The organism is Streptomyces muensis (genome assembly GCF_021474425.1).
GTDB lineage: Bacteria > Actinomycetota > Actinomycetes > Streptomycetales > Streptomycetaceae > Streptomyces > Streptomyces muensis.
Window position 1 is genome coordinate 1 of sequence record NZ_JAKEIP010000028.1, and the last position, 56,941, is coordinate 56,941.

The following is a 56,941-nucleotide window of genomic DNA, read 5'->3' on the forward strand; positions in this document are numbered from 1 at the left end:
AGCGGCTACGAACTGTGCGAGAACACCCCCCTGCGCAAGGGCAGCGAGGAATACCTCCACTCCGAGAAGTACCAGCTACGCCCCCGCGACTGGACCGCCGCCGAACGCGAAGGCCGCACCATCTCCCCCCTGATCAGCCAGCTCAACGCCGTCCGGAGGAGCCACCCCGCCCTCCACCGGCTCAGGAACCTCCGCTTCCACCACACCGACAACGACGCGCTCATCGCGTACAGCAAACGCACGGGTCCGGACACGGTTCTGGTGGTGGCCAACCTTGATCCTCACCACACCCAGGAGGCCACGGTCTCGTTGGACATGCCGCAACTCGGCCTGGACTGGGACGCCTCCCTGTCCGTGCACGACGAACTGACGGGTGAGACCTACCGCTGGGGCAGGGCCAACTACGTACGCCTGGAGCCCGGCAGGGCCCCCGCGCACGTGCTCCACGTCCAGGCATCGCCACCGCAGATCGGAGGGTCCCCCGCGTCATGACCGTCAACGAGCCCGTGCTGGACACCTTCGAGGACACGCCTGCCAAGGATCGTGACCCGGACTGGTTCAAGCGCGCCGTCTTCTACGAGGTCCTGGTCCGCTCCTTCCAGGACAGCAACGGCGACGGCATCGGCGATCTCAAGGGCCTGACCGCCAAACTCGACTACCTGCAATGGCTCGGCGTCGACTGCCTGTGGCTGCCGCCCTTCTTCAAATCGCCCCTGCGTGACGGCGGCTACGACGTCTCCGACTACACCGCGGTCCTCCCCGAATTCGGCGACCTCGCCGACTTCGTCGAATTCGTGGACTCGGCGCACCAGCGCGGCATGCGGGTCATCATCGACTTCGTCATGAACCACACCAGCGACCAGCACCCGTGGTTCCAGGAGTCGAGGAACGACCCCGACGGGCCCTACGGCGACTATTACGTCTGGGCCGACGACGACAAGGCCTACGCCGACGCCCGCATCATCTTCGTCGACACCGAGGCCTCCAACTGGACGTACGACCCGATCCGGGGCCAGTACTTCTTCCACCGCTTCTTCTCCCACCAGCCGGATCTGAACTACGAGAACCCGGCCGTTCAGGAGGAGATCCTGGCCGCCCTCCGTTTCTGGCTGGACCTCGGCATCGACGGATTCCGGCTGGACGCGGTGCCCTATCTGTATGCGGAGGAAGGCACGAACTGCGAGAACCTCCCCGCGACCCATGAGTTCCTGAGGCGTGTCCGCCGTGAGATCGACGCGATGTATCCGGACACCGTGCTGCTGGCCGAAGCGAACCAGTGGCCGGAGGACGTCGTCGACTACTTCGGTGATTTCCAGAACGGTGGCGACGAATGCCACATGGCCTTCCACTTCCCGGTGATGCCGCGCATCTTCATGGCCGTACGAAGGGAGTCGAGGTACCCGGTCTCGGAAATCCTCGCCAAGACGCCGGCCATCCCCTCCGGCTGCCAGTGGGGCATCTTCCTGCGCAACCACGACGAGCTGACCCTGGAAATGGTCACCGACGAAGAGCGCGACTACATGTGGGCGGAATACGCCAAGGACCCCCGGATGCGGGCCAACATCGGCATCCGCAGGCGGCTCGCGCCGCTGCTCGACAACGACCGGCACTCGATCGAGCTGTTCACCGCCCTGCTGCTCGCCCTGCCGGGCTCGCCGATCCTCTACTACGGCGACGAGATCGGCATGGGCGACAACATCTGGCTCGGCGACCGCGACGCCGTCCGCACCCCCATGCAGTGGACCCCGGACCGCAACGCCGGCTTCTCCTCCTGCGACCCCGGACGGCTCTGTCTCCCCACGATCATGGATCCGGTCTACGGCTACCAGGTGACGAACGTCGAGGCCTCCATGGCCTCCCCGTCCTCGCTGCTGCACTGGACGCGCCGGATGATCGAGATCCGTAAGCAGAACCCGGCCTTCGGGCTCGGCTCCTACACGGAACTGCAGTCCTCCAATCCCGCGGTACTCGCCTTCCTCCGCGAATACGAGGACGACCTGGTGCTGTGCGTGAACAACTTCGCGCGCTTCGCACAGCCCACGGAACTCGACCTGCGTGAATTCAGCGGACGCCATCCGGTGGAGCTGTTCGGCGGGGTCCGTTTCCCCGCCATCGGCGAGCTGCCGTATCTGCTGACCCTCGGGGGCCACGGCTTCTACTGGTTCCGGCTCTCCCGAGTCGCATCCCGCATCGGTCGACGGCTTTGAGCGTGCGCTCGAAGTCCGTGCCGAGGAAAGGACGGGTCACCATGCAGAAGACCGCATCTCCCCGATCGAGCCGTACGGTCGACGCGAGCCCCATGGCCTCGCTCGCCGGGCTGCTGCGCGAATGGCTGCCACGGCAGCGCTGGTTCGCGGGCAAGGACCGGCCCGTCACGGACCTCGCGCTGCTGTCGATGACGGAGCTGTTCCCGGGCTGTCTGCATCTGCTGGTGCACGCCGGTCACTCGGCGGTGCCCGCGCCCGGCGGCGCTCCCCCGGCCGGCGACTGCTACCAGCTGCTCCTCGGCGTACGGCAACACCTGTCGCCGCGACTCGGCCGGGCACTCATCGGCCGTGCGGAGGAGGGACCGCTGGCCGGTCTGACGGTCTTCGACGCGTTGCAGGACCCCCGCTCGGCGCAGCTGCTGCTGGAGCGGTTGCGGCATCCGGGCACGGCGGGCCCGCTGTGCTTCGAGGCGGACCCGTCCGTGTCCGTGCCGGCCGGTCTGGTGCCGCGGCTGCTGGACGCCGAGCAGTCGAACTCCTCGCTGGTGTACGGCGATACGTTCATCCTCAAGCTGTTCCGGCGCATCCAGCCCGGCGTCAACCCCGATCTGGAGCTGTCCGGCGCGCTGGCCGGGCAGGGCTGCCGTCGGGTGCCGGCCCCGGTGGCCTGGTTCCGGACGACGTATCCCTGGGAGGCGACGCTCGGCGTGCTGCAGCCGTTCCTGCGGGACGCCTCCGACGGCTGGACGCTGGCACTGGACGCGCTGGCCTCGGGCGGCGACTTCACGGCTGAGGCCCGTCAGCTGGGCCGGGCCACGGCGGAGGTGCATCTGGCGCTGGCGGCGGCCTTCCCGTCCCTGTCCCGGGGCGAGAACGACCGTATGGCGGCGGCGATGACCGAGCGCCTGGAACTCGCCGCGCACTTCGTCCCCGCGCTGCAGCCCTATGTGCCCGGCCTGCGTACCGCCTTCGGTGCCCTCGCCGGCTGCGATCCCGGACCGCCCGCCCAGCGCATCCACGGTGATCTGCATCTGGGTCAGGTGCTGCGGGCCGGCCGGGAGTGGTTCGTCATCGACTTCGAGGGTGAGCCGTCCCGTCCGCTCGCCGAGCGGCGCGGCGTGCACTCGCCGGTGCGGGACATCGCCGGGATGCTGCGCTCCTTCGACTACGCGGCCCGGCAGCGCCGGCCGTGGCGTCCGGAGTGGGCGCGCCGCTGCCGGGAGGCCTACTGCGCGGGCTATGCCGGCCTCGCTGGGTGGGACCCGCGCAAGAAGCACGGCTTGCTGCGTGCGTATGAGACCGACCGCGCCGTGTACGAGGTCCTGTACGAGGCCCGGCACCGACCCGACTGGTTGCCCGTACCGATGGCGGCGATCGAACGCCTCGCCGTGAGAGGAGCCTGACCCATGGCCCTGCACGAGACCTCGCGCCCCGAGTCGGCCGGCCCGGGCCGGCGCGCCGCCGCGCCCGGCCTGGACCCGGCCGACCGTGATCGGCTGCTGTCGGGTGCCCATCACGATCCGCACGCGCTGCTCGGGGCGCATCCGGTCCCGGGCGGGATCGCCTTCCGGGCGCTGCGTCCGTTCGCGCGTGCGGTGAGCGTGGTGGTCGGCGGCGAGCGTACGGGGCTGGTCTCGGAGGGCGGTGGCCTGTTCTCCGGTGTGCTGCCGCTGGACGCGATCCCGGCGTACACACTGGTGGTGTCGTACGCCGAGGACGGGTCCGACGAGTGCGAGGTCCACGACCCGTACCGCTTCCTGCCCGCCCTCGGTGAGCTCGATCTGCACCTCATCCGCGAGGGCCGGCACGAGGAGCTGTGGAGGGCGCTCGGTGCCGAGCCGATGACCCATCAGGGGGTGGCCGGCACCCGGTTCACGGTGTGGGCGCCGAACGCGCAGGGTGTCCGGGTCGCCGGGGACTTCACCTGCTGGGACGGGACGGCGTTCCCGATGCGCTCCCTCGGGGCGTCCGGGGTGTGGGAGCTGTTCCTGCCGGGGATCGGCGAGGGCACGCGGTACAAGTTCGAGATCACGTCCCGCTACGGCGGCCGGTTCCTCAAGGCCGACCCGATGGCACGCCGTGCGGAGGTCCCGCCGGACACGGCGTCGATCGTGCACGCCTCGCACTACGAGTGGGGCGACGAGCACTGGATGGCGCACCGGGGCGACGTCCCGGTGCACCAGGCGCCGTTCTCGGTCTACGAGGTGCATCTGCCGTCGTGGCGGCCGGGGCTGACGTACCGGCAGCTCGCCGAGGAGCTGCCCGCGTATGTCGAGGAGCTCGGCTTCACCCATGTCGAGTTCATGCCGGTCGCGCAGCATCCCTTCGCCGGGTCGTGGGGCTACCAGGTCACCGGCTTCTACGCGCCCACGGCCCGGCTGGGTACGCCCGACGACTTCAAGTACCTGGTGGACGCCCTGCACCAGGCCGGCATCGGCGTCATCGTGGACTGGGTGCCGGCCCACTTCCCCAAGGACGACTGGGCGCTGAGTCGGTTCGACGGGGATCCGCTGTACGAGCCCGGGGACGCACGGCGGGCCGAGCACCCGGACTGGGGGACGTTCGAGTTCGACTACGGCCGTACCGAGGTGCGCAACTTCCTGGTCGCCAATGCCACGTACTGGTGCGAGGAGTTCCACATCGACGGGCTGCGGGTGGACGCCGTCGCCTCGATGCTCTACCTCGACTACTCGCGGGACTCCGGACAGTGGACGCCGAACGTCCATGGCGGGCGGGAGGACCTGGCCGCGATGGCGTTCCTCCAGGAGATGAACGCGACCGTGTACCGGCGCAATCCGGGGGTGGTCACGATCGCGGAGGAGTCCACGGCCTGGGGCGGGGTGACCCGGCCGACGGACAGCGGCGGCCTTGGCTTCGGGCTGAAGTGGAACATGGGCTGGATGCACGACTCGCTCCAGTACATGGCCAAGGAGCCGGTGCACCGCAAGTACCACCACAACGAGATGACCTTCTCGATGGTGTACGCCTACAGCGAGAACTACGTGCTGCCGATCTCCCACGACGAGGTCGTGCACGGCAAGCAGGCGTTGGTCTCCAAGATGCCCGGCGACTGGTGGCAGCGGCGCGCCAACCACCGTGCCTACCTGGGCTTCATGTGGGCGCATCCGGGCAAGCAACTCCTGTTCATGGGGCAGGAGTTCGCGCAGGGCGCCGAGTGGTCCGAGGCGCACGGGCCGGAGTGGTGGCTGCTGGATCCCGGGTACGCGTCCGCGGGCGACCACCGGGGTGTGCGGGATCTGGTCCGGGACCTCAACACGCTGTACCGGGCGACCCCGGCGCTGTGGGAGCGGGACACCGATCCGTCCGGTTTCCAGTGGGTGGTCGGGGACGCGGCGGAGGACAACGTGTTCGCGTTCCTGAGGTTCGGCTCCGACGGCGACATCCTGCTCGCCGTCTCCAACTTCTCCCCCGTCGTCCGCCACGACTACCGGCTGTGGGTGCCGGACCGCGTCGACGCCTGGCACGAGACACTCAACACCGATGCCGCGCACTACGGCGGGAGCGACGTCACCAACCCCGAGCCGCTCAAGCCGGAGGACGGGCACATCCGGCTGACGTTGCCTCCGCTCGCCACGGTGTGGCTGTCGCCCTGATCGAGGGGAGATCACCGAACGAGGTCAATTGTCAGTTCTCGACACCGCGCGCTCTCAGCTGGGCTAGATTCGGGCACCGCCGATAACAGTACTCATCGGTGATGTCACACCCGGTACACCACAGGAGCAGCGCATGCGCGACCTCGGCCTCGCTCCCCCGACCGTCACGTCCCTGACCGGCGGGCTCGCCGACAGCGTCTTCGAGACGGCGGCCCTCGATCCCGCACTGCCGATGCTCGCGCGCCGCCAGGACTCCTCCTCCACCAGCGCCTCCTCCACCGGCTGGGAGGAGGTGACCGCCGCGGAAGTGCGCGACGAAGTGACCGATCTGGCCAAGGGTTTGATCGCTTCCGGTATCTCGCCGGGCCACCGCGTGGCCATCATGGCGCGCACACGGTACGAGTGGACGGTGCTCAGCCATGCGCTGTGGGCGGTGGGCGCCGAGGTGGTGCCGATCTATCCGACGTCGTCGCGCGACCAGGTCGAGTGGATCCTGCGGCACTCCGGCTGTGTGGCCGTGGTGGTCGAGGACGAACAGGCGGTCATGACGGTCGGCTCGGTGTGCGGGTCGCTGCCGCAGCTGCGGCATGTCTGGCAACTCGACGCGGGGGCGCTGCCGCAGTTGGTGGAGCAGGGCGAGTTCGTCCCGCTCGCGACGGTGGAGTCGATGCGCCGGATCGTGCTGCCGGACTCCACCGCGGTCGTCGCCTACACCTCCGGCACCACGGGCCGGCCCGTGGGCTGCGCGCTCAGTCACCGCAACCTGGCGAGCACCTGCGACACGCTGCTCGCGGGCTGGGGGCACAAGGTGGTGCCGCCGGGCGGACAGGCGTCCGTGCTCGCCTTCCTGCCCTTCTCCCATGTGTACGGCCTTCTGGTGCAGACCCTGTGCATCCGCGGCGGCATGCTGATGGGCCATGAGCCCGAGCTGCACGAGGAGGCGCTGTCGGCGGCGCTGCGGTCGTTCAGACCGACGTATTTCTGCGCGGTCCCGTCGATCTTCGAGAAGATCTACAAGAATTTCCTGCGGGTGGCGCAACAGGCGGGCCGGGGTGCGCTGTTCGAGCGGGCCGCCGACACCGCACGGGACTTCGCGGCGGCCCTCGAGCGGCAGCGGCTGGGCGGCGGCCCGGGGCCTGGTTTCGACCTGCGGCTGCAACACGCGCTGTACGAGCGGACGGTGTACCGGAAGCTGCGCAACGCGCTCGGCGGCAGGGTGTTGCTGGCGACGTCGGGCGGCTCGTCCCTGAACCGTGAGATCTCCTTGTTCTACGAGGGGATCGGCATCTATGTGAACGACGGCTACGGCCTCACCGAGACCAGCGGCGGGATCACCGCGCAGCCGCTGGGCCGGGAGATGTCGGGGACGGTCGGGCAGGCGTTGCCGGGCACGGACATCCGGGTGGCCGACGACGGGGAGATCCTGGTGCGCGGGCCGTCGGTGTTCCAGGGCTATGTCCAGGACGAGGCGGCGACGCGGGCCGCGCTGCGCGGCGGGTGGCTGGCCACCGGGGATCTGGGGCGGCTGGACTCCGACGGCTATCTGACGATCACCGGCCGCAAGAAGGACGTCATCGTCACGAGCAGTGGCAAGAGTGTCTCCCCGGCGCTCCTGGAGCAGCGTCTGCGGATGCATCCGCTGGTCCATCAGGCGGTGGTCGTCGGCGACAACCGGCCCTGCGTCGGAGCGCTGATCACGCTGGACCCGGACTTCCTGGCGTACTGGCGGGAGTCTCTCGCGGTGCGCAGCGACGCGCGGGTGAGGGAGGCGCGGGAGGAGAACTCGCTGCGGGAGGAGCTCTCGCGGGCTGTGGCCGCCGCCAACAGCGCGGTGTCGCGCTCGGAGTCGATCCGGGTGTTCCGGGTGCTGCCGGCTCCGTTCGACGTGGCCAGCGGCCTGCTGACGCCGTCGATGAAGCTGCGTCGGGACGCGATCGTGCGGCACTACGCGCTCCAGATCGACGCGATGTACCAGGCACGGTCGCGTGCGCCGCGGGAGCACATGGCGGAGGAGCTGGCGCACTGGGACGACGCGGACAACGTCTTCGGCTGAGCGGCGCCCGGGCTCGCCCTGTTCGCCGGCTCGCGCTCTTCGCCGGCCCGCCCGCGGCTACTCGCCCGTGGTGAGCCGTACGACATTGGACTGCTCGCCGAGGACGAAGGCCCGGATGCGGTAGCCGGCGTGCCGTTCGTCGGGCAGGGGGACGAAGTCGGTGGTCTCGGTGTCCGGGGGGACTACGGCGACGGGGTCGTAGCGGTGGCTGTCCTTCTTGCGGATCTCCAGGAGGAAGCCGTCCTCGTCCGGGGAGTCGTCGGTCCAGGTGAAGCGGAGGCCGTCCGCGAGGTCGGTGCGGGCCGGCCGGACGGTGGGGCCGCGGTAGGACCGCAGCCGGTAGTGGAAGGTGGTGTGCGGCAGGAGGTCGGGGTGGCGGTAGCTGGTCACGTGGGGAGCGAGGTACCGCAGAACCGTGTACGGGCCACTCTCCTCGGTCGCGAACTCCAGGACGTGGCCCGCGATTCCGGGCCGTGTGTCCTGCCAGTCCAGGTCGATGTCGGTGGGTGTCGTGAGGACACCGCGCAGGGGCCGTTCCGGGTCGGTGGCGTCGGCCGAGCAGGCCGGCAGCGCCAGGACCAGCGCCGCCGACACCGCGATGGGCACCTTTCCTCGCATACGGCGGCCGCTACTTGCGCCAGAAGCGGATGTCGCTCCACTCCACGGTGGCCTGCCCGCTGCCGCTGTTGGTGCGGTAGGCGCCGAACTTGTCGTAGAAGCTGCCGCCGGGGCTGGCGTAGCGGTGCTTGAGCGAGCCGTTGATGTAGGTGCGGTGCTCGACGCCGACCTGGTGGACGGTGTTGACGCGGACGGTCGCGCCGACGGTCCCGGCGTTCGAGAGGGTGGCGCCGCCGTGCACCGCGTAGAGGCGGCCGCCGCGTTCGACGGCGAGCATGAAGTACGGGCCGGGGGCCGAGTCGTTGAAGGTCTGCTTGAGGCTGATCCGGGTGCCGCTGAGGCTGGTGATGCGGAAGCGGCCTTCGAACTGGCGGGTTCCTCCGGTGTAGGTGGCATAGCGTCGTTCAGCCCGTTGGTCGCCGCTCGCGGTGGAGCAGGTGAGCCGGAACGTCAGGCCGTCGACCTGGCCGCAGCCGCGCTCCTGCACGTTGAAGCTCGGTGACACCGACCGCCAGCCGCCGGGCTCGACTTCGGCGAAGGCCTGCGGGGCGGCGAGCAGGGAGGTGGCGCAGAGCGCGGTGGTGACGGTGACGGTGCGCAGGGGTAGGGGCATTCTGCCTCCTGTTCATATGCATGAACTGCAGTCCCTGTTTTGGACATGCGCGTCGGACGTTAGGTCCAGACCAATACACCGTCAAGAGATCGCGCGTACACGTCTTTCACTGCCGAACCGGTGTGCCCCCGCGCCGACTGGGGCAAGGTGGCTGTCGACGAGTTCATCTGCCTGCCGCACCCGGCTGGCGCAGCGGTCGGTGGCGCGGTGGGATCGAGGCGTGCGAAGCCGCGATCCAGGGGCAGGCGAACGACGTCAGGCACCCCGCCTGGAGCCGCAGAAGGGAAGATCACCGTGACACGACCCAGGATCCTGGTGGTTGGCGCAGGCTTCGCCGGAGTCGGATGCGTTCGCCGGCTGGAACGCAAACTCTCCCCCGACGAGGCCGAGATCACCTTGGTGACGCCGTCCTCCTACCAGCTCTACCTCCCACTGCTGCCCCAGGTCGCCTCCGGCGTCCTGACGCCCCAGTCGATCGCCGTGTCCCTGCGCCGCAGCCGCCGGTACCGCACCCGGATCATCCCGGGCGGCGCCATCGGCGTGGACCTCGCGGCCAAGGTCTGCGTCATCCGCACCATCACCGACGTGACCGTGAACGAGCCGTACGACTACATCGTGCTGGCCCCCGGCAGCATCACCCGCACCTTCGACATTCCCGGGCTCACCGACAACGCGTACGGCATGAAGACCCTCGCGGAGGCCGCCTACATCCGCGACCACGTCATCTCGCAACTGGACCTCGCCGACGCCAGCCAGGACCCGGACGAGCGCGCGGCCCGGCTTCAGTTCGTGGTGGTCGGCGGCGGCTACGCGGGAACCGAGACCGCCGCGTGTCTGCAGCAGCTGACGCACAACGCGGTCAAGCGCTATCCGCGGCTCGACCCGAAGCTGATCAAGTGGCATCTGATCGACATCGCGCCGCGGCTGATGCCCGAGCTCGGCGAGAAGCTGGGCAGCGCGGCCCAGGAGATTTTGCGCAAGCGCGGTGTCGAGATCTCCCTGGGCGTGTCCATCGCCAAGGCGGGCCCCGAGGAGGTCACCTTCACCGACGGCCGGGTGATCCCCACCCGCACGCTGATCTGGACCGCCGGTGTCGTCGCCAGCCCGCTGATCGGCACGCTGGGCGCCGAGACGGTACGGGGCCGCCTCGCGGTCAACGCCGAGATGAACCTGCCCGGCCACGACGGCGTGTTCGCGCTCGGCGACGCGGCCGCCGTGCCCGACGTGGCCAAGGGCGAGGAGGGCGCGGTCTGTCCGCCCACCGCGCAGCACGCCATGCGCCAGGGCAAGGTCGTCGCCGACAACGTCATCGCGGCCCTGCGCAACCAGCCGCTGCGGCGTTACGAGCACAAGGACCTCGGCCTGGTCGTCGACCTCGGCGGCACGGACGCCGTGTCCAAGCCGCTCGGCATCGAGCTGAAGGGCCTGCCCGCGATGGCCGTCGCCCGCGGCTACCACTGGTCGGCGCTGCGCACCAACGTCGCCAAGACGCGCGTCATGACGAACTGGCTGCTCAACGCCGTCGCCGGGGACGATTTCGTGCGCACCGGGTTCCAGTCCCGCAGCCCGGCCAAGCTGAAGGACTTCGAGTTCGTCCACGCCTATCTGACACCGGAGCAGTTGCGGGCGCGCGTCGCGGGAAAGGGCGGGGACGAGGGCATCGAGGGGACGGCCGAGTGAGGTGACGGACGCGCCGCGGGCCGCCGCTCGCGGCGGGAACGAGGAGAGAGCGGGAGAGAGTACGGCGACGTGAGGGCAGCGCGACGGCCGGCGCGGGCGCGGCTGCGGGACCGTTTCGCGGCGTCCGACCCCGGGCTGCTGCGGCTGACCGCAGGGCTGCGCACGGCGGGGGCCATCGCCCTCGCGGTCGCCGCGCTCGCCCTGCTGGGCACCGATGTGCCGCACCTGGTCGCGGGGGCGCTGGCGGCGATGGTGGCCACCTTCGCGATCCGGGAGAAGCAGCGCGGGCAGCAGGCTGTCACGCTCGCGCTGGGCCTTCCGGTGGCGCTGGCGTCCATGACGCTGGCGGCGGCTCTGCACAGCAACCTCGTGGCCGGGGACGTGTGCTTTGTCCTGCTCATCTTCTGTGCCGTCTACGGCCGCAGGTTCGGCGACCGCGGCACCGCGCTCGGCCTGATCGGCTTCCAGATCTACTTCGTGTCCCTGTTCGTCGGCGCCACGGTCTCCGGCCTGCCCGAGCTGTACGGTGCGGTCGCGCTGGCCTTCGGGTGCAGCGCGCTGGTGCGGTTCGCCCTCGTCCCCGAGACACCGACGGGCGTGCTGGAGCGGCTGCGCGAGGCCTTCCGCGCCCGGCTGGCCCAGCTGCTGTCCGCGCAAGTCGAACTGCTCGGCGCCGGCCCGCAGGACGCGGACCGGGCTCTTGAGCGGGTGCGCGAGGGCACGGCGCGGCTGCATGAGACGGCCCTGCTGATCCAGGGCCGGCTGGCGGAGGGGACGACGGACGAGGCGGTGGCGCGGCTCGTGCAGCGGCGGATCGCGGACGCCGAGATCGCGGCCGAGCGCCTGGGTCTGTCGCTGCTCGCGGCGCGCGGCGCCGAGCGGGCGGACACCCTGGCCCTGCATCTGCCGGGCGCGCCGATCCCCTCGGGCGGCCGGCAGCCGGTCCGCGAGGAGGCGACCGTCACGCTGCGCCGTGACCTTGAGGCCCTGCGCCTGCTCGTGCTGCACCCGGTCGGCGAGACCTCGGGAACCGCGCTGTCCCACGTCCGCAACCGTCTCCTCGGCTACCGCGACGAGGAGAACCTGCCCGACGCCTCCCCCGCCGTGCAGGACGCCTTCCGGGCCGTCGGCGAGGCCGCCCGCGCGGTCCTCGGGCTGCGGATCGCCCTCGGCGGACCCCAGGACGAGTCCGACGACAGCCCGGCCACGGCGCGCTCGCGCGAGGAGCTGGACGCGGAGGACGCGGTGCTCGACGCCGGCGAGGAGGCACTCTCGGAGGAGCCCGCGGGGCTGCGCCGGCCCACCACGCGTGCCGCCGTGCAGGTGGCCGTCGGGTCGACGCTGGCGATGGTCGGCGGCGAGCTGCTGTCCAGCGACCGCTGGTACTGGGCGGTGCTGACCTGCTGGATCGTGTTCCTGAACACCGCGTCCACGGGCGAGATCCTGGTCAAGGGCTACCGCCGGCTGCTCGGCACCGTGCTCGGCGTCCTGGCCGGCATCGTGCTGGCGGGCGCGGTCGGGCAGCACACCTGGACGGCGTTCGCGCTGGTGCTGCTGTTCGTGTTCGCGATGTTCTACTCGGCCCCGCTGTCCTACACGCTGTCCTCCTTCTTCGTCACCGCCGCCCTCGGGCTGCTCTACACCCTGTTGCACACCTACAGCCTCTCGGTGCTGGTGCTGCGCATCCAGGAGACGGCGCTCGGCGCGGCCTGCGGGGTGATCGCGGCGGCGCTGGTGCTGCCGGTGCAGACGGACCGCCGTACGAACGAGCTGCTCGCCACCGTGCTGGAACGGCTCGGCGAGGTCACCCGCAGCGCCGTGGAGCAGCTCAGCGGCGGGCCGCCCGTCGAGCTGCTCGACCAGGCGCGGGACCTGGACCAGGCGCTGGCCGACCTGCGGGCCGCGACCAAGCCGCTCACGCATCCGGTGACGCCGCTGCGGGCCCGGCGGGAGACCGCACGCCATGTCGTCGCGCTGCTGGAGACGTGCGCGTACCACGCGCGTTCCCTGGCCGCGACCGCCGAGCTGCTGCCCACCCATCCCTCGATCGCGGCGGATCCCCGGCTGCGCCGGGCCGCGGGGCGTATCGCGCACAACATCGAGGCGATCACCGAGCACGTCACCGACGAGCACGCCACGGCCGGCATCGAGACCGGCCCGAGCATCGCCTCGCTGTTGGGCCGGGCCGGCCCCGGCGCACCGCGCTACGGCCGGGTCACCGACCGCGTCCTGCGGCATCTGCAACGCCTCGACGAGGGCGTGGCCGGCCTGGCCCGCCCCCTGGGTGTGCCCGTGAGAACCTCGGACGGCACGTGAAGGCATCGGCGGGAAGACGGCTCATCGGGGCGATACCGGGTACGCGGAAGTCATGACCGATGTCGTGGACTCAGACGAACTGCTGCGCCGCATGCAGCGCGCCAGGGCCTGTGCCCGGCAGGAGGAGCGGACGTGGCGGGCACGGAGCGAGCAGCTCAGGTCGACCGACCCCGACGCGGCCCGCGACGCCGCCGTACGGACGGTGGCCTATGAAACCGTGATCACGGTCCTGGAGGAGATCCTGACCCCGGGAAGGCATCCGGATCGGCCTTGAAACATCGATCGGAGTGAAACCGGTCACGTAACCCGGTCCTGATTACGCAGAATCCGCCGAGATGGTTTACGGTTCATACATACGTGGTCACGGGGTAGACCGTATCCGTCCCCCGCGCACCACCACCTACGGCCCTGGCTGGCCTCCCCCGTCCAGCCAGGGCTTTTTAATGCCCTCACACGCTCTCGGTTTGCGAAACCCTCCGCCGCCGAGGTGCTCACGGCGGCGGTTGCGGCTGAAATGGACGCAGGGAAGCACCGGTACCTCAGTCGTCGGCGAGGAGCCCCGTGTCATGACCAAAGCGATCAAGCTGCTGACCGCCCTTCCGTCCCCGCAGCGCCAGCGTCTGATGACGCTCGCACGGGAGGTCTCCTTCCCCGAGGACACCCGGATCTTCGAGGCGGGGGGCACGGCCGACCGCTTCTGGGTCATCCGCTCGGGCGCCGTCTCCCTCGACCAGCGCGTGACGTCGATCCAGCGGGTGACCGTCGCCAGCCTCGGCTCCGGCGATCTGCTCGGCTGGTCGTGGCTTTTCCCGCCGTACCAGTGGGACTTCGGCGCGGAGGCCTTCAGCCCGGTGCGCGCCTACGAGTTCGACGCGGCGGCGGTGCTCCGGCTGTGCGAGGAGGATCCGGGTCTCGGGATGTCCCTGGTCCGGCATGTCGCCGAAATCCTCGCGCACCGGCTGGAGTTGACGCGCGGCAGGCTGATGGAACAGTACGGCCACCACCGGCGCAGCGCGCTCTGAGCCTCAGACGCGATAGCGACGCAACGCCGGCACCAGCAGTGCCAGGCCGACCATGAGGGCGATGACCAACAGCCCGCCTCCCACGGTCGCCGTACGCGCCCCGAAGGCCGACCCCGCTGTGCCGTGCAGCACGTCGGCCAGGCGCGGTCCGCCTGCCACGACCACCGTGAAGACGCCCTGCATCCGGCCGCGCATCTCGTCGCTGGCGGCGGACAGCAGGATCGCCCCGCGGAAGACCATCGAGACCATGTCCGCGACCCCGGCGAGAGCCAGGAACGCGACGGCGAGCCACAGGCTGTCGCTCAGTCCGAAGCCGGTGATGGCGGCGCCCCAGGCGACGACCGCGCCGATCACCATCCACCCGTGTCTGCGGGCCCGGGAGAACGTGCCGGAGAACAGCCCGCCGGCCACCGCGCCGATCGGGATCGCCGCGAACAGCAGGCCGAGGGCGAGCCCTTCGCCGTACGAGCCGTAGGTCTCGCCGGCGAGTTGCGGGAACAGGGCGCGGGGCATGCCGAAGACCATCGCGATGATGTCGGCCAGGAAGGACAGCAGCAGCACCTTGTGCAGGGCGATGTAGCGGAATCCGTCCGCGATCTCCCGTACGCCCGCACGGCGTTTGACGGTGGCCCCCGTGGCCGCGAGGGGCGGCAGCGCGGGCAGCCGTACGACCGCCCAGACCGTGACGCACAGGGCCAGCGCGTCGATGAGGTACAGCTCGGCCAGGCCGATCACGGGTATGAGCACACCGGCCAGCAGGGGACCGACCACCTGGCCGGTCTGCATGACCGTGGAGCCGAGGGCGTTCGCGGCGGTCAGCTCCTCGGCCGGCACCAGTCGGGCGATGGAGGCGTTGCGGGCCGGGGCGTTGAGCCCCCAGAACGCCTGCTGGACGGCGAGCAGCACCATCAGCACGGCCACCGACGCGAGGCCGGTGACGGCCTGGAGCCAGAACAGCACCGAGGTCACCGCGATACCGCTGTTGGTGATCAGCAGCAGTTTGCGCCGGTCCATGCTGTCGGCGACGGCCCCGCCCCACAGCGCGAACACCACGAGCGGCAGCAGTCCGGCGAGGCTCGCGGCCCCCACCCACGCCGAGGAGTGCGTGATGTCGTAGATCTGCTTGGGCACCGCGACCGCGGTCAGCTGGCTGCCGACGGCGGTGACGATGGTCGAGGACCACAGCCGGCGGTAGGCAGGGCGGCGCAGCGGCCGGGTGTCCATGGCCCAGCGGCGCAGGCCGCGTCGCCGGGTGGGCACCGCGGAGGTGTCCTTCTCCGGTGGATCCTGTGGTTCGGCACTGCTCTCGCTGGTGTCCACGCGCTTCCTGGATGCTCGTTACATCTTTCCGGTCGGGGATCACTATCGCAGCACCGGCCGGGTGTTCGGATCCGCGTCTCAGCTTCCGGCGACGAGGCCGACACCGAGGGCGATCATCGTGGCGGCGACCAGCCCGTCCAGGATGCGCCAGGCCGTCGGCTTCGCGAGGTGGCGGCTCAGCAGCCGTGCGCCGAAGCCGAGCGCGGCGAACCAGCACAGGCTGGCCAGCGCGGCACCGAGGCCGAACGTCCAGCGCAGCGGCCCGCGGTCGGCGGCGACCGTGCCGAGCAGGAAGACGGTGTCGAGATAGACGTGCGGGTTCAGCCACGTCATCGCGAGGCAGGTCAGCACCGCCCGCCGCCGTGACCCCGTGGCGTCGCCTTCCGGCACCAGAGCACCGGCCGGCCGGAACACCCGACGGGCGGCCAGCACGCCGTAGCAGAGCAGGAACGCGCCGCCGATCCAGGCGACCGCCGTCAGCACCCCCGGCCACGCGACGACCACCGCGCCGACGCCGGCCACGCCCAGGGTGATGAGGAGGGCGTCGGACAGGGCGCAGATGCCGACGACGGCGAGGACCGCGTCACGGCGGATGCCCTGGCGCAGCACGAAGGCGTTCTGGGCGCCGATGGCGACGATCAGGGTGAGGCCGGTACCGAATCCGGCGGCAGCGGTGGTCAGGGCGTCGTTCATACCGTCGACGCTAGGGACCCGACCGCCCCTCGTACAGCTAAAGATTCTTACGTATCCTTAGCTGTCGTGAAGGTACCGGCGAAGACCCCCTTGAGAACCGAGCTGACCGAGCTCCCCCTCGACCAGGTGCGGACGCTGCTGGCGGTGGTGGACGAGGGCACCTTCGACGCGGCCGCCGCAGCGTTGCATGTGACGCCGTCGGCGGTGAGCCAGCGGGTGAAGGCGCTGGAGCAGCGCACGGGGCGGGTGCTGCTGGTGCGGACGAAGCCGGTGCGGCCGACCGAGTCCGGCACGGTGATCGTCCGGTTCGCCCGCCAGCTGGCCCGGCTGGAGCGCGACGCGCGGACCGAGCTCGGCATGAACGACGCCGGGGACACGACCCGGGTGTCGATCGCGGTCAACGCCGACTCCCTGGCGACCTGGTTCCTGACGGCACTCACCCGCGTACCGGACGAGTCCCGGCTCTGCTTCGAACTGCGACGCGAGGACGAGAGCCGTACGGCGACGTTGTTGCGGGAGGGGCTGGTGATGGCCGCCGTGACCTCATCGCCCGATCCGGTGGCGGGCTGTTCCGTGCGTTCCCTGGGCCGGATGCGCTATCTGGCCGCGGCGAGCCCGGAGTTCGCCGAGCGGCACCTCGGCGGACCGCTCGGCGACGCGCTGGCGCGGGCGCCGGTCATGACCTTCGACCGCAGCGACGACCTCCAGGACGCCTTCGTCCGCGCCCTCCGCCGGGGCCGCACCGGCGCGAGTCCCCTACGCCACCACATCCCCACCTCGGAGGGCTTCCTCGCGGCCGTGACCGCCGGCCTCGGCTGGGGCATGATCCCCGAGGTCCAGGCGGAACCCCTACTCAAGACCGGCCGCCTCGTACAACTGGCCCCGCGACGCCCGGTCGACGTCCCGGTGTACTGGCAACAGTGGAAACTGGACTCCCCGGCCCTGGCGGCAGTGACGGAGGCGGTAACGGCAACAGCGGCGCAGGCCCTGCGAGCCTGAGCTGGGCCGAGGGGACGTCTCAACCGACGGTGCTGCCACCCCCCAAGGGGCGCGGGGAACTGCGCGACCAGCCACAACGGCGCCGCACCCTCTGAACGACGTATCGCGGCACCCCCTGCGGAGCTACCCCGCGTCCAACTCCGCCGCAGCACTGTCCAACAACATCTCCAACGCAGTCGGATACGCACTCTCCACCATCCGCGCCGCCAGCAACGGCGCCGCCTCGGCGATCCGCGGATAGTCGGCCCGAGGCAGCCGACCATACGTAGACCGCCACACATCCTCGTCAGCGCGCAGCGAATCCGTCGGCAGGGCCAACGCCGCCGCGTCCAGCGCCGCGAAGGCCAGCGCCTGGTCGATGAAGGCGTGATAGATCCGCACAGTGTCCGCCAGCGCGAACCCGGCGGTGCGCAGCACGTCCAACACCGCCTCGTCGGCGGCGAGTTCGTTGGGCCGCCCGGTGACCCGGCTGGTCGTCAGCGCGGCGGCCTGCGGATGGGCGACGTACGCGGCGTGGACGCGCAGTCCCACGGCGCGCAGGTCCGCCCGCCACTCCCCCGTCCGCTCCCAGCCGTCCAGCGCCTGGCCCATGAGGGCGTCGCCGATGGCGAGGGTCAGATCGTCCATGCCGCGGAAGTACCGGTACAGGGTGCTCGGGTCCGCATCGAGGGCGAGGCCCAGGCGGCGGGCGGTGAGACCGGCGCTGCCGTGTTCGCGCAGCATGCGCAGCGCCGTCTCGACGATCAGCCGCTCCGACAGCACGGTGCCGCTCTTCGTGGGACGGCGACGGCGCCGCTTCTCCTCCGGCACGACCGGTTTCGGCACCATGACCTGCGTCCTCTCCCCGTCCTTGGCGGCTTATGCCAACGCCATTGACCTTACGTGAACGGACGGCGTTGTATCTCGGGCGGGGCCCCACCACGTCGTAGACCTTCAAGCCTGTGGACCTTCAAGCCTGTGGACCTTCAGGTCTGCGGACTTTCGAGCCGAGGGAGTCTTGTCATGCGTGTACTGCTCGTGGGAGCGGGTGGTGTGGGGACCGCGATCACCCGGATCGCGGCCCGGCGTCCGTTCTTCGAGGCGATGGTGGTCGCCGACCAGGACCCGGCGCGGGCCGAGGCGGCCGTGGCGGCGCTCGGCGGCGACGCCCGGTTCCGGGCCGAGCGGGTCGACGCGGGCGACGAGGCGGCGGTGGCCGCGCTGCTGGAGCGGCACGCGTGCGACGTGCTGCTCAACGCCACCGACCCGCGGTTCGTGCTGCCGCTGTTCCGGGCGGCGCGCGCCGCCGAAGTCACTTATGTCGACATGGCGATGTCGCTGTCGCGGCCGCACCCGGAGCGCCCGTACGAGGAGTGCGGGGTCAAGCTGGGCGACGCCCAGTTCGAGCAGGCGGCCGACTGGGAGAAGGCGGGCGTGCTGGCGCTCGTCGGCATGGGCGTGGAGCCGGGACTGTCGGACGTGTTCGCCCGGTACGCGGCCGACGAGCTCTTCGACGAGATCGAGGAGATCGGCGTCCGCGACGGCGCGAACCTCACCGTCGAGGGCTATGACTTCGCGCCGTCCTTCAGCATCTGGACGACGATCGAGGAGTGCCTCAACCCGCCGGTGGTCTACGAGGAGGGCCGCGGCTGGTTCACCACCGAGCCGTTCAGCGAGCCCGAGGTGTTCGACTTCCCCGAGGGCATCGGGCCGGTGGAGTGCGTGAACGTGGAGCACGAGGAGGTGCTGCTCGTGCCGCGCTGGGTGGACGCGCGCCGGGTGACCTTCAAGTACGGCCTGGGCGAGGAGTTCATCGGCACGCTGAGGACGCTGCATCTGCTGGGCCTGGACCGCACCGAGCCGGTGACCGTGCCGAGCGCCGACGGGCCGGTGCGGGTGTCTCCCCGGGACGTCGTCGCCGCGTGTCTGCCGGACCCGGCGACGCTGGGCGAGCGGATGCACGGCAAGACCTGCGCGGGCACCTGGGTGCGGGGCGTGAAGGACGGCAGGTCGCGCGAGGTGTACCTCTACCACGTGGTCGACAACCAGTGGTCCATGAAGGAGTACGGCAGCCAGGCCGTGGTGTGGCAGACGGCCGTCAACCCGGTCGTCGCCCTCGAACTCGTCGCCGGCGGCGCCTGGTCGGGTGCCGGCGTGCTGGGCCCGGAGGCCTTCCCGGCCCGGCCGTTCCTGGATCTGCTGACGGCGTACGGCTCCCCGTGGGGCATGCGCGAACAGTGACCGGATTCGCCGGTGTCCGACGGGGTTTCACGCGCGCATCGACAGGCGACTCGAAAACGAGTAATGCATCCACCGAGGGCACATACGACGATCGCAGGTGACTTTGATGGACGACTGGCGAGACCACGCCGCCTGCCGCCATGAGGACCCCGACCTCTTCTACCCGATCGGCACGTCCGGACCGACCGTGTTGCAGACGGAGCAGGCGAAGGCCGTCTGCCGGCGCTGCTCGGTCCGGGAGCAGTGTCTGCGCTGGGCGCTGGACATGGACCAGTACATCGGGATCTGGGGCGGCACGAGCGAGACCGAACGAAGGGCGCTGCGACAGCGCGCCGGATGAGGGGCATGAGTGGCCGGGGCGGGGCGGTGGCACGCCGGGCGACACGGGACTTGTGCGTGATCATGCGTCGACCTTGACCGACACTGGTGAGGAACTCGTCAGGTCCACCGGAAAGGCCCGGCCATGAGCGTCCGCATCCGTCGCGTCTACGAAGCACCCGAGCCCGAGGACGGCGTACGTGTCCTCGTCGACCGGCTCTGGCCGCGCGGTCTGGCGAAGGACGCGGCCCGCGTGGACGAGTGGCCCAAGGGGCTCACCCCGTCCACGGAGCTGCGGCGCTGGTACCACGCGGGCGAGGGGTCGTACGAGGAGTTCGCCGAGCGCTACGAGGCCGAGCTGGCCGCTCCCGATGCGGCCGAACTCGTCGATCATGTGCGGGAGTTGGCGGGCGAGGGCGCGGTGACCCTGCTGACCGCCTCGAAGTCCCCCGAGGAGAGTCACGCGGCGGTGCTGGCCCGCCTCCTCCAGTCCTGAGGCGACGGGCCGCGCACTTGCCTCAGCCGGTCTGCCGTGCCGCGGCCCGGCCCGCCGTGCGGCCCGAGAAGAGGCAGCCGCCGAGGAAGGTGCCCTCCAGGGCGTTGTAGCCGTGGACGCCGCCGCCGCCGAAGCCGGCGACCTCGCCGGCCGCGTACAGGCCGTCGATCGGCGTGCCGTCGGCGCCGAGCGCGCGGGAGTCGAGGTCGGTCTGGATGCCGCCGAGGGTCTTGCGGGTCAGGATGTGCAGCTTGACGCCGATGAGGGGGCCGGCCGCGGGGTCGAGGATGCGGTGCGGGGTGGCGACGCGGCCGAGGCGGTCGCCGATGTAGCGGCGGGCGTTGCGGATGCCCTGGACCTGGGAGTCCTTGCTGTAGGGGTTGGCGATCTGGAGGTCGCGGGCCTCGATCTGCCGTCGGACGGTCTCGGCGTCGAGGAGCGGCTTGTCCGTCAACTGGTTCATCTTCTCGACCAGTTGCTCCAGGTTCGGAGCGGTCACGAAGTCGGCGCCGTTGCGCAGGAAGGCCGCCACCGGTCCCGGGGCGCCCTTGCCGAGCACCCGCTCCTTGAGGAACCCGGTCCGGTCCTTGGCGGTGATGTCGGGGTTCTGCTCGGAGCCCGACAGCGCGAACTCCTTCTCGATGATCTTCTGGCTGAGGATGAACCAGGAGTGGTCGTACCCGGCGATGTCCGCGTCGGTGCGCAGATGCTTGAGGGTGCCGAGGGTGTCGTAGCCGGGCAGGCACGGGTCGGGCAGTCGGCGGCCCAGGGCGTCGAACCACATCGAGGACGGGCCGGGCAGGATGCGGATGCCGTGGCCGGGCCAGATCGGGTCCCAGTTCTGCAGGCCCTCGGTGTAGTGCCACATCCGGTCGCGGTTGACCAGGCGCACGCCTGCCTCCGCGCTGATGTCGAGCATGCGGCCGTCGACGTAGGCGGGGACGCCGGTGACCATCTCGGTGGGCGGCGTGCCGAGCCGTTCGGGCCAGTAGCGGCGGACGATGTCGTGGTTGGCGCCGATGCCGCCGGTGGTGACGACGACGGCCTGGGCGGTCAGCTCGAACTCGCCGACGCGGTCGCGGTTGGAGGCGACGCCCCGGGCCGAGTGGTCGTCGGCGAGGACCGTGCCGCGCACACCGCGCGCCGCGCCCTCCTCGATGACCAGCTCGTCGACCTGGTGCCGGTGATAGAAGGTGAGCAGCCCGTCGCGCGCGGCCTCCTTGGCGTACCGCACGAACGGCTCCACCACGCCCGTGCCGGTGCCCCAGGCGATGTGGAAGCGGGGCACGGAGTTGCCGTGGCCGTGGGCGCGCAGGTCGCCGCGCTCCGCCCAGCCGACCGTGGGCAGGAACTTGATGCCGTGCCCGTCCAGCCAGGCCCGCTTCTCGCCGGCCGCGAACTCGACGTAGGCGCGCGCCCAGCGCACCGCCCAGGAGTCCTCGTCGTCCGTCCGGTCGAACTGGGCGCTGCCCTGCCAGTCGTTCCAGGCCAGGTCGAAGGAGTCCTTGATGCCGAGGCGCCGCTGCTCCGGGGAGTCGACGAGGAAGAGCCCGCCGAAGGACCAGAACGCCTGCCCGCCGAGGTTGGCGGCGTTCTCCTGGTCGACCAGCGCGACCCTGCGGCCCCGGCTGGTCAGTTCGCTCGCGGCGACCAGGCCCGCGAGTCCCGCTCCGACGACGATGACGTCGGCATCCATGGCGACCGTCCCTTCCTCATGTCCTCATGTGCGCTGATGCGGTGGTGCCGCTGCCGTCGGTGAGCAGCGCGGTGAGCAGTTGCCCCAGCCAGCCGCGAGCGTGTTCGACGTCCCTGTCCAGCAGCAGTTGTGTGGTGACGCCGTCGTACGCGGCGACCACGGCGTGGGCGGCGCCGTCGATGTCGCCGAGCACGGCGGGCAGTGCGGTGTGTCCGCGCGCCCTGGCCAGCCGGTCGGCGATGGCGCCGCGCAGCCGGGCACGGTGTTCCAGCAGGGCCTGCGCGACGGCCGGGTCGCGTGCGGCGTGCACCAGGAAGTCCGTCTTCACCAGCAGCCAGTCCCGGTCCAGCAGCAGCACCTCGGTGACCCGCTCCACGGCTGCGGGCACGTCCAGGTCCGGCCCGTCGAGGGCGAGCGCCCCGGACACCTGCTCGGCGATCAGGTCGGCGCGCTGCCGGTAGAGGGCGAAGAACAGCTCGTCCAGGCTGTCGAAGTTGGAGTAGAAGGCGCCCCTGCTGTAGCCGGCGGCCTCGCAGACCTCCTCGATGGAGACCCGGCCGAACCCCTTGGCCGCGAACACCTCGAACGCGGCGTCGAGGAGGTTGGCCCGCGTGCGGACCCGGCGCTTGGTGACGCGCTTGGCCGTTCCCTCCACCGTCATGCCAGGACCTCCGTTCGATACGCGAATGTATCCGATACAGCGATGTATCGAAAGAGCTCGCCACCGATGACTCACCCCACCGAAGGGAACACATTTTCGAATAAGGAGTACGCTGGATCCATGAGCACGCACCTCCAGGCCTCCCTCTTCGACCAGACCGACCAGCTGCGGCTCGGCCCCCTCGACGGGATCCGCCGGACCGGACTCGGCCTCGGCGCCTGGATCGATGTGCTGCCCGGATGGCTGGCGGGCTCCGACGCCCTGTTCGAACAGCTCGCGGCCGAAGTGCCCTGGCGTGCGAAGCGACGCAAGATGTACGACCAGGTCGTCGACGTGCCCCGACTGCTCGCGTTCTACGGTCAGGACGACGTACTGCCGCACCCGGTGCTGTCCGAGGCCCGCGAGGCGCTCAGCGCGCACTACGCCGAGGAGCTCGGCGAGCCGTTCACCACGGCCGGGCTCTGCTACTACCGCGACGGCCGGGACAGTGTCGCCTGGCACGGGGACCGGATCGGGCGGGGCGCCCGCGAGGACACGATGGTCGCCATCCTCTCCGTGGGCGCCCCACGGGATCTGCTGCTGCGCCCGGCGCGCGGCGGCGGCGAGTCGGTGCGCCGGCCACTGGGCCACGGCGACCTCGTCGTGATGGGCGGCTCCTGCCAGCGGACCTGGGAGCACTCGATCCCGAAGACCACCCGCGCCACGGGACCACGCATCAGCGTGCAGTTCCGCCCGCACGGCGTGCACTGAGGCGGAGAGGCGGCCGCTTCTGGGGCGCGCGGGAGGGTGCCTCCGGTGGACGGTGCCGGAGGCGTCCCTTCCTCTGGGCGAAGCCCCGCCGTACCCCCCACACTGAGCCGGGTGAGCGCTCGGACACAGGCACCGGCCACCGCGCCCCGGCGCAGCGAGCTGGACGTGCTGCGGATCGTGGTCGTCCTCGGTCTGGTCTTCTTCCACGCGGCCCTGGTCTTCGCCACGGAGGGCGACTACTACGTGCGGAACTCGCGGACCACCGAGGCGATCACGGTCCTCGCCGGGTTCGCGGTGGTCTGGGCGATGCCGGCACTGTTCCTCGTCGCCGGGCTCGGTGCCCGGTACTCCGTGAACCGCCGGGGCGCCGGCCGGTTCGCCCGGGAACGCCTGCTGCGCCTGGGAGTTCCCCTGGTCTTCACCGTCGTCGCGCTGAACCCGTTGCCCCAGTGGCTGCGGCTGCGCGCCGCCGACCCGGACCACCACGAGTCGTACTGGCGCTTCCTGCCCCGCTACTTCACCGTCCACCTCGATCTCGCCGACTTCCCGTTTTTCGTCGACGGGAAGCACTTCGAGTCCGGCCATCTGTGGTTCGTGCTCCTGCTGCTGGCGTTCTGTCTGCTGCTGGCTCCGGTCGCGGCACGCCTCGCGGCCGGCGGGGACCGTGCCGCGGCGGCCGTCGCCCGGCACCCCGCCCTGCTTCTGCTGCCCGTGCTGCCGCTCGCTCTGATCAATGTGCCGCTGGGCATGGAGGAGGACTACGCGGCCTGGCACCACTGGGCCTACCTGGTGTTCTTCCTCTACGGTTTCGCCCTCGCCGGGGACGACCGGGTCCGGTCCGTCATGCGCCGGTACGCCCGGCCGCTCGGCGTGGCGGGCGTGGTCCTGTTCGCGGCGTGCGCTCCCGGGTTCATGACGGCGGACGACCCGTTCACCGACAGCACACTGCTCGCGCTGGTCACCCGCGCCCTGTTCAGCGCGGCGGGCTGGTGCCTGGTGGTGGCCATCCTCGGCACCCTGGACCGCCCGCGCGAGCAGCGGCACACGGAGGCCCGCCCGAGGCCGGTGATGGCGTATCTGTCGGTCGCCGCCCTGCCGCTCTACGTGCTGCACCAGCCGGTCGTGGTCGCCCTCGCGTACGGCGTGGTGGGCTGGTCGGCGCCGATCGTGGTCGAGTACGCGGTGATCGTGGCCGGTTCGCTGGCGGGGATCCTGGTGCTGTACGAGTGCGTGGTGCGCAGGACGCGGCTGACGCGGCTGATGTTCGGGATGCGTCCCGACCCGCCGGTCACGCCCTCTTGATGATCTGCTTTGCTGTGTCCGTCGGGCACGGACCTCACCACGCGGGACGATCATGCGGGCAGATGTGCAGCAAGTCGCGGACGGCACCTATCTGGTGCACGGCAGCAACACCAACTGGGTGATCCTGACCGAGGGGGACGAGGTCACACTGATCGACACCGGCTACCCCGGGGACCGCCCGAAGCTCCTCGCCTCGCTCGCCGAAGTGGGCAGTTCACCGGAGGCGGTGACGGCCGTACTGATCACGCACGCGCACACGGACCACCTGGGCAACGCCGAGTACCTGCGTGCCACGCACGGCACGCCGATATACCTGCACGAGGCCGAAGTGCCGCACGCGCGCCGGGAGTTCCTGCACCAGGTGGACGTCGGGACGGTCCTGAAGAACGGCTGGCGGCCCGGCGTGCTGCCCTGGGCGGTCCACGCGATCCGCTCCGGCGGCACCGCGCACGTCCCGGTCACCGCCCCCGAGCCGTTCCCCTCGGCGGGCCCGCTGGACCTCCCCGGCCGCCCCGTCCCCGTCCACACGCCCGGCCACACCGACGGACACAGCGCCTACCATCTGCCCGACACCGGCGTGCTGATCGCGGGCGACGCCCTGGTGAGCGGGCACCCCACCTCACGGATCAGGGGACCGCAGCTGCTGCCCGACATGTTCCACCGCGAGCGGGCCCAGGCCGTGGCCTCGCTGGACGTGCTCGAAGGCCTCAAGGGGGACGTCCTGCTGCCCGGCCACGGACCCCTGCACCGGGGCTCCGTGCAGGAAGCTGCTCTTCAGGCCAGGGAGCGGGCACTTTAGGGTGAGCTGACGATCACCGGCGAGGCGAGGACGAACGGCCCATGGCACTGCAGATCAGCGCGACGAACCCGGAGCACCCCGCGCTCCTGCTGGAGCTGCCCTGGCATCTGCCGCTGGAGCAGTGGCCGGACGACGTCCTGGTGCCGCTGCCGCGCGGCATATCCCGGCACGTGGTGCGCTACGCCCGGGCCGGCAACGAGGTCATCGCGGTCAAGGAGCTCGCGCAGCGCCCGGCGCTGCGCGAGTACGAGCTGCTGCGCGACCTGGACCGCATCGGCATCCCCGCGGTGGACCCGCTGGCCGTGGTCACCGGACGCCTCGACGGCGACGGCGGCCCGCTGGAGTCGGTCCTGGTGACCCGGCACTTGGGCGGCTCGATGCCGTACCGCTCGATGTTCGAGACGACGATGCGTCCGGCGACCATGCACCGGCTGATGGACGCGCTGGCCGTGCTGCTGGTCCGCCTCCACCTCGCCGGGTTCGCCTGGGGCGACTGCTCCCTGTCGAACACGCTCTTCCGACGGGACGCCGGTGCCTACGCCGCATATCTCGTGGACGCCGAGACGGGCGATCTGCACGCCCGGCTCAGCGACGGGCAGCGCGACTACGACCTGGACCTCGCCCGGGTCAACATCAGCGGCGAACTGCTGGACCTGGAGGCGTCCGGGGCGCTGCACCCCTCGGTGGACCCGATCGAGTTCGGCACCGAGATCTGCGCCCGCTACCGGAGCCTTTGGCAGGAGCTGACCCGCACCTCGGTGTATCCGGCGGGCAAGTACCACTACATCGAGCGCCGGATCCGCCGTCTGAACGACCTCGGTTTCGACGTGGCCGAGATGCAGATCGAGCACGCCACGAACGGCGACACCGTCACCTTCGTGCCCAAGGTGGTGGACGCCGGCCACCACCAGCGTCAACTGCTGCGCCTGACGGGCCTGGACACCGAGGAGAACCAGGCCCGACGGCTGCTGAACGACCTGGAGAGCTGGATGGCCACCCAGGACGACTACGCCCCGGGCGACCCCCTCGGCGCCCGCCCCGAGGTCCTCGCCCACCGCTGGGTGCGGGACGTCTTCCGGCCCACGGTGCGGGCCGTGCCGTTGGAACTGCGCGGTTCCATGGACGCGGCCGAGATCTACCACGAGCTGCTCGAACACCGCTGGTACCTGTCCGAGCGGGCGCAGCACGACATCGGCCTGGACACGGTGGTCGAGGACTACATCGAGAACATCCTGCCCAAGGCCCGGGAGACGCTGCAGCCGACGGACGACTGACACCGTCCGCCGCATCAGACCGGCGGTACGACCGCCACCGGGCAGGGCGCGTGGTGCAGGACGCCGTGCGCCACCGAGCCGATCCGGGCGCCGACGGCCGTACGGCGGGCGCGGCGCCCGACGACCATCAGCTGGGCCCGACCGACGACCGATAGCAGCACCTGCCCGGCGCTGCCCATCTCGACGTGCTCGACGACCTGGACGTCGGGGAAGCTCTCGCGCCACGGCTTCAGCGCTTCGCCCAGTGCCTTCTTCTCGTACGGCTCGAGACCGCCGGCCTCGTCCAGGAGCTTCATGGAGGCCGGGCTGTAGGCGAACAGCGGCGGCAGCGTCCAGGCGCGCACGGCCCGCACCGTCGCGCCGCGTGCGGCGGCGGTCTCGAACGCGAACCGCAGTGCGGCGGCGCTGTCGTCGGCGTCCCCGTGCTGGCCCACGACGATCTCGCGTCCGGCGGCCTCCGCGGACGCCTGGTCCCCGGCGCGAACCAGCACGACAGGGTTCTTCGCCCCGGCGATCACCTGCTGTCCGACGGAGCCCAGCAGGAACCCGACGACCGCGGCCTGGCCGCGCGATCCCAGCACCAGCATCTCGGCGTCCGCCCCGGCCGCGAGAAGCGTGTCCACGGAGCCGTCGTCGACGACGTCGGTCGTCACCTCCAGGCCCGGATGCCGCTCCGCGACGGAACGGGCGGCCTCCGCCAGGCCCTCCCGCACCCACTGGACCTGGGTGTCCGGGTCCCCCGCGTCGATCGCCTCGTGCGACTGGGGTTGCCAGGCGTGCACCACCCGCAGGGCCACCCCCCGACGGACCGCCTCCCGGGCCGCCCAGCCGAGAGCGGCGAGGCTCTCCTCCGAGCCGTCCACCCCTGCCGTGATCGGGCGCGTCATTCCGGCTGCCTCCTAGTGTCGTGGCCACGTCCTTGGGTCCAGTCTTCACTACGCTGCGCCCATGGCTCTGGAGTGGGAACAGGTGGTCGTCGACTCGGCCGATCCCGTGGCCCTGGGACGCTGGTGGGCCGAGGCGCTGGGCTGGGTGGTGCTGAACGACTCGGCCGAGGAATTCGAGATCCGGCCCGAGCGGAACCGCCTGCCCGGCCTGATCTTCGGGCCGGTCCCGGAGGGCAAGACGGTCAAGAACCGCCTCCACCTCGACTTCCGCCCGACCGACCAGGACGCGGAGGTCACCCGCCTCCTCGCGCTCGGCGCGCGCCACGCCGACGTCGGGCAGAGCGGCGCCGAGCCCTGGGTCACGCTGGCGGATCCCGAGGGCAACGAGTTCTGCGTGCTCGCCCCGCGGCGCGGCTGAAAAGCGTCGGCTCCCGCATACCCGAGCGAAGCGGGCGGATCGAACATACGATGGGCCGGAGTCGGCGCGGCGACGTGGAGCCGCCGTGCCCTGGTTCCGACCCCGGGGTGGGAGACGTATGGCACAGGCCGCCGACGCAGCGCGGACCGTCATCCTGACCGTGGACGACGACCCGGGCGTGTCCCGGGCGGTCGCCCGCGATCTGCGGCGGCGCTACGGCGCGTCGCACCGGATCGTGCGGGCGGAGTCCGGCGAGTCCGCGCTGGAGGCGCTGCGCGAGCTGAAGCTGCGCGGGGACCTCGTGGCCGTGATCCTGGCCGACTACCGGATGCCGCAGATGAACGGCATCGAGTTCCTGGAACAGGCCCTGGACGTCTACCCGGGTGCGCGCCGGGTGCTGCTGACCGCGTACGCGGACACCAGCGCGGCGATCGACGCGATCAACGTCGTCGACCTCGATCACTATCTGCTCAAGCCGTGGGATCCGCCCGAGGAGAAGCTCTATCCGGTCCTGGACGATCTGCTGGAGGCGTGGCGGCGCAGCGACTACCGGCCGGTACCCAGCACCAAGGTGGTCGGACACCGCTGGTCGGCGCGTTCGTCGGAGGTGCGGGAGTTCCTGGCCCGCAACCAGGTGCCCTACCGCTGGTACTCGGCCGACGAGCCCGAAGGACAGCGGCTGCTGGCCGCCGCCGAGCAGGACGGGCAGCGGCTGCCGCTGGTGATCACGCCCGACGGCACACCCCTGGTGGCGCCCGAGGCACCCGAGCTGGCCGCGCAGGTCGGGCTGGCCACGACGCCGACGGCCGACTTCTACGACCTCGTCGTGATCGGCGGCGGCCCCGCGGGGCTCGGTGCGGCGGTGTACGGGGCGTCGGAGGGGCTGCGTACGGTGCTGGTGGAGCGTTCGGCGACCGGCGGGCAGGCCGGGCAGAGCTCCCGGATCGAGAACTACCTGGGCTTCCCGGACGGCGTGTCGGGCGCCCAGCTCACCGATCGGGCGCGGCGGCAGGCGGCGAAGTTCGGCGCCGAGATCCTCACCGCGCGCGAGGTGACGGCGCTGGAGGTCAGCGGCGCCGCACGCGTCGTACGGTTCTCGGACGGCTCGGCGGTCGCCGCGCACAGCGTGATCCTGGCGACCGGCGTGTCGTACCGGCAGCTGCAGGCGCCGGGCTGCGACGACCTGACCGGCTGCGGGGTGTACTACGGGTCGGCGCTGACGGAGGCGCCCGCCTGCCAGGGGCAGGACGTGTACATCGTCGGCGGCGCCAACTCGGCGGGCCAGGCGGCGATGTACCTGTCGCGGGGCGCGAAGTCGGTGACGCTGCTGGTGCGCGGCGAGTCGCTGGCGGCGTCCATGTCGCACTATCTGATCCAGCAGATCGACGAGGCGCCGAACATCTCGGTGCGCACCCAGACGGTCGTGGAGTCCGCGCACGGCACCGGCCATCTGGAGCAGCTGACGCTGCGCGACGTGGACAGCGGGCGGACCGAACTGGTCGACGCGCAGTGGATGTTCGTGTTCATCGGCGCGGCCCCGCTGACCGACTGGCTGGACGCGACGGTGCTGCGGGACGAGCGCGGGTTCATCCTGGCCGGGCCCGATCTGACCGCCGACGGACGGCCGCCGGCCGGCTGGGAGCTGGACCGGCCGCCGTACCACCTGGAGACCAACGTCCCCGGCGTGTTCGTGGCAGGTGACGCGCGCGCGGAGTCCGCCAAGCGGGTCGCGTCCGCCGTAGGAGAGGGAGCCATGGCCGTGATGCTCGTCCACCGGTATCTGGAGCAGTCATGAGCGGGCAGTTGATGCCGTGCAACCCGCAGGAGATCGGGGCGCTGTTCCTGTTCGAGAAGCTCACGCCCGAGCAGCTCGGCAGGCTGTGCAGCGCGGGGCGGGTGGAGCGGTTCGAGCCGGGGCCGGTGTACACCGAGGGTGATCCCGCGACCTGCTTCTACGTCATGGTCGAGGGCACCGTCGTGCTGTCCCGGCGGGTCGGCGGCGACGACGTGGAGGTCAACCGGACCTCTCAGCGCGGCGTGTACTCCGGGGCCTGGCAGGCCTATCTCGGCGATCGGGTGCCGCAGGTCTACAACAGCTCGATGCGGGTCACGGAGCCGACACGGTTCTTCGTGCTGCCCGCCGAGACCTTCGCGGAGGTGATCCGCGAGTGGTTCCCGATGGCCCTGCATCTGCTGGAAGGTCTCTTCTTCGGTCAGAAGAGCACCGAGCTGGCCGTCAACCAGCGCGAACGGCTGCTGGCGCTGGGCTCGTTGTCCGCGGGGCTCACGCACGAGCTCAACAACCCCGCGGCGGCGGCCGTGCGGGCCACCGCGACGCTGCGGGAGCGCGTCGGCAAGATGCGGCACAAGCTGGCGATCATCGCGCAGGGTTCGTACTCCCCCGAGGTGATGGCCAACCTCATAGACATCCAGGAGCGCACGGCCGAACGGGTCGCGAAGGCACCGACGTTGAGCCCGCTGGAGGCGTCGGACCGGGAGGACGCCGTGACGGACTGGCTGGACGACCACGACATCCCGGACGGCTGGCGGATCGCGCCCACCTTCGTACAGGCCGGTCTCGACGTGGACTGGCTGGACCAGGTCGCGGCGGCGGTGGACGAGGAGATCCTGCCGAGCGCGATCGGCTGGCTCAACTACACCGTCGAGACCGAGCTGCTGATGGACGAGATCAACGACTCGACCACGCGCATCTCGCATCTCGTCGACGCCGCCAAGCAGTACTCCCAGCTGGACCGCGCGCCCTTCCGGAACGCCGATGTGCACGAACTCCTCGACAGCACCCTGATGATGCTGTCGGCCAAGATCGGCCCGCAGATCAAGGTCGTCAAGGAGTACGACCGCACGCTGCCGAAGATCCCGGCGTACCCGGCCGAGCTCAACCAGGTGTGGACGAACCTGATCGACAACGCGGTCTCGGCCATCGACAGCGCGGGCGGCGAGGGGACGTTGACCGTGCGGACGGCCCCCGATCACGACCGGCTGCTGGTGGAGTTCCGGGACACGGGTGTCGGGATCCCGGCGGAGCACCGGGGGCGGATCTTCGATCCGTTCTTCACGACGAAGCCCGTGGGTGAGGGGACCGGGCTCGGTCTCGACATCTCCTGGCGGATCGTGGTCAACAAGCACCACGGGACCATCCAGGTGGAGTCGGAGCCGGGCGACACGCGTTTCCAGGTGCTGCTTCCGCTCACATCGGCCGAGGAGGAGACCGCATGACCAGCGACCAGGACGGCCGGTCCGACAAGGGAATCGACCCGAGCGTGCCGCCGAGCGGCAGCGGGTGCGTCGAGTGCGACGAGGTCGGCGGGTGGTGGTTCCATCTGCGGCGGTGTGCGCAGTGCGGACATGTGGGGTGTTGCGACAGTTCGCCCGCGAAGCACGCGACAGGGCATTTCCGACAGACCGGACATCCGTTCGTGCAGAGCTTCGAGCCGGGTGAGAGCTGGTACTGGGACTACGCGTCCAACGAGATGTACGAGTCGGGACCCGAACTGGCCGCGCCGGTGAGCCATCCGGCCGAGCAGCCGGCACCGGGGCCCGCGGGGCGGGTGCCGGCCGACTGGGCGAAGACACTGCGGGGTTAGAACCCCCGAACACCCGGGTACCGGCCGCGGTTCAGCGGCCGGTGTCGCACTCCAGGGCCGTCAGGTCGACGGCGTCGGCCATCGCCTGCATGCCCTTGTCGTTGGGGTGGATGTGGTCGCCGCCGTCGAGGGCGGGCAGCATGCGGGCGGGGTCGTAGGGGCTGCGCAGGACACGGTCGAAGTCGGTGACGGCGTCGAACAGGCCGCCGTCGCGGATGAACCCGTTGACCTCCTGCCGTACGGCTTCGGCGGCCGGGTCCCATTCGTGCCAGCCCTTGAAGGGGCCGACGGTCGCGCCGACGACGCACTTGCCGGCCGCGTGCGCCCGCCGGACGATCTCGCGGTAGCCGGTGATCAGGTCGTCCGCGGTGACGCCGGTGTGGGCCTTGATGTCGTTGACGCCCTGGAACAGGAACACGGTGCGTATGCCCGGCTGGGTCAGGACGTCGCGCTCCAGCCGGTTCAGAGCGCTCTGGCCGGGGCCGTCCGCGAGGACCTTGTTCCCGGCTATCCCTTCGTTGGCCACGCCCTTGACGGCGGTGTCCGTGCGCTGCAGGCGGCGGGCGAGGTAGTCGGGCCAGCGGCGGTTCAGGTCGGCGGTGGACTGCCAGCCGTCGGTGATGGAGTCGCCGAGGGCGGCCACCGCTCCGGTGCCGGTGGGGGCGCGTACGGAGACGGCGTCGAGGTAGAACCAGGAGCCGGTCGGGATGGTCCAGGCGGCGCCGCTCTCCTCGGCGGTGTGGTCGCCCTGGGTCGCGTACGACGACTGCAGGGCCATCCAGTGGCCGCTGGCCGGGCCGCCCGCGTCGGGGCTGTGCAGGCTGACGACGAGGTTGGTCGCGGCGGGCAGCCTGCCGGGCAGCGGGTCGCTCCACACGGTGGCGCCCGCGGGCACGGTGACCGTGTGCGCGCCGCCGAAGGTCATGCGCCGGTTGCTGCCGGGCCGCAGCTCGGCGCCCTGCTTCTGGATGCCGGCGTAGACGCTGTCGAGGGTCAGCGGCCGGTCTCCGAAGGCATTGGAGAGCCGGACGCGGACGCCGGTGCCGCCCACGCTGGTGCGCACCACGAGCCGGTAGCCGCGGCCCGCGACGCCGTCGGCCATGCGGTCGGCGCTCGCCGCCCAGGTGACCACGCCGCTGGGCTCGGCGGTCGCGTCGGCGGGTGCCTCGGCGGCCTGGGACTGGCAGGCGACGAGGGTCAGCAGGACGACGGCCAGCGCAGGCGCGGCCCTCACCGGGCGAGGTCCCTCAGCGTGACGGAGGCGCCGGGCCGCAGGGTGACCGTGCGGGACACCTCGCCGTACGCGACCGTGGTGGTGCGCCCGCCCACGCTGTGGATCCGTACCTCGGTCGGTCTCCCGTCGCGCCAGCGCAGGTCGACCTCGAAGCCGCCGCGCGCGGCGACGCCGGTGACGAAGCCCGAGGCGGCCCAGGCGTCGGGGAGCGCCGGGAGGAGTTCGATGTGGCCGGGTCGGGAGTACAGCAGCATCTCCGCCATCGCGGCCGGGGTTCCGAAGTTGGCGTCGATCTGGAAGATGCCCCGGCCGCGTTCGGCTTCGTAGATGTCGAAGAGGTTGGGTGCGGTGCCGTTGCTGCCGGCGGTCGAGGGGCGGAGGTTGTCGACGACCAGTTGGTAGGCGTTCTCCGCGTGCTTCAGGCGTGCCCAGCACAGGCTGCGCCAGGCGTTGGCCCAGCCGAAGCTCTCCATGCCGCGCGCGGTGAGCAGGGCCGTGGCGCCGGCGACGATGTCGGGCGGGGTGGAGCCGTCGGGGCGGATGCGGTCGCCGGGGAACAGACCGACGAGCGGGGACAGGTGGCGGTGCGTGGTCTCGCCCAGGTTGTCGGGGGACATCCACTCCTCCAGCCAGCCGGTGGTCTCGCTGACCCGGGGCAGGTACAGCTTTCTGCGCAGTGCGGCGACCGTGGCCGCGTAGCCGGTGTCGGTCCGCAGCTCGGCCGCCGCGGTGCAGTAGCTCCCGAAGAGCGCCCACACCAGTTCCTGAGCGTAGGTGATGCCCTTGGCGTCGAGCGGGCCGTGCTCCGGAGACCAGTCGCTGTCGGCGATGAGCACCTCCTTGGAGGTGCCGGGGAGCGTGGTGGTGAGCAGCCGCGCCTCCCAGAACTCGCAGGCGCCCTTCAGCAGCGGATAGATCTTCTTCAGGTGCTCCCGCGACCCGGTGTACTCGTAGTGCTCCCACAGGGTGGCGCACAGCCAGGCGTTGCCCGCCGGGTGCCACCACCAGCCGCCTCCGCCGTGGGGGTTGGTGGAGATGGCGACGGTCCAGCCGGCGTTGCGGCCGGTGGAGTTGCGGTAGCGGTTGCGCGGGTCGTTGAACAGGCGGCGGGTGGTGTCGGTCCAGGACGGGAGCTGGGCGAGGCAGTAGTCGGTGAGGGCGTCGAAGCACGGGGACAGACCGGTGCGGTCGGCCATCCAGTAGTTCATCTGGACGTTGATGTCGGTGTGGTAGTCGCCCATCCAGTCCGGGTCGTTGCCGTCGAGCCACAGCCCTTGCAGGGCGAGGGGAAGGCTCCCGCGCGAACCGGAGATCATCAGATAGCGGCCGAAGTGCAGGTAGGCGGCCTCAAGTTCGGGGTCGGGCACGCCGTCCCGGGCCCGCGCCCGGAGCCGTTCCCAGGTGTCCAGGGAGCGTTGCTCGGCGGACGACGTGCCGAGGGAGAGGTCCATGCGCCCGAACAGGTCGTGGTAGTCGGCGACATGGGTGCGCAGCAGGGTGTCGGCCGAGTGGGCGGCGGCGTCGCGGACCTTGGTGCGGGCGAGCCGGTGCGGGTCGAGGGACGGATCGCGGTAGCCCTTCGCCGCGTCCGGCGCGTAGTCGGTTCCGCCGCTCACGACCACCGTCAGCTCCCGGCACCCGGCGAAGTCGATCCGCGACCCGCTGACGGTGACCCGGCCGCCGTGGCCGTACGTGGTGACGGCGGCCCCGTAGCGCAGACCGTTCGGGAGGGCCGCGCCGAACGACACCGCGGCGTCCTCGCCATGCGTGCCCTCCAGCACGACGGTGCCGGTGTAGTGGCCGCCACCGCTCTGCGTGAAGTGCAGGACGATCACGTCGTCGGGCCGGCTGGCGAAGATCCGTCTGCGGTACGTCACCCCTGAGCGGGTGTACGACGTGGTCAGCAGCCCCTGTGCCAGGTCGAGGGTGCGACGGTAGCCGTGGACGGCGGAGAGGTCGTGGTCGGGGAGGGCGACGGTGAGTCGGGCGAGGAGCGTGAAGGAGCCGAAGTCGTCGCGGCCGTAGGGGAACTGGCCGTCGGCGTCGAGGGTGTCGTTGAGGCCGCCGGTCCACATCGTGGCGTCGGTGATCAGGAGGAGTTCGCGGCCGGGGTCGCCCGAGACGAGGGCTCCGAGGCGGCCGTTGCCGACGGGCAGCCCCTGCTCGATCATGGAGTGCTCGTCGGCAGGGGCCTGCCACCAGAGCCGGTGGCGTGAACTGCCTTCACTGACGGGCGAGTTCGCGGGGCGCTGCGGTGCGGCCGACGCGGTGAAGGCGGGCAGGGTGGTGAGGGCGCCGCTCGCCGCGGCGAGGGCGAGCAGGCCGCGTCTGGGCAGGCGGGGGTTCGGGGCGGTGTCCATGGCGGGCTCCTGGCGGTCGTGGGCGGGCGCCGTGGGTGTGTTCAGGAGGGCTGTGTTCAGGAGGACTTCGGTACGTCGATCCGGTCGATGTCGGGCGCGTAGCCGGTGCCGCTGTCGAAGGTGATCGTGTTGGTTCCGGCCCTCAGCTTCACCGGCACATGAACGCTGTTCACCGTGGCCCAGTCGCCGGTGGAGGCGAACTTGTGCGAGGTGGCGCCGCCTCCGTCGGCGGACACCAGGACCGACCGGGAGTCACCGCTGACGTAGGCGACCTTGATCTGGTAGATGCCGGCCTTGGGCACCACGACGTCGTTGACGCTGACCTTGCCGCCTGTGTAGAGGTTGCCGACCTTGCGGCCGTCGGAGCAGGCCGAGCAGTCGGCGACGGAGGCGTTGCCGCTCAGGGTGCCCGCCTCGGCCTCGTAGGCGGTCCAGGCGAGGTCCGTGCCGCGCGGGGTGACGGTGAACAGCCGGGAGCCGTGCGCGGGGAGGGCCTGGGTGATCTTGTCCGAGTAGCTGCCGAGGTTCTCCTTGTTCCACACGTCGCGCACCGAGGCCTTGCCCTTGAAGCCGAGGGTGGACCAGTTCGCGGTCACCGCGGCCGGTGCGTCGGAGAGGTTGAACAAGGCGACGGTGTAGGTGCCGTTCGGGTTCTTCGCCGCCCACACCTGCTGCGGGTCGGAGGCGGTGACGGGCTCGGCGGGCGGGGCGCCGCTCTGGTTGATCGCGATGACCTCGCGGTCGGTCAGCAGTTTCAGGCCGTAGGAGTCGAGCCTGGTGAGGTCGTCGCCGGTGAACAGTGGGGACTTGGCTATCGCCCAGAGGGTGGCGTAGCTCTGCCGCTCGGCCTTGGTGAGGCCGTCCATCTCGCCGTTGCCGACATTGAGGGAGTCGAGGTCGTTCCAGCCGCCGGGGCCGGCGTGGTCGGTCCAGGCCGGGGCGTCGTCCCAGCGGTCGTCGACGGAGTTCTCCCAGCTGACCAGGGTGTTGCAGTAGCACTCGACGTCGGTGTCGATGCGCCAGCCGTTGGAGTACTTCTTCCAGTCCTCGACGTGCCCGTGGTCCAGGGACCAGGACAGCTCCAGGTGGATCGGGCGGCCGGCGGTGGCGATGGCCTTCTGCCAGGCGGCCACGTCGGCGACGTTGTCGTAGTTGTCGCCGCTCTTGAACGAGCCGGGTCCGACGCCGTCGAGCTTGAGGAAGTCGTAGCCCCAGTCGGCGAACAGCCGCGCCTGGGAGTCGATGTACTTCTGTGCGCAGGGGTTCGAGAAGTCGATCTTGTAGGCGCTGTCCCAGCCGTTGGTGGTGCGCAGGTCGTCGTGGACGATGTCGCCGGTCGTGCAGCCCTCGGCGTTCCAGATCGGTGTCTTTCCGTCGCCGTACGCGCCCTTCTCCAGGCCGACCGGGAGGTAGATGCCGGCCTTGAGTCCCTTGGCGTGGATGCGGTCGGCGACGGCCTTCATGCCGCTCGGGAAGCGCTCGGGGTCGGCCTGCTGACGGCCGTACCGGTCGAACCGTGGCTTCCAGGACCAGTCCATCCACCAGCCGGCGTCGATGTTGACGTACTCGTAGCCGAACTTCTTCAGCTTGGCGGCCATCGCGTCGGTCTGCTTGAGGACGTTCGCCTCGGACAGGTAGCTGTAGTCGCCCTTCGGGTTGAGGCCCGGGTACTTCGACGACTGCATGGTCCAACTGGTCCAGCCCATGTAGGGCTTGGCGGCCACCTCGGTGGATGTCGTGGCGGCCGGGGGCGCGGTGGTGTCGGCCCGGGCGGTTGGGACGGCGGCGGTGACTCCGGCGGCGAGCGCCAGGACGACCACGGCTCTCAGGGTGCGTGCGGGCAGGGCGGAGTACGAGGATGACCGCATGGGTCGTACCTCCAGGGTGTGGTGTCAGCGGCTCTACTGCTGTTGGTCTGCTCTGATGAAGGACTGGATCGCGGTGGCGGCGGCACCGCGCGCCCACTCCTCGAAGGGCAGTGGGCGGGTCTGCAGGTCGCACTGGGCGGCGGAGCCGAACGCGGCCGCGGTGAACGCTTCGCGGATCTGTTCGGCGAACAGGTCGTGGGCGGCGAGGCCCTCGCCGGAGATGATCACTCTCTCGGGGCCGAGCAGGTTGGCCACGGTGGCGATGCCGCGGCCGATCGCCTCGCCCGCGCGCGCGTAGGCCTCGCGGGCACCGGTGTCGCCCTGGTGGGCCAGTTCCACGGCGGCGGCGGTGTCGGTGACCTCGACGCCCGTGGTCTCGCGGATCCGGCGGACGATCGCGGCGTCCCCCGCGATGGCCTCCACACAGCCGCGGTTGCCGCAGTGGCAAGGCGGTCCTGCCGGGTCGACGGTCACATGTCCGATCTCCCCGGCCACCCCCTGCGCCCCGGCGACCACCCGGCCGTGCACCACGAGCCCGCAGCCGATGCCGGCGCCGACCGTCACCACGGCGAAGTCGGACAGTCCCACGCCGGCGCCGAACCACTGCTCGGCGACGGTGAGGGCCCGTACGTCGTTGTCGACGGTGACCGGCAATCCGGTGGTCGCGGCGGCGAGTTCGGCGAGCGGCACCTCCCGCCACTCCAGGAAGGGTGAGTAGCGGACGACGCCGGCGCCACGGTCGACGTCACCGGAGACGGCGATGCCGAGACCGAGGACGGGTACGCCCAAGTCACCGGCGGCGGTGAGCAGTTCGCCGGTGAGCTCGGCGACCGAGGCCAGCACGCCCTTCGGGTCCCGGTCCGGGAGCGGGGCGTGCCGGGCGACGCGGATCCGGCAGCACAGGTCGGTGAGCACGCCGATGATCTCGTCGCCGGTGACCTTGACGCCGATGAACAGTGCCCGTCCCCCGTCGACCCGTACCGGGTTGGCGGGGCGGCCGAGGGCGGGGCGGGCCGGTTCGTCCGCGTCCTCCACCAGGTAGCCGGCCTCGATCAGCGGCCGTACCGCCTTGGTGACAGCGGCCGGGGACAGCCCCGCCCGCCGCGCGACCTCCAGGCGGGTGAGCGGCCCGTGGGACAGGACCGTGGTGAAGATCTGCGAGGCGGCCGGCGTGTTCGCGGGGAACGTCTCGGCGCGGCGGGTCGAGGACATGTGCGGAACCTATGACTCTTAATTTCCGCCGTCAATAAAAGAAGCAGGATTCGTTCACGACGGGTCCGATCCGGCCGTCGAGGACTCCTACCCGGTGATCATTTTCTGTCCAACTGTGCGTCGTCCGTGGTGATGTGACGGGATGCGAGAAGGTTGCCCCCGCACGGGGTGACCGACAGAAACGGGAGGAAGCCGGATGGTCTCAGCAACGGTGGTCAGGGGTACGGCGGTGGCGACGGCCCTGGTGTCGCTCCTGACAGCGCCCGCACACGCCGTGTCCGGGGTCGGGAAACCCGGCGTCACCGCGGTCGACGCCCAGTCCGACGCTCAGTCCGACGCCAAGGCGGGAGCCCTGCCCGCCCCCGACGTCACCGGCGTGTGGAACGTCCTGCGCACGGCGCGGCGACAGGGCGCGCCCGGCGCCATCGCCCGCCTCGACGACCGCGGCTCGGTCCACTGGGCGGCCGTCGGTGTGGCCGACCGCAGGACCCGGCGCGCGATCAGCAACGCCGACCGGTTCCGCATCGGCAGTGTCACCAAGGTCTTCTCGGCGGTCGTCCTGCTGCAGCTGGCCGACGAGAAGAAACTGAAGCTCGACGCCCCGGTCAACCGCTACCTTCCGGGACTGCTGCCGGACGACCGCATCACGGTGCGCCATGTCCTCAGCCACCGCAGCGGCCTGTACGACTACACCAACGACATGTTCGCGCGGACGGTTCCCGGCTTCGAGGCGGTCCGCGGCAAGGTCTTCACCTACCGGCAACTGGTCAACCGGTCCCTGGGCAAGCCACGGACCACCAAGCCCGGCGGCGCGTACTCCTACTCCAACACCAACTTCGTCGTCGCCGGAATGCTCATCGAGAAGCTCACCGGGCACCCGGTGCGGACCGAGTACCGGAACCGGATCATCGAACCACTGGAACTGACCGACACGTTCTACGTGCACCCCGGCAAGAAGATCCCCGGTCGGCACACCCGCGGCTATCTCACTCCGGACGCGGCGGGCGCGGCGCTGGTCGACGCCACCGAGCAGACGGTGTCCTGGGCGCAGAGCGCGGGCGCCGTCATCTCCAGCACACGGGACCTCAACACGTTCCTTTCGGCGCTGCTGGGCGGCCGGCTGACCTCCAAGGCGCAGTTGGCCCAGATGCAGCGGTGGGTGCCCGCGGGCAGCACACAGGCGTACGGGCTCGGGCTGCGGCGCCGGGACCTGTCGTGCGGGGTGTCCGTGTACGGCCACACGGGCGCCGTCCAGGGCTACTACACGTACGCGTTCGCGTCGAAGGACGGCAAGCGCAGCCTGGCCGCGCTCGCCAACGCCTCCAACAACGGCGCGCTGCACAACACGATGCTGACCACGCTGGAGTCGGCGTTCTGCGGCAAGCGGGCGAAGAAGTCGGGGCGGGCACCCGCGCCCGTCGAAGGCCACGAGGACGTCGCACCGGGAATCACGCTGGAAACCGACACGAACTGAGGGCGCGCCCGGGCCGGGAACCCTCGCGATCCGGTACGCGTTCTGCGGACATCGTCACCGGATCTCGAAACGGGATGTCGAAACCGGATCTCGAACCACCACCAGGGCGGCCCGATGAGCGAGTTGGTTCCCGGGGGCAATCTGCCCCTCCCGGGCGGCGGCGTGACCGTCCGGGTGCCCGGCCCCTTCGACGTGTCCGCGCTCGTCACCGACGACAGCGGCAAGGTCCGGGGCGACGCCGACTTCGTGTTCTACAACCAGCCGTCCGCGCCGGGCGCCCGGCTGCACGGCGACACGCTGACCGTCGACCCGCCGCGCCTGCGCTCGGGCGCGACGCGGGTCACGGTGGTGGTCAGCCCCGCCGACCCCGGCACTCCCCTGGGCCGGCTGCCCGCCCCCGTGCTCCAGGTCTCCGGCTCCGGCGGCCGCCCCGTCGCCCGGTTCGCCCCGCCGCGCCCCCGGCAGGAGACGGTGCTGCTGCTCGCGGAGCTCTACCGGCGTGGCGGCGGCTGGAAGCTGCGCGCCCTCGGGCAGGGGTACGCGGACGGGCTGGCGGGGCTCGCGCGCGACTTCGGGGTGGACGTCGTCGAGGACGCGACGCCGTCTCCGGTCCGGCGGACACCGGCCCCTCCCCCGCCCTCGGGTTCCGCCGCGCCCACCGTCGCCTCCGTGCCCGGCGCTCCGCCGATGCCGACCGCACGGCCGACGATGCACACCCTGTCCGCCGTCACCGCCCCGCAGCACGCCCCGCACGCCCCGCTTCCCGACCGCGACGGCTTCCTCGGCCCGGCCAACTCCGCCCGTGCCGCCGCCGGTTCACCGCCCGTCACTCTCGACGCCCGCCTCGCCTCCGCCGCCCAGGCCCACGCCTCCGCCATGGCAGCGGCAGGACGGCTCGGCGTGGAGGGCAGTGACGGTGTCTCCGTGTACCAGCGCATCACCGGCGCGGGGTACGCGTATCTCACCGTCGGCGAGCACCTGGTCTCCGGCCCCCGCACCCCCGCCGAGTTCATCGCCTACTGCCTGCGCACCGAACAACCCCGCCGCACCCTGCACGACCCGGCCTTCACCCACGCCGCCCTCGCGTACGCCACCGGCGGCCGCTCGGGAGACACGTACTGGACGGCGCTGTGGGCCAGGCCGCTCACGCCGGGCGATCTGCCGCGCACCGCGGCCGAGGTCGTCGACCTCACCAACCGGGAGCGGGCCCGGGCCGGACTGCACCCCCTGTCCGTCGACCCCACGCTCACCACCGCCGCGCAGGCCTACAGCGCCGACATGGCGGCCCGCGCCTTCTACTCCCACACCTCGCCCGAGGGCACCCAGCCCTGGGACCGGGCGTCCGCCGCGGGCTCCCGGATGCGCGCGATCGGCGAGAACATCGCGTGCGGCCAGCGCTCCCCCGGCGAGGTCGTGGAGGGCTGGATGAACAGCCCGGGCCATCGCGCCAACATCCTCAAGCGCGACTTCACCCACATAGGGATCGGCTTCGCGGGCGGCGGCCCGGCCGGCACCTACTGGACCCAACTCTTCGGCGGCTGACCGGCCATGGCCGACCCTTCATGGACGGCGACACGCCGCGATCTAGGCGGAAGGGGACAGTCCGGGACAGGATGCCCCCATGAAGGGTGACCTCTTTTCCAGCGAGCACATGGTCCAGCCCGCCACGGCGCCGGGCATGACGATCGAGAACGCCAAATGCATCAAGTACGCGGTGAACGGCGAGATGCACGCCCGTCAGGGCGCGATGGTCGCCTACCGCGGCAACCTCCAGTTCGAGCGCAAGGGCCAGGGCGTGGGCGGCATGCTCAAGCGGGCCGTGACCGGTGAGGGGCTGCCGCTGATGGCGGTGCGCGGTCAGGGCGAGGCCTGGTTCGCGCACGAGGCGCAGAACTGCTTCGTCATCGACGTCGACCCCGGCGACGAGTTCACGGTCAACGGCCGCAACGTCCTGTGTTTCGACGCCTCGTTGTCGTACCGGATAGCGACGGTGAAGGGCGCCGGCATCACCGGTGGCGGTCTGTTCAACAGCGTCTTCTCGGGGCACGGCAAGCTCGGGCTGGTGTGTGAGGGCAACCCGCTCGTCATCCCGGTCTCGCCGCAGTACCCGGTGTACGTGGACACGGACGCGGTGGTCGGCTGGACCGCCGGGCTGAACACCTCGCTGCACCGTTCGCAGTCCCTCGGCTCGATGCTGCGGGGCGGTTCCGGGGAGGCCGTGCAGCTGATGCTGGAGGGTCAGGGCCATGTGGTCGTACGGCCTAGCGAGGCGACGCCGCAGAAGGCCCAGCAGCACTGATGCGATCCCCGTGAGGTGATCTGCGCCTCACGGGCAACCCTGCCCGCCCTGCCGACGTCTTGATCGACAACAGGTGAAGCCCTGGCCGCGCTTTCCGGCCAGGGCCGGTTTTCAACGCTCTATACACGCCGCGTATACCCGTGACGTATACGCACCATCTATACACACAGAGTAGAGACGGCGTGTATATCGATCGAGAGGCATCGATGTACGGCAAGGCATTCGCCCCGGAGTACCAGGGCTCCCTGACCAAGCTGTCCGTGAACTCCTCGCTGACCGACGTACTGGCCGCCGGCACCGAGCAGTTGAGAGCGGCCGAGCGGGCCGGGCAGCACGGCGAGGCGGCGCGCTCTGGGCTCGCGGTCGCCGAGGCACACCGGCGTCTCGGACAGGTCGGGGACGCGGAGCGGGCCTGGAAGGCGAGCTACCGCGCCGCCCGGGCGGCCGGTGACACCGCGGCGATGGCCTGGGCCCTGTGGAGCGGCGGCACGCTGGCCCGGCAGCGCGGCGCGTTCCCGCTGGCCAGGCGGCTGCTTCAGCTCGCGGCCGACCTCGGCGAGCGCGGCGGCGACATCGTCGTACGCGGCTACTCGCTGGCCGGTCTGGCGGAGACCGGCCGCATCCAGGGTGACTACGAGGCCGTCCGCCGGCTGCACGAGCAACTGCTGGCCGAGGCACGGCGACGCGGCGAGGCACGGCACACCGTGTGGGCGCTGGAGGGCATCGCCCAGATCCATCGCAACACCGGCTCGTACGACACGGCGTACGCCCTGTTCGAGGAGGCGGCCGAGATCGCCGCGCGCGCCGAGGACCGGCGTGGCCACGCCTGGGCACTGCGCGGGCTCGCCGACATCGTCTCCGTGCGCGACGGCGACACCGAGCGGGCGCTTCAGCTGCTGTCCGAGGCGGAGACCGGCTGCCGTGCGATGAAGCTGTCCAGCGCGCTGGCCTACAACCACAAGATGCGCGGCAACGTCCTGTACCGCGCGGGGCGTTACGTCGAGGCCCGGGACCTGTACGAGCAGGCGCTCGCGGAGTTCCGCGCCATGAGCGAGCCACGCGGGGAGGCGCTGTCCCGGCTGGGGCTGGTCAAGTCCCGGGCCCGGCTGGGGCGCGACGGTGCCGAGACCGCCGCCGAACTGGCCGAGCTGGCCGAAGTGTTGGAGCGGATCGGGCTGCGGCACGCCCGGGAGATGGTGGCGCGGGCGCAACAGGAGTTCGGCGCCGCGCCGACCGCCGTGGGGAGTGCCGGGGCGGTGGCCGTACGGTGACGACGTTCCCCTCCGCGGTACAGGCGCCGGCGGTACAGGCGCCTACCGACGCCCGCCACGTCCTCGACCGCTGCCGCGCACTGGTGCGGCCCGCGCTGCGCGAGGCCGTGGGCCGCACCCATCCATGGGTCGGCGAGATGGCCGCGTACTCCCTCGGCTGGTGCGAGGTGGGCGGCGCGCCGGCCGCCGCCTCCGGCGGGAAGGGCATCCGGCAGGCCCTGGCCGTACTCGGCGCCGAAGCGGCCGGGGCGCCCGGGCGGGTCGCGGTGCCCGTGGCGGTCGCGGTGGAGCTGGTGCACGCCTTCTCCCTGCTGCACGACGACATCATGGACGGCGACACGTCCCGGCGTGGCCGTCCCACCGTGTGGCAGGCGTACGGCACCGGGCCGGCCGTCCTCGCGGGTGACGCGCTGTTCGCGCTGGCCGTCGAGACGCTCGCGACGGCCCCGGCGGACCCGCGGGCGGTACGGCTGCTGTCCGTGGCCTTGCAGGACCTGGTGCGCGGACAGGCCGACGACCTGCTGTTCGCGACGCGTCCCTGGACGGGACCGGAGCGTGTGCGGCCGGACGAGTACCGGGCGATGGCCGAGCACAAGACGGGCGCCCTGCTGGGCTGCGCCGCCGCGCTGGGCGCCCTGCTCGGCGGCGCGCCGCCCGCGACGGTCACCGCCCTCGACCGTGCCGGTCGGCATCTGGGCATCGCCTTCCAGGTGGTGGACGACCTGCTGGGGATCTGGGGCGATCCCGAGGTCACCGGCAAACCGGTGTACGGCGATCTGCGCGAGCGCAAGAAGACGTTCCCGGTGCTGGCTGCGCTCGACTCGCCGGCCGCGCTTCGGCTCGCCGGGCTGCTGGAGTCGGGCGCCGCGGATCCCGGTGAGGTGGCCGCGCTGATCGAAGCGGCGGGCGGTCGCTCGGCCGCGCTCGCGGAGGCACGGCGTCAGGTGACAGCCGTGGAGGCGGCTCTGGCCGATGTGCCGTTGGAGGCGGGCGCCGTCGGGGACCTGCGGTCGCTGCTCGACTTCCTGGTCCGACGCGATCTGTGAAAACTCGGGTCCTCGTCGAAGCGTTCTCGCTCAATTCCCTTAACTTTTCGTCAGCTTACTCATGCGTCAGAAGCAAATGAAAAGAACCGCCCTTCGGTTGGGGATTTCGTTGAACGCTTCCCGTCTCGGTTCTCGTACTTCCTGTGAGAAATGAGACCCGGGGGTTCAGCGAGGGATGGCCATGGTCAAGGCGCGCGTCTCCACAGCCGAGTCGGTCGCCGGAAGGTATCGGCTCGTCGATGTCGTCCATCGCGAGGTCAATCGCGTCAGCTACTACGGCGAGGACACGGAGACCGAACGCCCGTGCCTGCTCACCCAGATCGGGCTTCCCGACGACCCGGCCGCATCCGACAGCGGCTCTGCCGCGGGGGACGCCGGGCGCCGGGCCACCTCGCGCATCCTGCGCACGTCCGAGCGGATCGGGCTGCTGCGCCCGGGCTCGGTCGCCAGGGTCGTGGACGCGATCGAGGAGGCCGGGAGCCTGTGGATCGTCACCGAGTGGATCGACGGCACCCCGCTCGGTGAACTCCTCACCCAGCAGGGCGCGTTCAACCATGTGCGGGCGGCCCGCATCGGCCTGGAACTGCTCGACGTGCTGGAGGCCGCGCATGTCGCGGGCATCACGCACGGCGAGCTGAGCCCGGGCCAGGTGTTCGTGCGCGACGAGGGTTCGGTCGTGGTCACCGGCTTCGGGCTGGCCGGCGCCACGCTCGCGCCCCGGGTCGCAGCACCGTCGTACGCCGCACCGGAACAGGCCCGCGACGAGCGCATCGGCCCGGCGTCCGATCTGTGGGCGCTCGGCGCGATCCTCTACACGATGGTCGAGGGGCGTCCGCCGTACCGTGAACGTGACCGGCCCGAGGCCACGTTGAAGGGCGTGGACCGGCTTCCGCTGCGCGCCCCGGTGCGGGCCGGGCCGCTCACCCAGGCCGTGCAGGGGCTGCTGCGCAAGGACTCCCGGGAGCGCCTGAGCCGGCCAGTGGTCCGTGACGCGTTCGTCCGCGTCCTCAACGAGGACCCCGAGACTCCGCTCCCCACGACGCCGCGGCTGCGGGGCCGGGGCGTCGTGGCGCCCGGCTGGAGCAGACGTGCCATGGTCGTCGGCACCGCCCTGGCCGTCGTCACGGTCGCCGCGGCGGTCCTCGTGGTCACCAGCCAACGCCCCGACGACTCGGGTTCCTCGGCGGCGGGCACGGCACCGGGCCCGTCCACCTCCGCGGGGGCGCCGACCGCCCAGTCCCCGACTCCCGCCACACCGACTCCCACCACACCGAGCGCCTCCCCCACGAAGGAGCCGACGGAGCCGGCGACGCCCACCGCCTCGCCCTCGGGCACGGCGGATCTGCCTCCCGGCTACACGACGTACAAGTCACCGGACGGCTTCTCCGTCGCCCTGCCCGAGGGCTGGACGGCGGTGCGCACCCAGCGGGCCGGGGACGTGGCGTACCGGGTGACCTTCAGCGCCGACGGCGATCCGCGCAAGCTCGCGGTCACCTACAGCGAGGCCCTCGGTCCGGACCCGGTCGCCGTCTGGCGCGACGACGTCCAGCCCCTGCTGGAGCAGCAGGCCGGGTTCGAGCGGATCGGCGACATCGAGGCGACCACGTACCAGGGGTACGAGGCCGCCGACATGCAGTGGCTCTCGGAGAAGGACGGCACCCATGTGCGTACCCTCGGCCGGGGCTTCCTGATCGGGGACCACCGGGGCTACTCCCTGCGCTGGACGACCCCGGAGGACGACTGGGACGACCCCGACAACCGCGAGGCCCTCGACGTCGTCCTGCGGACCTTCAAGGTCTCCCAGAGCTGATCACGCCGAGGCGCGCGGAGCGCACATCGCCCGCAGCGGCCGGCTGTGCAGCGGCTCCGTGCGCCAACGCGCCGTGAACGTACGGTCCTTGAGCGAGCACGTCACGTCCAGGTGGTGCGGGGTCTCCAGGAAGGCGACGTCCACGACGAGGGTGTCGGCGTCGGTCCAGCCGCCGCTCACCGCCGTGGGCACCGGCTCTGCGGTGACGCTCCAGCCGGTGTCGCCGAGCGGCAGCCGCAGCGGGTGCCCGTCCTCGGTGAGCGTCAGGGCCCAGCCGTCCGCGTCCCGCGTGAGGCCGACCGCGGTCAGCTTGGGGAGGTGCCCGCAGACTCCGCCGTCCGGCGTGAACGCGGCGGCGGACCAGGCCTCGGCCCCTTCGGGCGGTGCGGCCTCGCCCGTGGCGGGCGGCAGCGCGAGACCTGCCAGCCGCTGCGCCAGGGCCGCGTCCGTCTCCTCGGCGCCGGGCAGGGGCGCGGGCCGGAACGCGGGCAGCAGATGCTCCCAGACCAGGTTCAGCAGGGCCTGCATGTCCGGGGTGTCCGCGGTCGTCGCGATCACGGCGTCCTGCTCGGGCAGCACCACACAGAACTGACCGTACGCGCCGTCACCGCGGTAGCCGTGCCGGGACATCCAGAACTTGAAGCCGTACCCCTGCCGCCAGTCGTCGCCGACCATGCCGTCGGCGTTCGGGATCTGGGGGCGCGTGGCCTCGGCCACCCACCACTCGGGCAGCAGCCGCTCGCCCTCCCACACTCCGCCGCGCAGATACAGCAGGCCGAGCCGGGCGAGCGCGTCGGTGGTGGCGTGCAGCCCGCTGAAGCCGAGCTCGCGGCCCTTGCGGTCGCGCAGCCAGGCGACCTCGCCGATGCCGAGCGGGTCCAGCAGACGGGGCCGGAGATATTCGATGAGCGACTGGCCGCTCGCGCGCTGGACGATCGCGGCGAGGGTGAGCGTGGCGGGCTGGTTGTAGGCGAAGACGGTCCCCGGGTCGCGCTGCGGCGGTACCAGCAGGAATCCGCGGACGAGGTCCTCGCGGTCGCGGTCGCGGGCCTCGAAGAGGGCGTCGCTCTCGTGCCCGCTGGCCATGGACGCCACGTGCCGCACCAGCATGGCGCGGCTGCGCGGATCGGTGATGTCGGCCTCGAACTCCGGGAAGTACGAGATCACCGGGTCGTCGAGCCGTATCAGCCCCTCACCGGCGGCGATCCCGGCGGCGGTCGCGGTGAAGCTCTTGCTGATCGAGTAGAGCAGGTGGGGGCGCTCGGGGGTGTACGGCGCCCACCAGCCGGACGCGACGAGACGGTCGTGCCGCAGGATCATCAGGCTGTGCGGCTCGATGTCGGGGGCGGCGTCGAGGGCGTCGAGGAAGGCGAGGACACCGGAGGCGTCGACGCCCTGGGCGGCGGGGGCGCTGGAGGGCAGCGGACGGGCAGACATACGGGCATCCTCTCCCGATCCCCGGGCGGGACCGAGGGGTTTTCCGCGGCACGGAGCCAGGGCTGTTCTGATCGGCCCGAGGCTTCCCGTCCCTTGCGTACCGTTTCCACCACCCTTGTCCGGGGACTCGGCCCCCATGGTGCAGATCGGATACACGATGATGACCGAGCAGGCCGGCCCCCGTGAGCTGGTGGACCATCTGGTCCGCGCCGAGGAGGTCGGTTTCGACTTCTCCGTGACCTCGGACCACTACTTTCCGTGGCTGCGTTCGCAGGGTCACTCGCCGTACGCGTGGAGTGTGCTGGGCGCGGCGGCCCAGGCCACCTCGCGGATTCCGCTGATGACCTATGTGACGTGTCCGACGTTCCGCTACCACCCGGCCGTCGTCGCGCAGAAGGCGGCGACGATGCAGTTGCTGTCGCAGGGCCGGTTCCGGCTGGGGATCGGCTCGGGCGAGAACCTCAACGAGCATGTGGTGGGCGGCGGTTGGCCGGCCGTGGATGTGCGGCACGAGATGCTTCAGGAGGCGCTGGAGATCATCCGGGCGCTGTTCGCGGGCGGTCATGTGAACCGTCGCGGCACGCACTTCGACGTGGAGTCGGCCCAGCTGTGGGATCTGCCGGACCAGCCGCCGCCCGTCGGAGTCGCCGTCTCCGGTGACCAGTCGTGCGAGCTCGCGGGCAGGCTCGGCGACCTGGTGATCGCCACGGAACCCAAGGCCCAGCTGCTGGCTGCGTTCGACCGGCACGGCGGCGCGGGCAAGCCGCGTGTGGGGCAGTTGCCGGTGTGCTTCGACACCGACCGGGACACCGCGGTCGAGCGTGCCCACTCCCAGTTCCGCTGGTTCGCCGGCGGCTGGAAGGTCAACTCGGAGCTGCCGCACCCGGACTCCTTCGAGGCGGCGACCCAGTTCGTCACCCCGGACGACGTCGCCGGCTCGATTCCGTGCGGCGACGACCCGGACGCCTTCGTCGAGGCCGTACGCCCGTACGCCGAGGCGGGCTTCACCGAGATCGCCCTGGTGCAGATCGGCGGCGACACCCAGCTGCCGTACCTCGACTGGGCGGAGAAGACGCTGCTGCCGGCGCTGCGGGACGCGCTCGGCTGACCGCGCGGGTGCCATAAGCTGCGGGTCTGCACTTCTGCCGTCCGAGCAGCCCCAACAGGAGAGTCTTCCGTGACACTGGCGTTCGTCCCGCCCGAGACGTCCCCCTCGCCCCAGGCCCCGCTGTCCGACCTCGTCGCCCGCGACGCCCGCGAGTTCGGGGTCTACGCGCGGACCGGAGGGTGGGCCTTCGGCCTGATGGTGGCGCGCAGCGTACGGCCCGGTGGGCAGGGCGCGGACGAGACGCCGAAGGTGTCGGCGAAGGAGTTCGCCGAGCTCGCCGGCTGCTCGCCCGACCGTGTCATGCGCTACTACAAGGCCTGGGACCGGGCCGCCGACGACGGTCTCGTCCCGCACTTCGAGGCCCTCGCGCCGGGCCAGGAGGTGGAGCTGCCCGACGCCGACGTGTGGCTCGGCTACTACGTCTCCCGTAACAGCGCCACCTCCGAGCGGGGCACCGCCATCTCGGAGGCCGCCGAGGCCGAGGGCATCCGCCCGACGAAGGCCCTGGAGGTCGCCGAGAACCCCACGGCGCTGCGTGCCGCGATCCTCGCCGACCCCTCCACCGCCCGCGCGGCCCGCCAGGCGCTCCTCGACCGCGTCCGCGAGGACCCGGACCTCCAGGCCGAGTTGGCGCGGGACGTCGTACGCACCGACGACCTGAAGAAGGCCGTCGCCACGGAGAGCCGCGCGGCCGACCGGATCGGCTACGTCCGGCAGATCGCCGAGTCCGGCCAGATCAAGACCCCGGCCGGGCAGACCCTCGACGCTCCGGTGGACGTGCGCCAGGAGGCCGAGCGGCATCTGTCCCTCATCGAGGAGCTGGAGGACGACGAGGACACCGGCGAGTGGGCCACCGAGGCCTACGACACCATGAAGACCCTCGTCGCCGAGACCGTGGAGGCCGACCCCGAGCTGCGGGTGCAGGAGCGGCGGACGAAGTTCTACAGCAGCCTGCAGAAGGCGACGAAGGTCTTCGAGGAGCTGACCTTCGACGATGTGCAGGAGTTCGTCGAGGACGACATGGTGCAGCGGCTGGAGGAGCTCCAGCAGGCCATCTCCACGTGCATCACGGCGCTGCGCGGGGCGCAGTCGGGCCCGGCACGGGAGCAGTAGCCCCGCTCATGCCTCGTTCGCGCCGCCGCTCACTCCGTGTAGCGGCGGCGCGTCCACAGCGGGAGCACGAACCAGCACAGCAGGTACCAGGCGACCACGCCGGTGACGAGCAGGGGGACGTAGCCGTCGTGGGTGGCGACCCTGAGGATCAGCAGGAGCGAGGACGCCGTCGTGGCCAGCAGCAGGATCAGCCCGACGAGGGTCAGCCGGGAGGCCCACGTCACGGCCTGCGGCTTGATGCGCCGCCCGGACACCAGTCGGTGCAGGGAGACCGGGCCGATCATGGCTCCGGTGGCGGTGGCACCCAGCACGACCGTCACGATGTAGATCGTCTGGTCCGTGTCGCCGAGGGTGGCGTACTTCGGGGTGAAGACGACCGTGAGCAGGAAGCCGAACAGGATCTGAACGCCCATCTGGGCGACGCGGACCTCCTGGAGGAGCTCGCCCCACATGCGGTCGGCCCGCTCGTCCTCGCTCTCGTCACGGCCCGTCCGCCGCACCCGCTCGGTCATGCGGCTACGGGTAACCCCGGCGTGTCCCGCCCAAACTGTGCGGCGCCGGGGACCACCCCGGCGCCGTACCCGACTACCAGCGGCTCTCCACCTGGTCCTTGATCCGCCGGTCGTAGAGGTCCCGGACGGCTGCGAGCGTGTCCTCGGACAGCTGCGGCAGCGCCGCGGCGGCCGCGTTGGCACGGGCCTGCTCGGGCGAGCGGGCGCCCGGGATCACGGTGGTCACGCCGGGCTGCTGGATGATCCAGCGCAGCGCCAGCTGGGCCGGTGTGAAGCCCTCGGGGGTGAGGGCGGCGAACTCTACGGCGGCCTCGACGCCCGACTCGTAGTCGACGCCGGAGAAGGTCTCGCCCTGGTCGAAGGACTCGCCGTGCCGGTTGTAGGTGCGGTGGTCGTTCGCGGGGAAGACGGTGTCCTTGGTGTACTTGCCCGACAGCAGGCCGGAGGCCAGCGGCACGCGCGCGATGATGCCGACGCCCGCCTTCTCGGCGGCGGGCAGCACCTCGTGCAGCGGCTTCATGCGGAACGGGTTGAGGATGATCTGCACGCTCGCGACACCCGGCCGGCTGATCGCGGTCAGCGCCTCCTCGCACGTCTCCACGCTGACGCCGTAGTGGGCGATGCGCTCCTCCGCGACCAGGGTGTCCAGGGCGTCGAACACCTCGTCCGTGGAGTAGACGGGCGTCGGCGGGCAGTGCAGCTGGACCAGGTCGAGGCGGTCCACGCCGAGGTTGCGCCGCGAACGGTCGTTCCAGGCGCGGAAGTTGTCGAGAACGTAGTTCTCGGGGATCTGGTCGACGCGGCGGCCCATCTTGGTCGCCACGAAGATGTCCAGCTCGGGCCTGCCACGCAGGAAGGCGGCGATGGTCTGCTCGCTGCGCCCGTCGCCGTACACGTCGGCGGTGTCGAAGAAGGTCACCCCCGACTCGACCGCGGCCTCCAGCACCGCCTGGGCTTCCTTGTCGTCGACGTCTCCCCAGTCGGCTCCCAGCTGCCACGTCCCCAGACCGACGACGGATGCCCGCTGACCCGACCTACCGATTACACGCTCGTCCATGGCGTCAGTGTGTCATTGCTCATCCCCGTGCGCGGAACGGCCCCCTCCGCCGCGTTACCTGTGAATCCATCACTCACACGGGTGAATCGTGTCGACGGGCCCACGGCGGCTGTCAAGCCGGTCCCTAGCGTGAGCCCGTGAACGACGACTTCAGCCGCAGGGGCTTCCTCCGTGCCGCCGCCCTGGCTGCCGCACCGACTCTTCTCCCGGCGGATCCGGCCGTCGCCGCCGAGGAGTTGCCGGACTTCCCGACGGACGTGGCGTTGTACCGCTCCGCGTATCGCAACTGGGTCGGCGAGATCACCGCCGACGGCCTGTGGGCCTGCGCCCCGGACGGCCCGGAGCAGGTACTGGACGTCGTCAACTGGGCGTGGCGGCACGGTCGGAGAGTCCGTGCGCGGGGTTCCTCGCACGGCTGGTCACCGCTGACGATCACGCCGGACACGGCGTCTGACGCGCCGGTTCTCCTCGTCGACACCGCCTCCGGTCTGACCGGCCTGTCCCAGGAGTCGCCGACCTCCGTGCGCGCCGGCACCGGCGTCACCCTGGAGGCCCTGCTCACCTATCTGGAGGAGCGGGGCCTGGGTGTCACCGCCGCGCCCGCGCCCGGCAACCTCACCCTGGGCGGCGCCCTGGCCGTCGACGCGCACGGCACCGCCGTACCGGCGCGGGGCGAGGAGCGGCCGGCCGGGCACACGTACGGCTCGCTGAGCAATCTCGTGCTGTCGCTGACGGCCGTCGTCTGGGACGAGGGCGGTGGCGCGTACGTGCTGCGGACGTACGACCGTGACGAGGCGGACTGCGCCGCGCTGCTCACCCATCTGGGCCGCGCCCTGGTCACCGAGGTGGTGCTGCGGGTGGGCGCGAACAGCAACCTGAGGTGTGTCAGCCGTACGGACATCCCGGCCGACGAGCTCTTCGCCGCGCCCGGCGCCGAGGGACGCACCCTCGCGGGCTTCCTCGACCGGGCCGGGCGTGTCGAGGCGATCTGGTTCGCCTTCACCGAGTTCCCCTGGTTGAAGGTGTGGAGCGTCTCCCCCACCCGGCCGCTGACCTCACGGCATGTCAGGACGCCGTACAACTATCCGTTCTCCGACAGCGTCCCGACGCCGGTCGCGGATCTGGTGGGACGGATGGTGTCGGACGGGGCGTGGTATCTGGCGCCGGTGCTGGGCAACGCGCAGTACGACGTGGCCGCGCTCGGGCTGGTGGCGACGCTGTCGGCGGACATCTGGGGGCCGTCGAAGAACACGCTGCTGTATCTGCGGCCGACGACGCTGAGGATCGCCACGAACGGCTACTCGGTGCTGACCGGCCGGGATCAGGTGCAGCGGGTGGTCGCCGAGTTCACGGCCTTCTACCGGGAGCGGCTCTCGGCGTACGCCGACCGGGGGCAGTTCCCGGTCAACGGGTCGGTGGAGATCCGGGTGACGGGGCTCGACGAGCCGGCGGACGTCGGTGTGGAGGGGGCGCGGCCCCCGCTGCTGTCGGCGCTCGCGCCGCGCGGTGACCGGCCGGAGTGGGACACCGCCGTGTGGCTGAACATCCTGACGCTGCCGGGCACACCGCACGCGGAGGCGTTCCTCAGCCAGATGGAGCGGTTCCTGCTGCGCACCTTCGACGGCGAGTACGCCATGACGCGGGTCGAATGGTCCAAGGGCTGGGCCTATACGCGGGCGGCGGCCTGGAGCGACGGCGAGGTGCTGGGCGCGGTGGTGCCCGGCACCTTCGGGGAGGAGGCGTGGGGCGAGGCCCGTGCGGTGCTGGACCGGCTCGACCCGCACGGCGTGTTCGGCAACGCGTTCCTCGACCGTCTGCTGCGGTGAGGTGCGCTCACTCGCGGGCGGCCAGGGTCCTGGCATGCACGGTGCGCGCCACCTTCACCCCGATCCACTGCTTCAGGCGCCGCCAGGCCTGCGACTGTCCGGCCGCCCGGTCGAGCCGGTAGTACAGCTGCGGCGGGACATGGGGCAGCAGGGGCGAGTGGCGCTGGCCGAGCAGGGCGAACATCTGCTGCGGGGGCAGATGGATGTAGCGCGGCAGGTCCTCGTACCAGCGGGCGCTGTAGTGGGCCGCGCTCTGGATGGCCAACAGCTCCTGCTGGCGCCGCTGTTGGTAGTGGGCGAGGGCCTGCGGGAGGGTGGCGTGCTCGTGCAGCGCTCCGGCGAGGGCGGCGGCGTCCTCCACGGCGAGGGTGGTGCCGGCACCGATGGAGTAGTGGGTGGTGTGGGCGGCGTCGCCCAGCAGGACGAGGTTGTCTCGGTACCAGGTGCGGTTGGTCAGGGTGCGGAAGGTCTGCCACTGCGCCTTGCCGTCGGCGCCGGAGCGGCCCATGAGGGGGTGGCCGTCGAGGACGCCGGCGAAGACCTTCTCCAGCACGGCCAGGGCTTCGGCCTCGGAGGCGGTGTCGAAGCCGAGGCCGGTCCAGGTCTCGGGGGCGCATTCGACGACGAAGGTGCCGGCGTCGGGGCCGAAGCCGTAGCCGTAGCACCAGATCCAGCCGTGGCCGGACTCGACGAAGGAGAAGGTGAAGGCCTCGAAGTTCTTGGTGGTGCCGAGCCAGATGTAGCGGTTGCGGCCGGATCTGCTGTCCGTACCGAAGTGGTCGGCGTACCGGGTGCGCAGGGCGCTGTGGACGCCGTCGCTGGCCACGATCAGGTCGGCGGTGGGCAGGTTCCCCGGTGTGATCTCCTGCTCGAACCTCAGCCGTACGTCCAGTGAGCGGGCGCGTTCGGCGAGGATCTCCAGCAGCCGGTGGCGGCCGATGCCGTAGCCCGCGTCGCCGGGCCGGCGGGTCGTGCGGCCCCGGACATGGGCGACGCCCTCGCTCCAGCGGACCGAGCTGTCCTCGATGGTGCGGGCGGACACGGGGTCGTGTTCGCACAGCTTGTCGAGCAGTCCGCGCCAGTAGGTGACGCCCCAGCCGTAGGTGGAGCCCTCCGGGCCGCGTTCGTAGACGGTGATGTCGTGGGACGGATCCCGCAGCTTCAGCAGGATCGAGAGATACAGGCCGGCGGGCCCGCCACCGATGCAGGCGACCTTCACACGCACCCCTAGAAATGGTCTAAAACGGTCATATCACTCCGCAGAGTAGCAAGGCGGAGGCCTGCGGCCGCGACATTCGGGATCGCGCCAGTTTCGCCCGGTGAGACGGACCACTCACTCCCCGCCCGTCCGCGAAGGATCAGCCGAAACGCCATCGCCAGGAGAAGGAATTCCCCGTTCCGGTGGTTCACGGTCGCCGCACCCAGCAAGATCATCTTGGTTCAATCTTGCATGACATGTGAGCACTTGTCCGGATCGGAGCCAACCACTCCCGACCGATTTCTCCCCCTCTCATCCGGCCGGATAGGCATGCGGAGTCGTCAACCGAACGAACCCAGGAGGTCCGCATGCCGGAACTCAGCCGTCGCAGCGCCCTCACCGCCGCGGCCGTCCTCGCCACCGCCGCCGGTGTCCCCGCGGTCACCGCCCTCACCGCGTCCGCGGCGGCACCCGACCACCACGCCCTGCCGTCCTTCGACGAGGTCTACAAGGGCCGCCGGATAAAGGGCGGGCCGTCCTCGGGCGGCGGACACCACCATCACGGTGGCGGATACGCGGTGTTCGTCGACGGGGTGGAGCTGCATGTGATGCGCAACGCCGACGGCAGCTGGATCAGCGTCGTCAGCCACTACGACCCGGTCCCCACCCCGCGCGCCGCGGCCCGTGCCGCCGTGGACGAGCTACAGGGCGCCGAGCTGCTGCCCTTCCCCGCCAACTGACCTTCCGCACCCGCACCTTGGAGCACGCTCTACCATGACCGTCCGCAAGAACCAGGCCCTGCTGACCCCCGACGAGAAGCGCCGGTTCGTCGCCGCCCTTCTGGAGCTGAAGCGCAGCGGCCGCTACGACGCGTTCGTCACCACGCACAACGCCTTCATCGTCGGTGACACCGACAACGGTGAGCGCGTCGGCCACCGCTCACCGTCCTTCCTGCCCTGGCACCGCAGATTCCTGCTGGAGTTCGAGCGCGCCTTGCAGGCGGTGGACGCCTCGGTGGCGCTGCCGTACTGGGACTGGAGCACCGACCGCTCCATACGGTCCTCGCTGTGGGCGCCCGACTTCCTCGGCGGCACCGGACGCAGCCGCGACGGACAGGTGATGGACGGGCCGTTCGCGGCGTCGGCCGGCAACTGGCCGATCAATGTGCGCGTCGACGGCCGTACGTTCCTGCGCCGCTCGCTCGGTGCCGCCGTACGGGAGTTGCCGACCCGGGCCGAGGTGGAGTCCGTGCTCGCCATGCCGGTCTACGACATGGCGCCCTGGAACAGCGGGTCGGACGGCTTCCGCAACCACCTCGAAGGCTGGCGCGGCGTCAATCTGCACAACCGGGTCCATGTCTGGGTCGGCGGACAGATGGCGACCGGCGTGTCGCCGAACGACCCGGTGTTCTGGCTGCACCACGCCTACATCGACAAGCTGTGGGCGGACTGGCAGAGACGGCACCCCGGCTCCGGCTATCTGCCGGCGGCCGGGACGCCGAACGTGGTCGATCTGGGCGACACGTTGAAGCCGTGGAACGACGTGCGCCCGGCCGACCTGCTGGACCACACCGCGCACTACACGTTCGACGCGGCCTGAGCCGCGTAGGGCTCGCCGGTCAGGCCTCCGCGGTACGGCACTCCGGGTGACCCCAGCCCTTGGGGTTCTTGGCGATGGGCTCGCCCGCCGCGTAGCCGCGGCCGCACAGGCAGCGGCCGGGGAACTTGGCCTTGATGGTGCGCGAGGAGCTGCCGTTCTTCCGGGGCGCCGCGGACTTGCGGCGCGGGGCCTTGGCCGACGGGGTGTCCGGGGAGGGCGGCGGCTGCGGGGAGCCGAGGCCGCTGCCCGCGGGCTCCTGGACGACGGCGGCCTGGCTGGCGGCGCGGTCGGCGAAGTCGTTGAGCGGGTCGCCGTCGACCTGGTGGGCGGGAACGTAGCGGAACTCGACGGTGCGACCGTCGAGCAGTTCGTCGATCCGCACGACCAGGTCCTGGTTGGCGACCGGCTTGCCGGCCGACGTCTTCCAGCCGTTGCGCTTCCAGCCGGGCAGCCAGGTGGTGACGGCCTTCATGGCGTACTGCGAGTCCATGCGGATCTCCAGCGGTACGCCGGGGTCGGTCGCCGTGAGCAGGCGTTCCAGTGCGGTGAGTTCCGCGACGTTGTTGGTGGCCCTGCCGAGCGGCCCCGCCTCCCAGCGGGCCGGGGTCTCCGTCTCGTCGGCGATGACCCAGGCCCAGGCCGCGGGCCCGGGGTTTCCCTTCGAAGCCCCGTCGCACGCGGCCACAACACGTTCCAGCATGTGCCGATCATGCCATGCGTGGGCCGTGCGCCTCTCGCGGAGTCACGGAGCCGGTCAGGAGACGTCGGTGAGCTCCGGCATGTCGCCCTCGGTGGTGCTGGTGTCGATCACGGAGAAGTTCGCGCCCTGGGGGTCGCTCAGCGCGGCGAACCGGCCGAAGGGGCTGCTCATCGGGCCGAAGCGCAGGACGGCGCCGAGCTTGGTGGCCTTGGCGACGGTGTCGTCGCAGTCGGGGACGTTGAAGTAGACGTTGATG

49 protein-coding genes and 1 pseudogene (1 of these 50 cut by a window edge) are annotated in these 56,941 nt (G+C 71.3%); 32 read left to right on the forward strand and 18 right to left on the reverse strand.

The annotated features are described in order from the left end of the window. The 5 genes and pseudogenes from L0P92_RS10560 to L0P92_RS10580 form a co-directional block, all read left to right on the forward strand. Nucleotides 1-492 (forward strand): annotated as a pseudogene (locus L0P92_RS10560) (alpha-1,4-glucan--maltose-1-phosphate maltosyltransferase); the annotation flags it as partial. Then, the gene (gene treS, locus L0P92_RS10565; RefSeq protein ID WP_234762278.1) at nt 489-2,207 is read left to right on the forward strand and encodes a maltose alpha-D-glucosyltransferase; all 1,719 of its coding nucleotides are present in this window, start codon (nt 489-491) and stop codon (nt 2,205-2,207) included. The pseudogene L0P92_RS10560 and the gene treS, both read left to right, overlap by 4 nt. Nucleotides 2,208-2,248: 41 nt before the next feature. Further along, nucleotides 2,249-3,610, forward strand: coding sequence for a maltokinase N-terminal cap-like domain-containing protein (locus tag L0P92_RS10570; RefSeq protein WP_234762279.1), 1,362 nt, complete (start codon nt 2,249-2,251; stop codon nt 3,608-3,610). A gap of 3 nt (nt 3,611-3,613) precedes the next feature. Continuing rightward, nucleotides 3,614-5,821: a 1,4-alpha-glucan branching enzyme gene (gene glgB, locus L0P92_RS10575; RefSeq protein ID WP_234762280.1), complete on the forward strand. Its 2,208-nt coding sequence runs from the start codon at nt 3,614-3,616 to the stop codon at nt 5,819-5,821. Between the two features lie 133 nt (nt 5,822-5,954). Then, nucleotides 5,955-7,874 carry an AMP-dependent synthetase/ligase gene (locus tag L0P92_RS10580; RefSeq protein ID WP_234762281.1) on the forward strand — a complete coding sequence of 640 codons (1,920 nt, stop codon included), beginning with the start codon at nt 5,955-5,957 and terminating at the stop codon, nt 7,872-7,874. A gap of 57 nt (nt 7,875-7,931) precedes the next feature. On the opposite strand, the gene L0P92_RS10585 is transcribed toward L0P92_RS10580, so the two are convergent. Continuing rightward, nucleotides 7,932-8,480, reverse strand: a complete 549-nt coding sequence (locus L0P92_RS10585; RefSeq protein ID WP_234762282.1) for a fibronectin type III domain-containing protein — start codon at nt 8,478-8,480, stop codon at nt 7,932-7,934. Nucleotides 8,481-8,502: 22 nt separating this feature from the next. Continuing rightward, nucleotides 8,503-9,105, reverse strand: a complete 603-nt coding sequence (locus tag L0P92_RS10590; protein WP_234762283.1) for a hypothetical protein — start codon at nt 9,103-9,105, stop codon at nt 8,503-8,505. 288 nt (nt 9,106-9,393) lie between these two features. On the opposite strand from L0P92_RS10590, the gene L0P92_RS10595 reads away from it, so the two are divergent. From L0P92_RS10595 to L0P92_RS10610, 4 genes are all read left to right on the forward strand, one after another. Further along, the gene (locus L0P92_RS10595) at nt 9,394-10,785 is read left to right on the forward strand and encodes an NAD(P)/FAD-dependent oxidoreductase (RefSeq protein WP_234762322.1); all 1,392 of its coding nucleotides are present in this window, start codon (nt 9,394-9,396) and stop codon (nt 10,783-10,785) included. Nucleotides 10,786-10,854: 69 nt separating this feature from the next. Next, nucleotides 10,855-13,101, forward strand: a complete 2,247-nt coding sequence (locus L0P92_RS10600) for an FUSC family protein (protein WP_234762284.1) — start codon at nt 10,855-10,857, stop codon at nt 13,099-13,101. Between the two features lie 52 nt (nt 13,102-13,153). Further along, complete coding sequence (locus L0P92_RS10605; protein ID WP_234762285.1) at nt 13,154-13,375, forward strand: hypothetical protein; 222 nt, start codon at nt 13,154-13,156, stop codon at nt 13,373-13,375. Between the two features lie 292 nt (nt 13,376-13,667). After that, complete coding sequence (locus L0P92_RS10610; protein WP_234762286.1) at nt 13,668-14,123, forward strand: cyclic nucleotide-binding domain-containing protein; 456 nt, start codon at nt 13,668-13,670, stop codon at nt 14,121-14,123. Nucleotides 14,124-14,126: 3 nt separating this feature from the next. Here L0P92_RS10610 and L0P92_RS10615 read toward each other — a convergent pair whose 3' ends face one another. Further along, nucleotides 14,127-15,443, reverse strand: a complete 1,317-nt coding sequence (locus L0P92_RS10615; protein ID WP_372497230.1) for an MFS transporter — start codon at nt 15,441-15,443, stop codon at nt 14,127-14,129. A 78-nt stretch (nt 15,444-15,521) separates the two neighbouring features. After that, complete coding sequence (locus L0P92_RS10620; protein ID WP_234762287.1) at nt 15,522-16,136, reverse strand: LysE/ArgO family amino acid transporter; 615 nt, start codon at nt 16,134-16,136, stop codon at nt 15,522-15,524. Between the two features lie 66 nt (nt 16,137-16,202). Between L0P92_RS10620 and L0P92_RS10625 the strand changes: the two genes are divergently transcribed. After that, nucleotides 16,203-17,135, forward strand: a complete 933-nt coding sequence (locus L0P92_RS10625; protein WP_234762288.1) for a LysR family transcriptional regulator ArgP — start codon at nt 16,203-16,205, stop codon at nt 17,133-17,135. Nucleotides 17,136-17,258: 123 nt separating this feature from the next. Here the strand turns inward: L0P92_RS10625 and L0P92_RS10630 are convergent, their stop codons facing one another. Continuing rightward, nucleotides 17,259-17,960: a TetR/AcrR family transcriptional regulator gene (locus L0P92_RS10630; protein WP_234762324.1), complete on the reverse strand. Its 702-nt coding sequence runs from the start codon at nt 17,958-17,960 to the stop codon at nt 17,259-17,261. Nucleotides 17,961-18,137: 177 nt separating this feature from the next. Here L0P92_RS10630 and L0P92_RS10635 point away from each other — a divergent pair, with 177 nt between their 5' ends. From L0P92_RS10635 to L0P92_RS10645, 3 genes are all read left to right on the forward strand, one after another. Next, entirely contained in the window at nt 18,138-19,355 is a 1,218-nt protein-coding gene (locus L0P92_RS10635) for a saccharopine dehydrogenase C-terminal domain-containing protein (RefSeq protein WP_234762289.1), read from the forward strand. A 106-nt stretch (nt 19,356-19,461) separates the two neighbouring features. Continuing rightward, complete coding sequence (locus L0P92_RS10640; RefSeq protein WP_234762290.1) at nt 19,462-19,695, forward strand: WhiB family transcriptional regulator; 234 nt, start codon at nt 19,462-19,464, stop codon at nt 19,693-19,695. Nucleotides 19,696-19,818: 123 nt separating this feature from the next. Beyond that, nucleotides 19,819-20,169 (forward strand): DUF488 domain-containing protein, encoded by a 351-nt coding sequence (locus tag L0P92_RS10645; protein WP_234762291.1) that lies wholly within the window; start codon nt 19,819-19,821, stop codon nt 20,167-20,169. 22 nt (nt 20,170-20,191) lie between these two features. Here the strand turns inward: L0P92_RS10645 and L0P92_RS10650 are convergent, their stop codons facing one another. Together L0P92_RS10650 and L0P92_RS10655 are read right to left on the reverse strand one after the other, a co-directional pair. Continuing rightward, nucleotides 20,192-21,865, reverse strand: a complete 1,674-nt coding sequence (locus L0P92_RS10650; protein WP_234762292.1) for an FAD-binding dehydrogenase — start codon at nt 21,863-21,865, stop codon at nt 20,192-20,194. A 16-nt stretch (nt 21,866-21,881) separates the two neighbouring features. Next, nucleotides 21,882-22,526 (reverse strand): TetR/AcrR family transcriptional regulator, encoded by a 645-nt coding sequence (locus L0P92_RS10655; RefSeq protein WP_234762293.1) that lies wholly within the window; start codon nt 22,524-22,526, stop codon nt 21,882-21,884. A gap of 120 nt (nt 22,527-22,646) precedes the next feature. On the opposite strand from L0P92_RS10655, the gene L0P92_RS10660 reads away from it, so the two are divergent. The 4 genes from L0P92_RS10660 to L0P92_RS10675 all read left to right on the forward strand — a co-directional run bounded on the left by L0P92_RS10660 (nt 22,647) and on the right by L0P92_RS10675 (nt 26,651). Then, the gene (locus L0P92_RS10660; protein ID WP_234762294.1) at nt 22,647-23,276 is read left to right on the forward strand and encodes an alpha-ketoglutarate-dependent dioxygenase AlkB; all 630 of its coding nucleotides are present in this window, start codon (nt 22,647-22,649) and stop codon (nt 23,274-23,276) included. A gap of 111 nt (nt 23,277-23,387) precedes the next feature. Then, the gene (locus L0P92_RS10665; RefSeq protein WP_372497231.1) at nt 23,388-24,578 is read left to right on the forward strand and encodes an acyltransferase family protein; all 1,191 of its coding nucleotides are present in this window, start codon (nt 23,388-23,390) and stop codon (nt 24,576-24,578) included. A 52-nt stretch (nt 24,579-24,630) separates the two neighbouring features. Next, entirely contained in the window at nt 24,631-25,377 is a 747-nt protein-coding gene (locus L0P92_RS10670) for an MBL fold metallo-hydrolase (protein ID WP_234762295.1), read from the forward strand. Nucleotides 25,378-25,418: 41 nt separating this feature from the next. Then, a complete protein-coding gene (locus L0P92_RS10675; RefSeq protein ID WP_234762296.1) occupies nt 25,419-26,651 on the forward strand; it encodes a DUF4032 domain-containing protein in 1,233 nt (410 codons plus the stop codon). 14 nt (nt 26,652-26,665) lie between these two features. Here the strand turns inward: L0P92_RS10675 and L0P92_RS10680 are convergent, their stop codons facing one another. Further along, a complete protein-coding gene (locus tag L0P92_RS10680; RefSeq protein WP_234762297.1) occupies nt 26,666-27,538 on the reverse strand; it encodes a universal stress protein in 873 nt (290 codons plus the stop codon). A 61-nt stretch (nt 27,539-27,599) separates the two neighbouring features. On the opposite strand from L0P92_RS10680, the gene L0P92_RS10685 reads away from it, so the two are divergent. The 4 genes from L0P92_RS10685 (at nt 27,600) to L0P92_RS10700 (ending at nt 31,561) form a co-directional block, all read left to right on the forward strand. After that, on the forward strand, nt 27,600-27,956 hold the full coding sequence (locus L0P92_RS10685) for a VOC family protein (RefSeq protein WP_234762298.1): 357 nt from the start codon (nt 27,600-27,602) through the stop codon (nt 27,954-27,956). 118 nt (nt 27,957-28,074) lie between these two features. Beyond that, on the forward strand, nt 28,075-29,751 hold the full coding sequence (locus tag L0P92_RS10690; RefSeq protein WP_234762299.1) for an NAD(P)/FAD-dependent oxidoreductase: 1,677 nt from the start codon (nt 28,075-28,077) through the stop codon (nt 29,749-29,751). Beyond that, on the forward strand, nt 29,748-31,193 hold the full coding sequence (locus tag L0P92_RS10695; protein WP_234762300.1) for an ATP-binding protein: 1,446 nt from the start codon (nt 29,748-29,750) through the stop codon (nt 31,191-31,193). Before L0P92_RS10690 ends, L0P92_RS10695 begins: the two co-directional genes overlap by 4 nt. Next, nucleotides 31,190-31,561 carry a UBP-type zinc finger domain-containing protein gene (locus tag L0P92_RS10700; RefSeq protein WP_234762301.1) on the forward strand — a complete coding sequence of 124 codons (372 nt, stop codon included), beginning with the start codon at nt 31,190-31,192 and terminating at the stop codon, nt 31,559-31,561. The genes L0P92_RS10695 and L0P92_RS10700 overlap by 4 nt, the downstream gene beginning before the upstream one ends. 31 nt (nt 31,562-31,592) lie before the next feature. Here the strand turns inward: L0P92_RS10700 and L0P92_RS10705 are convergent, their stop codons facing one another. From L0P92_RS10705 to L0P92_RS10720, 4 genes are read right to left on the reverse strand one after another with little or no spacing between them, the layout of a single operon-like run. Continuing rightward, nucleotides 31,593-32,795: an SGNH/GDSL hydrolase family protein gene (locus tag L0P92_RS10705; protein ID WP_234762302.1), complete on the reverse strand. Its 1,203-nt coding sequence runs from the start codon at nt 32,793-32,795 to the stop codon at nt 31,593-31,595. After that, nucleotides 32,792-35,155, reverse strand: coding sequence for a glycosyl hydrolase family 95 catalytic domain-containing protein (locus L0P92_RS10710; protein WP_234762303.1), 2,364 nt, complete (start codon nt 35,153-35,155; stop codon nt 32,792-32,794). Before L0P92_RS10710 ends, L0P92_RS10705 begins: the two co-directional genes overlap by 4 nt. Before the next feature lie 56 nt (nt 35,156-35,211). Continuing rightward, nucleotides 35,212-37,023, reverse strand: coding sequence for an alpha-galactosidase D (locus L0P92_RS10715; RefSeq protein WP_234762304.1), 1,812 nt, complete (start codon nt 37,021-37,023; stop codon nt 35,212-35,214). A gap of 33 nt (nt 37,024-37,056) precedes the next feature. After that, nucleotides 37,057-38,235, reverse strand: a complete 1,179-nt coding sequence (locus tag L0P92_RS10720) for an ROK family transcriptional regulator (protein WP_234762305.1) — start codon at nt 38,233-38,235, stop codon at nt 37,057-37,059. Between the two features lie 196 nt (nt 38,236-38,431). Here L0P92_RS10720 and L0P92_RS10725 point away from each other — a divergent pair, with 196 nt between their 5' ends. The 6 genes from L0P92_RS10725 (at nt 38,432) to L0P92_RS10750 (ending at nt 46,135) form a co-directional block, all read left to right on the forward strand. Beyond that, nucleotides 38,432-39,709: a serine hydrolase domain-containing protein gene (locus tag L0P92_RS10725; RefSeq protein WP_234762306.1), complete on the forward strand. Its 1,278-nt coding sequence runs from the start codon at nt 38,432-38,434 to the stop codon at nt 39,707-39,709. Nucleotides 39,710-39,823: 114 nt separating this feature from the next. Continuing rightward, nucleotides 39,824-41,251, forward strand: coding sequence for a CAP domain-containing protein (locus L0P92_RS10730; RefSeq protein WP_234762307.1), 1,428 nt, complete (start codon nt 39,824-39,826; stop codon nt 41,249-41,251). 79 nt (nt 41,252-41,330) lie between these two features. After that, on the forward strand, nt 41,331-42,008 hold the full coding sequence (locus L0P92_RS10735) for an AIM24 family protein (protein ID WP_234762308.1): 678 nt from the start codon (nt 41,331-41,333) through the stop codon (nt 42,006-42,008). A 206-nt stretch (nt 42,009-42,214) separates the two neighbouring features. Beyond that, complete coding sequence (locus tag L0P92_RS10740) at nt 42,215-43,279, forward strand: tetratricopeptide repeat protein (protein WP_234762326.1); 1,065 nt, start codon at nt 42,215-42,217, stop codon at nt 43,277-43,279. After that, the gene (locus L0P92_RS10745) at nt 43,276-44,325 is read left to right on the forward strand and encodes a polyprenyl synthetase family protein (RefSeq protein WP_234762309.1); all 1,050 of its coding nucleotides are present in this window, start codon (nt 43,276-43,278) and stop codon (nt 44,323-44,325) included. The genes L0P92_RS10740 and L0P92_RS10745 overlap by 4 nt, the downstream gene beginning before the upstream one ends. 175 nt (nt 44,326-44,500) lie before the next feature. Continuing rightward, a complete protein-coding gene (locus tag L0P92_RS10750) occupies nt 44,501-46,135 on the forward strand; it encodes a serine/threonine protein kinase (protein ID WP_234762310.1) in 1,635 nt (544 codons plus the stop codon). Here the strand turns inward: L0P92_RS10750 and L0P92_RS10755 are convergent, their stop codons facing one another. Then, complete coding sequence (locus L0P92_RS10755) at nt 46,136-47,572, reverse strand: serine hydrolase domain-containing protein (protein WP_234762311.1); 1,437 nt, start codon at nt 47,570-47,572, stop codon at nt 46,136-46,138. A 136-nt stretch (nt 47,573-47,708) separates the two neighbouring features. Between L0P92_RS10755 and L0P92_RS10760 the strand changes: the two genes are divergently transcribed. Beyond that, nucleotides 47,709-48,680, forward strand: coding sequence for an LLM class F420-dependent oxidoreductase (locus tag L0P92_RS10760; RefSeq protein WP_234762312.1), 972 nt, complete (start codon nt 47,709-47,711; stop codon nt 48,678-48,680). A 69-nt stretch (nt 48,681-48,749) separates the two neighbouring features. Then, nucleotides 48,750-49,793 carry a hypothetical protein gene (locus L0P92_RS10765; RefSeq protein WP_234762313.1) on the forward strand — a complete coding sequence of 348 codons (1,044 nt, stop codon included), beginning with the start codon at nt 48,750-48,752 and terminating at the stop codon, nt 49,791-49,793. A 29-nt stretch (nt 49,794-49,822) separates the two neighbouring features. On the opposite strand, the gene L0P92_RS10770 is transcribed toward L0P92_RS10765, so the two are convergent. Together L0P92_RS10770 and L0P92_RS10775 are read right to left on the reverse strand one after the other, a co-directional pair. Further along, nucleotides 49,823-50,305, reverse strand: a complete 483-nt coding sequence (locus tag L0P92_RS10770) for a DUF6328 family protein (RefSeq protein ID WP_234762314.1) — start codon at nt 50,303-50,305, stop codon at nt 49,823-49,825. A 73-nt stretch (nt 50,306-50,378) separates the two neighbouring features. Then, the gene (locus L0P92_RS10775) at nt 50,379-51,362 is read right to left on the reverse strand and encodes an aldo/keto reductase (RefSeq protein WP_234762315.1); all 984 of its coding nucleotides are present in this window, start codon (nt 51,360-51,362) and stop codon (nt 50,379-50,381) included. A gap of 137 nt (nt 51,363-51,499) precedes the next feature. On the opposite strand from L0P92_RS10775, the gene L0P92_RS10780 reads away from it, so the two are divergent. Then, nucleotides 51,500-53,188 (forward strand): cholesterol oxidase substrate-binding domain-containing protein, encoded by a 1,689-nt coding sequence (locus L0P92_RS10780; protein ID WP_234762316.1) that lies wholly within the window; start codon nt 51,500-51,502, stop codon nt 53,186-53,188. Nucleotides 53,189-53,195: 7 nt separating this feature from the next. On the opposite strand, the gene L0P92_RS10785 is transcribed toward L0P92_RS10780, so the two are convergent. Continuing rightward, nucleotides 53,196-54,413, reverse strand: coding sequence for an FAD-dependent monooxygenase (locus tag L0P92_RS10785; RefSeq protein WP_234762317.1), 1,218 nt, complete (start codon nt 54,411-54,413; stop codon nt 53,196-53,198). Between the two features lie 341 nt (nt 54,414-54,754). Here L0P92_RS10785 and melC1 point away from each other — a divergent pair, with 341 nt between their 5' ends. After that, entirely contained in the window at nt 54,755-55,126 is a 372-nt protein-coding gene (melC1, locus tag L0P92_RS10790) for an apotyrosinase chaperone MelC1 (protein WP_234762318.1), read from the forward strand. 34 nt (nt 55,127-55,160) lie between these two features. Continuing rightward, nucleotides 55,161-55,985, forward strand: a complete 825-nt coding sequence (gene melC2, locus L0P92_RS10795; RefSeq protein ID WP_234762319.1) for a tyrosinase MelC2 — start codon at nt 55,161-55,163, stop codon at nt 55,983-55,985. A gap of 19 nt (nt 55,986-56,004) precedes the next feature. Here melC2 and L0P92_RS10800 read toward each other — a convergent pair whose 3' ends face one another. Both L0P92_RS10800 and L0P92_RS10805 read right to left on the reverse strand, forming a co-directional pair. Then, a complete protein-coding gene (locus L0P92_RS10800; protein WP_234762320.1) occupies nt 56,005-56,685 on the reverse strand; it encodes a ribonuclease H family protein in 681 nt (226 codons plus the stop codon). A gap of 54 nt (nt 56,686-56,739) precedes the next feature. After that, nucleotides 56,740-56,941 carry the end of a VOC family protein gene (locus L0P92_RS10805; RefSeq protein WP_234762321.1) on the reverse strand. 599 nt of this gene lie beyond the right edge of the window, so 202 of the gene's 801 nt are visible here — the last part of the coding sequence; the start codon falls outside the window, past its right edge; its stop codon occupies nt 56,740-56,742.

Excerpts from the sequence above, each read along its gene's own strand:
- L0P92_RS10590 (WP_234762283.1), bottom strand. The coding sequence starts at position 9,105 with ATGCCCCTACCCCTGCGCACCGTCACCGTCACCACCGCGCTCTGCGCC.
- L0P92_RS10710 (WP_234762303.1), bottom strand. The coding sequence starts at position 35,155 with ATGGACACCGCCCCGAACCCCCGCCTGCCCAGACGCGGCCTGCTCGCC.
- L0P92_RS10775 (WP_234762315.1), bottom strand. The coding sequence starts at position 51,362 with ATGGACGAGCGTGTAATCGGTAGGTCGGGTCAGCGGGCATCCGTCGTC.
- L0P92_RS10610 (WP_234762286.1), top strand. The coding sequence starts at position 13,668 with ATGACCAAAGCGATCAAGCTGCTGACCGCCCTTCCGTCCCCGCAGCGC.
- glgB (WP_234762280.1), top strand. The coding sequence starts at position 3,614 with ATGGCCCTGCACGAGACCTCGCGCCCCGAGTCGGCCGGCCCGGGCCGG.
- L0P92_RS10640 (WP_234762290.1), top strand. The coding sequence starts at position 19,462 with ATGGACGACTGGCGAGACCACGCCGCCTGCCGCCATGAGGACCCCGAC.
- L0P92_RS10675 (WP_234762296.1), top strand. The coding sequence starts at position 25,419 with ATGGCACTGCAGATCAGCGCGACGAACCCGGAGCACCCCGCGCTCCTG.
- L0P92_RS10690 (WP_234762299.1), top strand. The coding sequence starts at position 28,075 with ATGGCACAGGCCGCCGACGCAGCGCGGACCGTCATCCTGACCGTGGAC.
- L0P92_RS10725 (WP_234762306.1), top strand. The coding sequence starts at position 38,432 with ATGGTCTCAGCAACGGTGGTCAGGGGTACGGCGGTGGCGACGGCCCTG.
- L0P92_RS10715 (WP_234762304.1), bottom strand. The coding sequence starts at position 37,023 with ATGCGGTCATCCTCGTACTCCGCCCTGCCCGCACGCACCCTGAGAGCC.
- L0P92_RS10670 (WP_234762295.1), top strand. The coding sequence starts at position 24,631 with ATGCGGGCAGATGTGCAGCAAGTCGCGGACGGCACCTATCTGGTGCAC.
- L0P92_RS10755 (WP_234762311.1), bottom strand. The coding sequence starts at position 47,572 with ATGTCTGCCCGTCCGCTGCCCTCCAGCGCCCCCGCCGCCCAGGGCGTC.
- L0P92_RS10720 (WP_234762305.1), bottom strand. The coding sequence starts at position 38,235 with ATGTCCTCGACCCGCCGCGCCGAGACGTTCCCCGCGAACACGCCGGCC.
- L0P92_RS10635 (WP_234762289.1), top strand. The coding sequence starts at position 18,138 with ATGCGTGTACTGCTCGTGGGAGCGGGTGGTGTGGGGACCGCGATCACC.
- L0P92_RS10650 (WP_234762292.1), bottom strand. The coding sequence starts at position 21,865 with ATGGATGCCGACGTCATCGTCGTCGGAGCGGGACTCGCGGGCCTGGTC.
- L0P92_RS10570 (WP_234762279.1), top strand. The coding sequence starts at position 2,249 with ATGCAGAAGACCGCATCTCCCCGATCGAGCCGTACGGTCGACGCGAGC.
- L0P92_RS10760 (WP_234762312.1), top strand. The coding sequence starts at position 47,709 with ATGGTGCAGATCGGATACACGATGATGACCGAGCAGGCCGGCCCCCGT.
- L0P92_RS10605 (WP_234762285.1), top strand. The coding sequence starts at position 13,154 with ATGACCGATGTCGTGGACTCAGACGAACTGCTGCGCCGCATGCAGCGC.
- L0P92_RS10730 (WP_234762307.1), top strand. The coding sequence starts at position 39,824 with ATGAGCGAGTTGGTTCCCGGGGGCAATCTGCCCCTCCCGGGCGGCGGC.
- L0P92_RS10740 (WP_234762326.1), top strand. The coding sequence starts at position 42,215 with ATGTACGGCAAGGCATTCGCCCCGGAGTACCAGGGCTCCCTGACCAAG.
- L0P92_RS10800 (WP_234762320.1), bottom strand. The coding sequence starts at position 56,685 with ATGCTGGAACGTGTTGTGGCCGCGTGCGACGGGGCTTCGAAGGGAAAC.
- L0P92_RS10700 (WP_234762301.1), top strand. The coding sequence starts at position 31,190 with ATGACCAGCGACCAGGACGGCCGGTCCGACAAGGGAATCGACCCGAGC.
- treS (WP_234762278.1), top strand. The coding sequence starts at position 489 with ATGACCGTCAACGAGCCCGTGCTGGACACCTTCGAGGACACGCCTGCC.
- L0P92_RS10695 (WP_234762300.1), top strand. The coding sequence starts at position 29,748 with ATGAGCGGGCAGTTGATGCCGTGCAACCCGCAGGAGATCGGGGCGCTG.
- L0P92_RS10735 (WP_234762308.1), top strand. The coding sequence starts at position 41,331 with ATGAAGGGTGACCTCTTTTCCAGCGAGCACATGGTCCAGCCCGCCACG.
- L0P92_RS10645 (WP_234762291.1), top strand. The coding sequence starts at position 19,819 with ATGAGCGTCCGCATCCGTCGCGTCTACGAAGCACCCGAGCCCGAGGAC.
- L0P92_RS10770 (WP_234762314.1), bottom strand. The coding sequence starts at position 50,305 with ATGACCGAGCGGGTGCGGCGGACGGGCCGTGACGAGAGCGAGGACGAG.
- L0P92_RS10660 (WP_234762294.1), top strand. The coding sequence starts at position 22,647 with ATGAGCACGCACCTCCAGGCCTCCCTCTTCGACCAGACCGACCAGCTG.
- L0P92_RS10620 (WP_234762287.1), bottom strand. The coding sequence starts at position 16,136 with ATGAACGACGCCCTGACCACCGCTGCCGCCGGATTCGGTACCGGCCTC.
- melC1 (WP_234762318.1), top strand. The coding sequence starts at position 54,755 with ATGCCGGAACTCAGCCGTCGCAGCGCCCTCACCGCCGCGGCCGTCCTC.
- L0P92_RS10750 (WP_234762310.1), top strand. The coding sequence starts at position 44,501 with ATGGCCATGGTCAAGGCGCGCGTCTCCACAGCCGAGTCGGTCGCCGGA.
- L0P92_RS10655 (WP_234762293.1), bottom strand. The coding sequence starts at position 22,526 with ATGACGGTGGAGGGAACGGCCAAGCGCGTCACCAAGCGCCGGGTCCGC.
- L0P92_RS10685 (WP_234762298.1), top strand. The coding sequence starts at position 27,600 with ATGGCTCTGGAGTGGGAACAGGTGGTCGTCGACTCGGCCGATCCCGTG.
- L0P92_RS10680 (WP_234762297.1), bottom strand. The coding sequence starts at position 27,538 with ATGACGCGCCCGATCACGGCAGGGGTGGACGGCTCGGAGGAGAGCCTC.
- melC2 (WP_234762319.1), top strand. The coding sequence starts at position 55,161 with ATGACCGTCCGCAAGAACCAGGCCCTGCTGACCCCCGACGAGAAGCGC.
- L0P92_RS10580 (WP_234762281.1), top strand. The coding sequence starts at position 5,955 with ATGCGCGACCTCGGCCTCGCTCCCCCGACCGTCACGTCCCTGACCGGC.